This is a genomic window from Brevundimonas subvibrioides ATCC 15264 (genome assembly GCF_000144605.1).
In the GTDB taxonomy this organism is placed as follows: domain Bacteria; phylum Pseudomonadota; class Alphaproteobacteria; order Caulobacterales; family Caulobacteraceae; genus Brevundimonas; species Brevundimonas subvibrioides.
This window is the reverse complement of the sequence record NC_014375.1, coordinates 2,560,006-2,613,952: the sequence shown is the minus strand read 5'-3', so window position 1 is coordinate 2,613,952 and position 53,947 is coordinate 2,560,006. Positions and strand designations below refer to the sequence as shown.

At 68.4% G+C, this 53,947-nt stretch carries 59 protein-coding genes (2 of these 59 running past the window's edge); 30 read left to right on the top strand and 29 right to left on the bottom strand.

The window, feature by feature from the left end; translation table 11 throughout:
• From BRESU_RS12985 to BRESU_RS12970, 4 genes are all read right to left on the bottom strand, one after another.
• Window positions 1-1,458, bottom strand: the 5' portion of a protein-coding gene (locus BRESU_RS12985) for an EAL domain-containing protein (protein WP_013270016.1). 138 nt of this gene lie to the left of the window's left edge; 1,458 of the gene's 1,596 nt are visible here — the first part of the coding sequence; it begins with the start codon at window positions 1,456-1,458; the stop codon falls past the left edge of the window.
• 83 nt (window positions 1,459-1,541) lie between these two features.
• A complete protein-coding gene (locus BRESU_RS12980) occupies window positions 1,542-1,982 on the bottom strand; it encodes a hypothetical protein (RefSeq protein WP_013270015.1) in 441 nt (146 codons plus the stop codon).
• Window positions 1,979-2,293, bottom strand: coding sequence for a rod-binding protein (locus BRESU_RS12975; protein WP_013270014.1), 315 nt, complete (start codon window positions 2,291-2,293; stop codon window positions 1,979-1,981). Before BRESU_RS12975 ends, BRESU_RS12980 begins: the two co-directional genes overlap by 4 nt.
• Window positions 2,293-3,399 carry a flagellar basal body P-ring protein FlgI gene (locus BRESU_RS12970; protein WP_013270013.1) on the bottom strand — a complete coding sequence of 369 codons (1,107 nt, stop codon included), beginning with the start codon at window positions 3,397-3,399 and terminating at the stop codon, window positions 2,293-2,295. Before BRESU_RS12970 ends, BRESU_RS12975 begins: the two co-directional genes overlap by 1 nt.
• Window positions 3,400-3,582: 183 nt before the next feature.
• Between BRESU_RS12970 and BRESU_RS12965 the strand changes: the two genes are divergently transcribed.
• Window positions 3,583-4,008: a flagellar assembly protein FliX gene (locus tag BRESU_RS12965; protein WP_013270012.1), complete on the top strand. Its 426-nt coding sequence runs from the start codon at window positions 3,583-3,585 to the stop codon at window positions 4,006-4,008.
• A gap of 181 nt (window positions 4,009-4,189) precedes the next feature.
• Window positions 4,190-4,624, top strand: coding sequence for an RNA polymerase-binding protein DksA (dksA, locus tag BRESU_RS12960; RefSeq protein ID WP_013270011.1), 435 nt, complete (start codon window positions 4,190-4,192; stop codon window positions 4,622-4,624).
• 182 nt (window positions 4,625-4,806) lie between these two features.
• Here dksA and BRESU_RS12955 read toward each other — a convergent pair whose 3' ends face one another.
• The 6 genes from BRESU_RS12955 to rpsF form a co-directional block, all read right to left on the bottom strand.
• Window positions 4,807-6,294, bottom strand: coding sequence for a replicative DNA helicase (locus tag BRESU_RS12955; protein ID WP_013270010.1), 1,488 nt, complete (start codon window positions 6,292-6,294; stop codon window positions 4,807-4,809).
• A gap of 123 nt (window positions 6,295-6,417) precedes the next feature.
• The gene (locus BRESU_RS12950; protein ID WP_013270009.1) at window positions 6,418-6,792 is read right to left on the bottom strand and encodes a hypothetical protein; all 375 of its coding nucleotides are present in this window, start codon (window positions 6,790-6,792) and stop codon (window positions 6,418-6,420) included.
• A gap of 122 nt (window positions 6,793-6,914) precedes the next feature.
• Window positions 6,915-9,374: a TonB-dependent receptor plug domain-containing protein gene (locus BRESU_RS12945; RefSeq protein WP_013270008.1), complete on the bottom strand. Its 2,460-nt coding sequence runs from the start codon at window positions 9,372-9,374 to the stop codon at window positions 6,915-6,917.
• Between the two features lie 311 nt (window positions 9,375-9,685).
• The gene (rplI, locus tag BRESU_RS12940; protein ID WP_013270007.1) at window positions 9,686-10,270 is read right to left on the bottom strand and encodes a 50S ribosomal protein L9; all 585 of its coding nucleotides are present in this window, start codon (window positions 10,268-10,270) and stop codon (window positions 9,686-9,688) included.
• A gap of 1 nt (window position 10,271) precedes the next feature.
• The gene (gene rpsR / locus BRESU_RS12935; RefSeq protein ID WP_013270006.1) at window positions 10,272-10,544 is read right to left on the bottom strand and encodes a 30S ribosomal protein S18; all 273 of its coding nucleotides are present in this window, start codon (window positions 10,542-10,544) and stop codon (window positions 10,272-10,274) included.
• Window positions 10,545-10,558: 14 nt separating this feature from the next.
• Window positions 10,559-10,942, bottom strand: coding sequence for a 30S ribosomal protein S6 (rpsF, locus tag BRESU_RS12930; RefSeq protein ID WP_013270005.1), 384 nt, complete (start codon window positions 10,940-10,942; stop codon window positions 10,559-10,561).
• A gap of 246 nt (window positions 10,943-11,188) precedes the next feature.
• Between rpsF and fabD the strand changes: the two genes are divergently transcribed.
• The 9 genes from fabD to BRESU_RS12885 all read left to right on the top strand — a co-directional run bounded on the left by fabD (window position 11,189) and on the right by BRESU_RS12885 (window position 19,282).
• Complete coding sequence (fabD, locus tag BRESU_RS12925; protein ID WP_013270004.1) at window positions 11,189-12,139, top strand: ACP S-malonyltransferase; 951 nt, start codon at window positions 11,189-11,191, stop codon at window positions 12,137-12,139.
• Between the two features lie 10 nt (window positions 12,140-12,149).
• On the top strand, window positions 12,150-12,890 hold the full coding sequence (gene fabG / locus BRESU_RS12920) for a 3-oxoacyl-[acyl-carrier-protein] reductase (protein WP_013270003.1): 741 nt from the start codon (window positions 12,150-12,152) through the stop codon (window positions 12,888-12,890).
• Between the two features lie 19 nt (window positions 12,891-12,909).
• Complete coding sequence (locus BRESU_RS12915; protein ID WP_013270002.1) at window positions 12,910-13,104, top strand: hypothetical protein; 195 nt, start codon at window positions 12,910-12,912, stop codon at window positions 13,102-13,104.
• A gap of 160 nt (window positions 13,105-13,264) precedes the next feature.
• On the top strand, window positions 13,265-13,504 hold the full coding sequence (locus tag BRESU_RS12910; RefSeq protein WP_013270001.1) for an acyl carrier protein: 240 nt from the start codon (window positions 13,265-13,267) through the stop codon (window positions 13,502-13,504).
• Window positions 13,505-13,608: 104 nt separating this feature from the next.
• Window positions 13,609-14,889 (top strand): beta-ketoacyl-ACP synthase II, encoded by a 1,281-nt coding sequence (fabF, locus tag BRESU_RS12905; RefSeq protein WP_013270000.1) that lies wholly within the window; start codon window positions 13,609-13,611, stop codon window positions 14,887-14,889.
• Window positions 14,889-16,091: an endolytic transglycosylase MltG gene (gene mltG, locus BRESU_RS12900; RefSeq protein WP_013269999.1), complete on the top strand. Its 1,203-nt coding sequence runs from the start codon at window positions 14,889-14,891 to the stop codon at window positions 16,089-16,091. Before fabF ends, mltG begins: the two co-directional genes overlap by 1 nt.
• A 14-nt stretch (window positions 16,092-16,105) precedes the next feature.
• On the top strand, window positions 16,106-16,972 hold the full coding sequence (locus BRESU_RS12895) for a YicC/YloC family endoribonuclease (protein WP_041762611.1): 867 nt from the start codon (window positions 16,106-16,108) through the stop codon (window positions 16,970-16,972).
• Window positions 16,962-17,603, top strand: coding sequence for a guanylate kinase (gene gmk, locus BRESU_RS12890; RefSeq protein ID WP_013269997.1), 642 nt, complete (start codon window positions 16,962-16,964; stop codon window positions 17,601-17,603). Before BRESU_RS12895 ends, gmk begins: the two co-directional genes overlap by 11 nt.
• A gap of 2 nt (window positions 17,604-17,605) precedes the next feature.
• On the top strand, window positions 17,606-19,282 hold the full coding sequence (locus tag BRESU_RS12885) for a formate--tetrahydrofolate ligase (protein WP_013269996.1): 1,677 nt from the start codon (window positions 17,606-17,608) through the stop codon (window positions 19,280-19,282).
• 3 nt (window positions 19,283-19,285) lie between these two features.
• On the opposite strand, the gene BRESU_RS12880 is transcribed toward BRESU_RS12885, so the two are convergent.
• The 8 genes from BRESU_RS12880 to BRESU_RS12845 all read right to left on the bottom strand — a co-directional run bounded on the left by BRESU_RS12880 (window position 19,286) and on the right by BRESU_RS12845 (window position 29,526).
• A complete protein-coding gene (locus BRESU_RS12880) occupies window positions 19,286-20,422 on the bottom strand; it encodes a pyridoxal phosphate-dependent aminotransferase (protein WP_013269995.1) in 1,137 nt (378 codons plus the stop codon).
• A gap of 61 nt (window positions 20,423-20,483) precedes the next feature.
• The gene (locus tag BRESU_RS12875; protein WP_013269994.1) at window positions 20,484-21,407 is read right to left on the bottom strand and encodes a dienelactone hydrolase family protein; all 924 of its coding nucleotides are present in this window, start codon (window positions 21,405-21,407) and stop codon (window positions 20,484-20,486) included.
• Window positions 21,408-21,482: 75 nt separating this feature from the next.
• Complete coding sequence (gene rsmA, locus BRESU_RS12870) at window positions 21,483-22,295, bottom strand: 16S rRNA (adenine(1518)-N(6)/adenine(1519)-N(6))-dimethyltransferase RsmA (protein ID WP_013269993.1); 813 nt, start codon at window positions 22,293-22,295, stop codon at window positions 21,483-21,485.
• Between the two features lie 9 nt (window positions 22,296-22,304).
• Complete coding sequence (gene pdxA / locus BRESU_RS12865) at window positions 22,305-23,300, bottom strand: 4-hydroxythreonine-4-phosphate dehydrogenase PdxA (protein WP_013269992.1); 996 nt, start codon at window positions 23,298-23,300, stop codon at window positions 22,305-22,307.
• Window positions 23,301-23,304: 4 nt separating this feature from the next.
• The gene (locus BRESU_RS12860) at window positions 23,305-24,648 is read right to left on the bottom strand and encodes a peptidylprolyl isomerase (RefSeq protein WP_245528565.1); all 1,344 of its coding nucleotides are present in this window, start codon (window positions 24,646-24,648) and stop codon (window positions 23,305-23,307) included.
• Between the two features lie 81 nt (window positions 24,649-24,729).
• Window positions 24,730-27,207: an LPS-assembly protein LptD gene (locus tag BRESU_RS12855; RefSeq protein ID WP_041761613.1), complete on the bottom strand. Its 2,478-nt coding sequence runs from the start codon at window positions 27,205-27,207 to the stop codon at window positions 24,730-24,732.
• Window positions 27,208-27,253: 46 nt separating this feature from the next.
• Window positions 27,254-28,399 carry an LPS export ABC transporter permease LptG gene (lptG, locus tag BRESU_RS12850; RefSeq protein ID WP_013269989.1) on the bottom strand — a complete coding sequence of 382 codons (1,146 nt, stop codon included), beginning with the start codon at window positions 28,397-28,399 and terminating at the stop codon, window positions 27,254-27,256.
• Window positions 28,396-29,526 (bottom strand): LptF/LptG family permease, encoded by a 1,131-nt coding sequence (locus BRESU_RS12845; RefSeq protein ID WP_013269988.1) that lies wholly within the window; start codon window positions 29,524-29,526, stop codon window positions 28,396-28,398. The genes lptG and BRESU_RS12845 overlap by 4 nt, the downstream gene beginning before the upstream one ends.
• Window positions 29,527-29,669: 143 nt before the next feature.
• Between BRESU_RS12845 and BRESU_RS12840 the strand changes: the two genes are divergently transcribed.
• Genes BRESU_RS12840 through BRESU_RS12825 form a run of 4 tightly spaced genes read left to right on the top strand, consistent with a single transcriptional unit; the run spans window position 29,670 to window position 32,188 of the window.
• Complete coding sequence (locus BRESU_RS12840) at window positions 29,670-31,142, top strand: leucyl aminopeptidase (RefSeq protein ID WP_013269987.1); 1,473 nt, start codon at window positions 29,670-29,672, stop codon at window positions 31,140-31,142.
• 4 nt (window positions 31,143-31,146) lie between these two features.
• Complete coding sequence (locus tag BRESU_RS12835; protein WP_013269986.1) at window positions 31,147-31,608, top strand: DNA polymerase III subunit chi; 462 nt, start codon at window positions 31,147-31,149, stop codon at window positions 31,606-31,608.
• A 5-nt stretch (window positions 31,609-31,613) separates the two neighbouring features.
• Window positions 31,614-31,922, top strand: coding sequence for an I78 family peptidase inhibitor (locus BRESU_RS17660; protein WP_013269985.1), 309 nt, complete (start codon window positions 31,614-31,616; stop codon window positions 31,920-31,922).
• Window positions 31,913-32,188 carry an I78 family peptidase inhibitor gene (locus tag BRESU_RS12825; protein WP_013269984.1) on the top strand — a complete coding sequence of 92 codons (276 nt, stop codon included), beginning with the start codon at window positions 31,913-31,915 and terminating at the stop codon, window positions 32,186-32,188. Before BRESU_RS17660 ends, BRESU_RS12825 begins: the two co-directional genes overlap by 10 nt.
• Before the next feature lie 42 nt (window positions 32,189-32,230).
• On the opposite strand, the gene BRESU_RS17655 is transcribed toward BRESU_RS12825, so the two are convergent.
• Window positions 32,231-33,259, bottom strand: a complete 1,029-nt coding sequence (locus tag BRESU_RS17655) for an RcnB family protein (RefSeq protein ID WP_013269983.1) — start codon at window positions 33,257-33,259, stop codon at window positions 32,231-32,233.
• A gap of 158 nt (window positions 33,260-33,417) precedes the next feature.
• Here BRESU_RS17655 and BRESU_RS12815 point away from each other — a divergent pair, with 158 nt between their 5' ends.
• Window positions 33,418-34,137 carry a glutathione S-transferase family protein gene (locus BRESU_RS12815; RefSeq protein ID WP_013269982.1) on the top strand — a complete coding sequence of 240 codons (720 nt, stop codon included), beginning with the start codon at window positions 33,418-33,420 and terminating at the stop codon, window positions 34,135-34,137.
• 186 nt (window positions 34,138-34,323) lie between these two features.
• On the top strand, window positions 34,324-34,650 hold the full coding sequence (locus tag BRESU_RS12810; RefSeq protein ID WP_013269981.1) for a hypothetical protein: 327 nt from the start codon (window positions 34,324-34,326) through the stop codon (window positions 34,648-34,650).
• 148 nt (window positions 34,651-34,798) lie between these two features.
• On the opposite strand, the gene BRESU_RS12805 is transcribed toward BRESU_RS12810, so the two are convergent.
• Window positions 34,799-35,524 (bottom strand): polysaccharide biosynthesis/export family protein, encoded by a 726-nt coding sequence (locus tag BRESU_RS12805; protein WP_013269980.1) that lies wholly within the window; start codon window positions 35,522-35,524, stop codon window positions 34,799-34,801.
• A gap of 94 nt (window positions 35,525-35,618) precedes the next feature.
• On the opposite strand from BRESU_RS12805, the gene BRESU_RS12800 reads away from it, so the two are divergent.
• Together BRESU_RS12800 and BRESU_RS12795 are read left to right on the top strand one after the other, a co-directional pair.
• Window positions 35,619-37,082: a GumC family protein gene (locus BRESU_RS12800; protein ID WP_013269979.1), complete on the top strand. Its 1,464-nt coding sequence runs from the start codon at window positions 35,619-35,621 to the stop codon at window positions 37,080-37,082.
• Window positions 37,083-37,130: 48 nt separating this feature from the next.
• On the top strand, window positions 37,131-37,832 hold the full coding sequence (locus BRESU_RS12795) for a P-loop NTPase family protein (protein WP_013269978.1): 702 nt from the start codon (window positions 37,131-37,133) through the stop codon (window positions 37,830-37,832).
• Window positions 37,833-38,020: 188 nt separating this feature from the next.
• Here BRESU_RS12795 and BRESU_RS12790 read toward each other — a convergent pair whose 3' ends face one another.
• On the bottom strand, window positions 38,021-39,805 hold the full coding sequence (locus BRESU_RS12790) for an acyl-CoA dehydrogenase (RefSeq protein WP_013269977.1): 1,785 nt from the start codon (window positions 39,803-39,805) through the stop codon (window positions 38,021-38,023).
• Window positions 39,806-39,952: 147 nt separating this feature from the next.
• On the opposite strand from BRESU_RS12790, the gene BRESU_RS12785 reads away from it, so the two are divergent.
• The 3 genes from BRESU_RS12785 to BRESU_RS12775 are packed head-to-tail and all read left to right on the top strand — an operon-like array spanning window position 39,953 to window position 42,004.
• Window positions 39,953-40,504: a cytochrome b gene (locus BRESU_RS12785; RefSeq protein WP_013269976.1), complete on the top strand. Its 552-nt coding sequence runs from the start codon at window positions 39,953-39,955 to the stop codon at window positions 40,502-40,504.
• A gap of 7 nt (window positions 40,505-40,511) precedes the next feature.
• On the top strand, window positions 40,512-41,090 hold the full coding sequence (locus tag BRESU_RS12780) for a YceI family protein (RefSeq protein ID WP_013269975.1): 579 nt from the start codon (window positions 40,512-40,514) through the stop codon (window positions 41,088-41,090).
• Window positions 41,081-42,004, top strand: a complete 924-nt coding sequence (locus BRESU_RS12775; RefSeq protein ID WP_050762574.1) for an L-threonylcarbamoyladenylate synthase — start codon at window positions 41,081-41,083, stop codon at window positions 42,002-42,004. The genes BRESU_RS12780 and BRESU_RS12775 overlap by 10 nt, the downstream gene beginning before the upstream one ends.
• 73 nt (window positions 42,005-42,077) lie before the next feature.
• On the opposite strand, the gene BRESU_RS12770 is transcribed toward BRESU_RS12775, so the two are convergent.
• From BRESU_RS12770 to BRESU_RS12750, 5 genes are all read right to left on the bottom strand, one after another.
• Entirely contained in the window at window positions 42,078-42,464 is a 387-nt protein-coding gene (locus tag BRESU_RS12770) for a VOC family protein (protein WP_013269973.1), read from the bottom strand.
• Between the two features lie 110 nt (window positions 42,465-42,574).
• Window positions 42,575-43,645: a patatin-like phospholipase family protein gene (locus BRESU_RS12765; RefSeq protein ID WP_050762573.1), complete on the bottom strand. Its 1,071-nt coding sequence runs from the start codon at window positions 43,643-43,645 to the stop codon at window positions 42,575-42,577.
• A gap of 43 nt (window positions 43,646-43,688) precedes the next feature.
• Window positions 43,689-44,537: a 3-hydroxybutyrate dehydrogenase gene (locus tag BRESU_RS12760; RefSeq protein ID WP_013269971.1), complete on the bottom strand. Its 849-nt coding sequence runs from the start codon at window positions 44,535-44,537 to the stop codon at window positions 43,689-43,691.
• A gap of 108 nt (window positions 44,538-44,645) precedes the next feature.
• Complete coding sequence (yaaA, locus tag BRESU_RS12755; protein WP_013269970.1) at window positions 44,646-45,410, bottom strand: peroxide stress protein YaaA; 765 nt, start codon at window positions 45,408-45,410, stop codon at window positions 44,646-44,648.
• A gap of 71 nt (window positions 45,411-45,481) precedes the next feature.
• On the bottom strand, window positions 45,482-46,897 hold the full coding sequence (locus BRESU_RS12750) for an FAD-binding oxidoreductase (protein ID WP_013269969.1): 1,416 nt from the start codon (window positions 46,895-46,897) through the stop codon (window positions 45,482-45,484).
• 68 nt (window positions 46,898-46,965) lie between these two features.
• Here BRESU_RS12750 and BRESU_RS12745 point away from each other — a divergent pair, with 68 nt between their 5' ends.
• The 4 genes from BRESU_RS12745 to BRESU_RS12730 all read left to right on the top strand — a co-directional run bounded on the left by BRESU_RS12745 (window position 46,966) and on the right by BRESU_RS12730 (window position 49,594).
• Window positions 46,966-47,388 (top strand): NUDIX hydrolase, encoded by a 423-nt coding sequence (locus BRESU_RS12745; RefSeq protein ID WP_013269968.1) that lies wholly within the window; start codon window positions 46,966-46,968, stop codon window positions 47,386-47,388.
• A 139-nt stretch (window positions 47,389-47,527) separates the two neighbouring features.
• The gene (locus BRESU_RS16955) at window positions 47,528-48,019 is read left to right on the top strand and encodes a hypothetical protein (protein ID WP_013269967.1); all 492 of its coding nucleotides are present in this window, start codon (window positions 47,528-47,530) and stop codon (window positions 48,017-48,019) included.
• A gap of 124 nt (window positions 48,020-48,143) precedes the next feature.
• Window positions 48,144-49,121, top strand: a complete 978-nt coding sequence (locus tag BRESU_RS12735) for an SPFH domain-containing protein (protein WP_013269966.1) — start codon at window positions 48,144-48,146, stop codon at window positions 49,119-49,121.
• A 14-nt stretch (window positions 49,122-49,135) separates the two neighbouring features.
• Complete coding sequence (locus BRESU_RS12730; RefSeq protein ID WP_013269965.1) at window positions 49,136-49,594, top strand: NfeD family protein; 459 nt, start codon at window positions 49,136-49,138, stop codon at window positions 49,592-49,594.
• On the opposite strand, the gene rnhA is transcribed toward BRESU_RS12730, so the two are convergent.
• A complete protein-coding gene (gene rnhA / locus BRESU_RS12725; protein WP_013269964.1) occupies window positions 49,591-50,043 on the bottom strand; it encodes a ribonuclease HI in 453 nt (150 codons plus the stop codon). The genes BRESU_RS12730 and rnhA overlap by 4 nt on opposite strands.
• A gap of 103 nt (window positions 50,044-50,146) precedes the next feature.
• Here rnhA and BRESU_RS12720 point away from each other — a divergent pair, with 103 nt between their 5' ends.
• From BRESU_RS12720 to BRESU_RS12705, 4 genes are all read left to right on the top strand, one after another.
• Window positions 50,147-50,365 carry a twin-arginine translocase TatA/TatE family subunit gene (locus tag BRESU_RS12720; protein WP_013269963.1) on the top strand — a complete coding sequence of 73 codons (219 nt, stop codon included), beginning with the start codon at window positions 50,147-50,149 and terminating at the stop codon, window positions 50,363-50,365.
• Window positions 50,366-50,391: 26 nt separating this feature from the next.
• On the top strand, window positions 50,392-50,964 hold the full coding sequence (gene tatB, locus BRESU_RS17770; protein WP_013269962.1) for a Sec-independent protein translocase protein TatB: 573 nt from the start codon (window positions 50,392-50,394) through the stop codon (window positions 50,962-50,964).
• A gap of 44 nt (window positions 50,965-51,008) precedes the next feature.
• Window positions 51,009-51,848 carry a twin-arginine translocase subunit TatC gene (gene tatC, locus BRESU_RS12710; protein ID WP_050762572.1) on the top strand — a complete coding sequence of 280 codons (840 nt, stop codon included), beginning with the start codon at window positions 51,009-51,011 and terminating at the stop codon, window positions 51,846-51,848.
• A 195-nt stretch (window positions 51,849-52,043) separates the two neighbouring features.
• A complete protein-coding gene (locus BRESU_RS12705; RefSeq protein WP_013269960.1) occupies window positions 52,044-52,379 on the top strand; it encodes a hypothetical protein in 336 nt (111 codons plus the stop codon).
• A gap of 90 nt (window positions 52,380-52,469) precedes the next feature.
• Here the strand turns inward: BRESU_RS12705 and BRESU_RS12700 are convergent, their stop codons facing one another.
• Window positions 52,470-53,351, bottom strand: coding sequence for an FkbM family methyltransferase (locus BRESU_RS12700; RefSeq protein ID WP_050762508.1), 882 nt, complete (start codon window positions 53,349-53,351; stop codon window positions 52,470-52,472).
• Between the two features lie 105 nt (window positions 53,352-53,456).
• A protein-coding gene (gene glnA, locus BRESU_RS12695; protein WP_013269958.1) for a type I glutamate--ammonia ligase crosses the window boundary here: on the bottom strand, window positions 53,457-53,947 show its end. 919 nt of this gene lie beyond the right edge of the window; only the last 491 of its 1,410 coding nucleotides appear in the window; its start codon lies off the right edge, out of view; its stop codon occupies window positions 53,457-53,459.

Below are 53,947 nucleotides of genomic sequence, written 5' to 3'. Positions count from 1 at the left end.
GCCCTGCGTCTCGATCATCTCGGCGATGGTGGCGACCTTCAGCGAGCCGCAAAGCTCGACCAGATGCCCGATCAGGGTCCGGGCGCGCGGATCGGTTTCCACGCCTTCGACGAACTTGCCGTCGATCTTGACCGTATCGACCGACAGGCCGCGCAGGTAATCGTATGAGGCTGACCCCGCGCCGAAGTCGTCGATGCAGACCTTGATCCCGGCTGCCCGGAGCGCGCCCAGACGACGGTTGGCGGCGTCGACGTCGGCGAGGGCGGCGGACTCGGTGATCTCGACGATCAGCCGCCGGCGCTCTTCGGGTCGCGCCGCGGTCATCCTGAGCAGGGACTGGACGTAACGGTCGTCCGCCAGAGAGGCACCCGAGACGTTCACGGCGAACTTCAGCAGACCCGATCCGGGACGCCGGAGCCGGCCGAGCGCCTTTTCGGCCACGGCGACGTCGAAGCTTTCGATCAGGGCCAGTTCTTCGGCCATGTGGATGGTGTCGGCCGGACCATTGGTGCCGCGGAAGCGCGCCAGCGCCTCGAAATGGTGGACCGCCCCGGTCTTCAGATCGACGATCGGCTGATAGTGAAGCTCGAACCCGCGATCGCGAACCATGGCCCGGAAGGCATCGGCGTTCCTGAGGGTACGCGACAACGAGGCGGTGAAGGTCAGTTCGGGCCGGTCCAGCCCCCCGTCCTTCAGACAGCCCTCCACGGCGAAGCGCAGGGCGCGCAGCGTGTTCAGGGAGTCGCCGCCGACGTCGATGCCGACCTCGGTCGCCCGCACGCCCAGATCGAGACCTTCGCTCAGTCCCAGTTCCCGAACCTCTCCGGCCAGGTCGACGTCCACCGAACGATCGCGCAGCAGGGCGAACCGTTCCGGGCCCAACTGCCCCGTGCTGTTGCCGTCGACGGACGCGGCCTGCAGCGCCGCCTGGACACGGGCGTTCAGGCGCTCTCCGGCCTCGCCCAAGGCTTCCGCCGCCTGAAGCCCCGATACGTCGACGAACGAAACGGCCAGATCCGCCGAGGCTCCGGGCGCGGTGAGGACGTCGCGGGCCCGATCCAGGAAGGCCCCCGGTGTCAGGGCCGGTCGCGACTGCGGATCGTGCAGGCGGTAGGCGGGCCCTTCCCAGGTCACGGCCCCGGAGATGTGCGGCGCCAGGTCTGGCATCATGAACAGACGCACCGTCGCACGCCGCACGCGGCTGTCGCCGGCGGCGAACAGGACTTCCACCGCAGGCGAGCGCGTGCCGGGTTTCAGCGTCGCGAGGACGGCCTCGACCGCCTTGGCGCTGGCCTTTCCGACGCCGTCAAAAATCGATGAGCCGACCAGCGTCTCGGCCAGAACGTCCGTCGACGGTCCGGACCCCATGGCGAAGACGACCTTGCCCTGCGGATGAATCTCGATCAGCAGATCCGAGGCGGCGAAGGCGAAACCCAGAAGGCGCTTGAGATTCTGCATGCGCGCACGGTGCCATACAGCCCTTAAAACTCGCCTCAGACACGTCGTTAACGCGCGGAAACGGGTGCGCCGGAAGGCCTCGATCAGGCCATGCGGTTCAGGGTCACCGCACGGCCATCACCGGCGGCCGCTCGGCCGGACGCGCCGTAGCCCGTGCCCATGGCCCGCGCGCCCGCGACTTCCTGGGCGATCGTGCGCACAAGACCCTCGGAGATGGTTCGGGCGGCTTCCACGGTGCGCGCATGGACGGCCAGGACGGCCTCGAACGCTTCGGTGGCCTTGATGAGACCCATGCGTTCGCTGACAGGTGCCGCGGCCAGCAGGCCGGGGTTCGACTTCAATTGGGCGGACTCGCGACGGTAGAGGTTCGCCAGATCCTGGGTTTCGGCCAGGCTGGCCGTCACATCCTGGGGCCGGCGCGAAGCGAAGGCATCGGTTTCGGCCTCCAGCCGCGCCGTCAGCCGGTCGGTCAGGTCTGTCAGCCGTCGCAGATGAGCGGTGGCCGTGATGGGATCGTAGGTCATGGAGCGACCTCCGTGGACTGTTGAGCCTGCATGCGGACCATCTCGGCCACGACCGTATCGGCCAGGCCGATGCCGCCGGCCTTGACCGTCTGTTTGGCCATGGCGTCGATCATGAAGCTGCGCCATGTGCCCTCGGCCTCTCCGCCACCGAACGGACCGTCGGTCGACAGGCCTTCGAACATGGGCTTCAGCATCTGGGCCAGGAACGACGCCTCGAAATTCTCGGCGGTTTCGCGCATCCGGGCGGAGGCCGCGTTCGGCGCTGCCGGGGCGGGGGCGAGCAGGTCGGCGGAGACGGTCAGGTCGCTCATCACAGCACCTCGATCTCGGCCTGGAGGGCCCCGGCCGCCTTGATGGCCTGGAGGATGGAGATCATGTCGCGGGGCGAGACGCCAAGGGCGTTCAGGCCGTTGACCAGGGTGGACAGGGACGTGGCCCCGTTCACCAGCCGGATCTCGCGGCCCAGTTCCTCCTCAACCGTCACATCGGACTGCGGGACGACGGTGGTCTGGCCCTGGCTGAAGGGGGCGGGCTGGCTGACCTGCGGGGTTTCCTGGACCGAGATGGTCAGGTTGCCCTGGGCGATCGCGACGGTGGAGATGCGGACGTTCTCGCCCATCACGATCACGCCGTTGACCTCGTCGATGATGACGCGGGCGGGAGTGTCGACGGCGACGGGCATGTTCTCGACCCGGCTGATGAAGGCCGCCATGCCCAGCTGGGCCGGCGCGCGCAGGGTGATGACCGATCCGTTTTCGGCCAGCGCCGTCGAGGGATAGGTCGCGTTGATGGCTGCGGCGACGCGCTGGGCCGTCGTGAAGTCAGGGTTGCGGAGAGTGAGGCGGACTTCCTGCAGGCTGTCGAGGTTGAAGCCGGTCTCGCGCTCGACCGTGGCACCCGAGGCGATGCGGCCCGCGGTCGGTACGCCGCGCGTGACCGACGACCCGGACGACCCGGAGCCGGACACCGAGCCGGTCTGAACCGACCCCTGTGCCACCGCATAGACGTTGCCGTCCGCGCCCTGCAGGCTGGTGACCAGAAGCGTGCCGCCCAGCAGGCTCTTGGCGTCGCACAGGCTCGAGACGGAGACGTCGACCCGGGCACCCGGCGTGGCGAAGGGCGGCAGATCGGCGGTGACCATGATCGCGGCCAGGTTCTTGGAGTTGGCGTTCGACCCGCGGATGTTGACGCCGAGGCGCTCGGTCATGCCTTCCAGCGACTGGCGGGTGAAGGGACAGTTGCGCAGGCTGTCGCCGGTGCCGGCCAGGCCGACCACCAGGCCGTACCCGACCAGCTGGTTGGTGCGCACACCCTCGATTGAGGCGATGTCCTTGATCCGCGACTGCGCCGACGCCGTCCCGGCCACGGCGAAGGCCAGGGCGAGCGGAGCGAGGAGGGCGGTCAGCAGTTTCTGCATCGGGCGGTCTTTCGGCGGACGTACTGGGCACGGCCGATGCGAAGATCGTGCCGCTTGAAAAACCCAGCCATTTCAACGGAGGCCCCGACGCCGACGGACGCCTCCCGGCAAATCCTGCCGCCTCGTTAACCAAACGGTGACGGTCGTCTGGCGATGGTGGGGAATGCGACGGAGCGCCCTGCCATGAAGGTCACCGGCCCATCGGGCACCAGCCCCGCTGCCGGGCAACGTCCAGTCCGCGCGAGCGGCGGCTTTTCCGTGCCCCAGGGGGCCGGAGCGGCCTCCGCTGCGACCAGCCAGGCCGTGTCGTCGGCCTCGAGCGTCAGCGACGTCTCCGCCCTGATGGCGCTGCAGGGCGTCGAGACGGCGACCGAACGGCGGCGGCGCGCGGTCCGGCGCGGCGCGGGCCTTCTGGATCGGCTGGACGAGCTGAAACTGGCCCTGCTGTCGGGCGAGGCCGGGGAGGGCGCGCTGGAACGCATGGCCCGCGGTTTGCGCGAGGAACGTCCCGAGGATCCCGACGAAACCCTGAGCGGACTGCTGCAGCAGATCGACCTGCGAGCGGCCGTCGAGCTGGCCAAGGCCGAAGTTCGCCGCACTGCAGCATAAGCCCCGGAAAATCCGGCTCAATCCCCGACGCGGCGATCCGGGTGATGAAGAAATGTCACGCTGCCCGTTACAAGCGAGCTTGGCCGCGATCACGGACGCGCGATGGTAGTTGCCGCGAGTCGCCAACCCTGCCTATAGGCCGTCTTGCGCCATGGGGGGCGCTGCTTCGAGTGTGAGTGCGATGACCGCATTGGCCTCTGTTCCGTCGGACGAACCGGCCGGTTACCGGCCCTCTGACGACGAGCCGTTCATGAACGAACGGCAGCTCGCCTATTTCAAGCACAAGCTGCTGGCCTGGCGAGACGACATCCTGCGTGAATCCAAGGGTACGGTCGTCAATCTGAAGGCCGAGACCGAGAACCATCCCGATCTGCTGGACCGCGCCTCTTCGGCCTCCGACCGGGCGCTGGAACTGCGGACGCGGGACCGGCAGCGCAAGCTGATCTCCAAGATCGAGGACGCCCTGCGCCGGATCGAGGACGGATCCTACGGCTACTGCGAAGACACCGGTGAGCCGATCGGCCTTGGCCGCCTGGAAGCCCGTCCGACCGCGACCCTGTCCGTCGAGGCCCAGGAACGCCACGAACGCCGCGAGCGCGTCCACCGCGACGACTGATACGAGCCTATCCCTCTCCCGGCGGGAGAGGGCTTGAGGCTCGCAGAGCGAAGCGATGCGCCTTCAGCCGAAAGCGTAAGGGGCTGCAGCTCACCCGTTGGCACTGACCCCTCACCCTTTCGCGCCAGAACTCCGGCTGCGCCGTCGTGCGCTCAAGCCCTCTCCCGCCGGGAGAGGGAAACTCACTCCGGAATATCGGCGAAGCTCGAGCCGTAGCGGCCGTCCCGGGCCAGGTTGCCGAAGCGTGTGGTGTCGGCGTCGAAGCTGAGCTTGACGATGCCGATCGGGCCGTGGCGCTGCTTGCCGATCACGACCTCGGCCTGGTGTTGCAGGATGTCCATGTCCTCCTGCCACTTCAGATGCTCTTCCGTGCCCTCGCGGGGCTCGGTGCGGCCCAGGTAGTAGCTTTCGCGATACACGAACATCACGCAGTCGGCGTCCTGCTCGATCGAGCCGGATTCGCGCAGGTCGGACAGCTGGGGCCGCTTGTCCTCGCGGTTCTCGACCTGACGCGACAGCTGCGACAGGGCGATGATGGGGACGTTCAGCTCCTTGGCCAGGGCCTTCAGGCCGCCGGTGATCTCCGACACCTCCTGCACCCGGTTCTTGTTGCCATTGCCCTCGCCGACGGTGATCAGCTGGAGGTAGTCGACGATGATCAGGTCCAGACCCTGTTCCATCCGCTTCAGCCGCCGCGCCCGGGCCGCCAGCTTGGAGATGGCCAGGCCGCCCGTGGCGTCGATGTAGAGCGGGCTCTCGCCGATCTCGATGGCGGCGTCGCGCACCTTGCCGAAGTCCGAAGCGTCGATCTCTCCCTTCCGGAGACGGTCGGACGACACGCCGGACGCGTCGGCCAGGATGCGCATGGCCAGCTGCTCGGCGCTCATTTCCAGCGAGAAGAAGGCGACGACCCCGCCAGACACCGTCTTGCGGCCGTCCGGCGTGGGCTCCCAGCGGTAGTTGCGAGCGACGTTGAAGGCGATGTTGGTCGCCAGCGCCGTCTTGCCCATCGACGGGCGGCCGGCGAGGATCAGCAGGTCGGACGGGTGCATCCCGCCCAGCTTGGAGTCGAGATCGTCGAGGTGGGTGGCCAGGCCGGCCAGTTTGCCGTCCCGCTGATACGCCTCTCCGGCCATCTGCACGGCACCGGCCAGGGCGGTCGAGAAACTGACGAAGCCGGACGACGGCGCGCCGGTCTCGGCCAGGGAATACAGCGTCAGCTCGGCCTGTTCGATCTGGTCGATCGCGGGGGTCTCGGGGTCCGGGGCCTCTTTGATGATCTCGCCGCCGATGCGAATCAGGTCGCGCCGCAGGGCCAGGTCGTAGACGACCCGGGCATAGTCGGGCGCGTTCGCACCCGGCGGGGCCCGGTCCATCAGGTCGGCGAGATAGCGCAGGCCGCCGAATTCGGCGAAGGCCGGATCCTGCTTGAACCGCTCCATCAGGATCGTCGGCTCGGCCAGCATGCCCTGGCGGATATGGTCCTCGATCGCGTCGTAGAGCCGCTGGTGGAAGGGCTCGTAGAAGTGCGACCCGCGCAGCCGTTCGGACAGACGCTCGAAGATGGCGTTGTCGAACATCAGCGCGCCCAGCAGGGCCTGCTCGGCCTCAAGGTTGTGCGGCAGCGACGGGATGGCGACGGAATCGGCGAAGGGGGTGAAGGCGTTCATCGGGTTAACGCATACCCCTCTCACGCCCCTGCGACAGGCCCGGACGTACCCGTGGCGGGGGATCGAATTGGCCCGTCTGTGGACTCCTCGAAAATCCCCAGACGGATCAGTTGGAGGGCCGGATCAGGCGGGGCAGGGATACCGTTCGGCCATCCATTCGCGCATGGCCTGGGTCACGCTGATGTCCCGGCGGCTTTCGGGAATGGCGTTGAAACGGGCCAGAAGGGCGTTGGAGCTGATGCTGATCCGCCCCTCGGGCGAACAGTAGGCCGGGCGTCGACCGGCCGCGACGGCGGCGTCGTGTTCGGATCGGAGTGTCGCCCCCGCCGCCCGAACCTCGCCGATAAGACGGCGCGCATCCGAGCGCAGCAGGGCGGTGGGGTTGCGTGGAATGCCCGCCGCCGTCGACAGGAACTCACGCACGCTCATGGCCTGGGCGGCCGTGGCGGCCAGGGTGACGACGAGCGCCAGCGCAACGCCCCAAGGTCTGATCTTCATTCTGGATTCCCCGACAGACACCAAGCTGAGCTGTTCTTTGTGACCAGATCAAGGGCGGCGGATGCGAAAACGGCGCGGAGATCGCTCTCCGCGCCGTCGTCTGCTGTCGTGTGGGTCTGTGCCTAGAAGGCGTAGCTCAGCCGGCTGTAGAAGAAGCGGCCGTTGAAGCCGTAAGGCGAGTAGCTGGGGAAGCCCACCGAGCCGGTCGCGCCGTTGAGCGTGGTCGGGGTAAAGTCGGGGTATTCGTCCAGCAGATTGTTCGCCCCGATCGCGCCGGTGATGCCGAGCGGGAACTCATAGCGGGCCTCGAGGTCCATCAGCACGGCCGCACCAGTCTCATAGTCCAGGGTGGCGTTGTTGTTGGCGACGAAGACGCTGTCGTAGCTGGTGATCTTGCCGGTCAAACCGAGCCGGTTGTAGGTCCAGTCCGCGCTGGCGACGATCTTCTGTTCCGGCGTGCCCTGCTCGAAGGACAACCGGCTGGACCGGTCGAACAGGAAGTCGTCGGCAGGCGCGATGGCCAGGTTTGCCGGCACGGGCGGGGTCTTGGTGACGTCGGTCTGATTGAAGTTGCCCGCCAGGGTCAGGTCCAGGCGACCGCGTTCGCCCGAGATGCGGTAGCGCGCGACCACGTCGATGCCCTGGGTTTCCGTATCGACCCCGTTGAGGAAGAAGCGCGCGCCTTGCACGTTGAGCGGGGCCAGCAGGGCCGCGATCGCCGCGGTCGAGGCTGCCGGCTGGCTCGGACGGGCCACGCCGAGGGTCTCGGAGTAGATGATCCGGTCGGACACATCGATCCGGTAGGCGTCGACGGTCAGTTCCAGCCCGCCCCAGCGCAGCACGCCGCCCAGCGAATAGTTGACCGAGGTTTCCGGCTCCAGCGGCTTGGCGCCCAGCAGCAGGGCGACGGGATCATCCACCCGGAGCGAAGCATTCTGCTGGAGGACGACACCGGCCTGCGTCGCCACCAGGTTGGTGGCGATGTAGCTGAAGAACTGCTGCTGCAGGGCGGGGGCCTTGAAGCCGGTCGAGACGGCACCGCGCAGGGCGAACTCCGGCGAGAAGTCGTAGCGGCCCGAGACCTTTCCGGTGAACTGATCGCCGAAGTCAGAATAGTCTTCGTAGCGTCCTGCCACGCCGAAGCTGAGCGCCTCGGTCAGCTTGCCTTCCAGATCGACGTAGACGCCGTAGTTGTTGCGGTCCTCGTCCACTTCGTTGGCCGGGGCGAAGCCGGGGAAGCCCTGCGATCCAAGTCCGCCGGTAAGAACCGGCCCGCGGTTGTAGGATGTCGGCTCGCCGGCATTCACGTCGAAGGATTCCCGGCGGAACTCGACGCCGACGGCCAGATTGAGCGGCTCATACAGTCCCACGTCCAGCTGGCGCACGGCGTCGGCGCCGACGGTCAGCTGGTCGTAGCCCAGGCCGCCCGCGTCGAACGAGGTCTGCGAGGCCGCGCCATAGGACGCGTTCAGGCTGTTCTCGACCCGGTAGTCAAGCTCGTTGCGGCCGTAGCCGACGTTGATGTCCCAGTCGAAACCCAGGGCCGGGCCGCGAACCCCGCCGTAGATGTTGTAGTCGTCGATCGCGGTGGCGATGATCGGCAGGAAGCCGGTCGGATAGATGGCGGTGACGTTGTTGGCGTTGTTGAAGGCCCGCGCGGTCGCGGCGGCATTCGAGTCGCGGTGCTGATAGCCGCCGAACGCGTAGGCATCCCAGCCGCCCGCCAGAGGCTTGCCGGCGTTGAAGTACCCCGTCTGCGCTTCGGTTTCCGGGTCGCCGAAGCGGCCGATCACGGTGGTGGACGACCCGTTGGCGACCGAGCCCGGCGCGGCATAGTCGGAGCGGTTCGTCGGGTCGCGCTTCTGGATCTCGCCCGACAGCGTCAGGAAGCCGTCACCCAGCAGGGGCAGGCCGATCCAGCCGGACAGCGACGACTGTTCGCCGTCGGTTTCATTCCGGTTGCCGCGCGCGGTGCGGAAATCGGTGTCGTAGATGCCGTAGTTGGCCGTCACCGCGCCGCCGGAGTTGGCTTCGCGCAGACGCAGGTTGATGACGCCGGCAATGGCGTCGGCGCCGTACTGGGCCGAGGCCCCGTCGCGCAGCACTTCCACCGACCCCAGGGTCACGGTCGGGATCGTATTCAGGTCGAACGCCGTCGAGCCACGACCGATGTTGCCGTTGACGTTGACCAGGGCGCCGATGTGGCCGCGCTGGCCGTTGATCAGTACCAGCGTCTGGTCCGGGGCGAGGCCTCGCAGGGTCGCGGGGCGGACGTGGTCGGATCCGTCGGTGATGGCCGGACGCGGGAAGCTGATGGACGGGGCCAGGGCCGACAGGGCGGCGGCCAGTTCTGTGCCGGCGCCCTGGCGCGTCAGGCTTTCGCCCGAGACGACATCGACGGGCGCAATGGTGTCGAGCCGCGACCGGCCCACGGCACGCGTGCCGGTCACCACGATCTCGTCGACCTCGCTCGCGTCATCCTGGGGGGGCGCGGACTGGGCGGACGCCGCCAGCGGGCAGGCCAGCAGGGTCGCCGCCGAGGCGAAGCCGAGGAGCAGAGAGCGAGTAATCCGGATATGCATGATGGGCCCTGACGACTGGATAAAGGAGCAGCGGATACCGACGTTATGTAGACTTCCTGCTTTCGCAAGAACCGCGTTCGGTCAGGTGAATTGTCGCTCGCAAGAACACTGTAATGCGTAGCGACCTGACTTCTGTGCTCACCAGTTGGGCGTGTAATTGTGGCCGATCAAGATGCAATCATGTCGTAAATCGGGCGTCGTTGTATTTTTGACATGAAACGGACGCAGCCCGAAAACGAAGAAGGGCGCGCCTTTGCGGCGCGCCCTTCAGTATTTCTAATCCGTTCGACGAACGGAAATAGGGTCGGCGATCAGGCCTCGGAGCCGAGACCGTCCTGCTGGCCGGCCCCGCCTTCGACCATGTCGCGTGCCTGTTCGGCGGCGGCATTGCGGTCTTCGTCGTAGGCCGACTTGATGACGTCCTCACCCTTCGCCTGACGCTCGGCTTCATCGGCCGAACGGGCGATGTTGATCTTGACCGTGGCGGTGACCTCGGCGTGCAGGCGAACCAGCACTTCGTGGACACCCAGGGTCTTGATCGCCGTGTTCAGGACGACCTGCGAGCGTTCGATCCGGCCGCCTTCGGCCTGAACGGCCTCGGCGACGTCGCGGCCCGAAACCGAGCCGTACAGCTGGCCGGTTTCACCCGCCTGGCGGATCATGACGTAGGACTGGCCGTCGATCTTGTCGGCGACCTTCTGGGCCTCGCCCTTGTTCTTCTCGTTGCGGGCCTCGATGGCGACGCGGTCGAGTTCGAACTTCTCGAGGTTCTTGGACGTGGCCCGCAGCGCCTTTTCACGGGGCAGCAGGAAGTTGCGGGCGAAGCCATCCTTGACGGTGACGACGTCGCCGATGGCGCCGAGGTTCTCGACGCGTTCGAGCAGAACGACCTTCATCTTATTTCACCACATAGGGCAGGAGGGCCAGATAGCGGGCGCGCTTGATGGCCTTGGCCAGTTCGCGTTGCTTGATCTGGGACACGGCGGTGATGCGCGAGGGCACGATCTTGCCGCGTTCGGAAATGTAGCGCTGCAGCAGCTTGACGTCCTTGTAATCGATCTTCGGCGCGCCTTCGCCCGTGAACGGGCAGACCTTGCGACGACGATTGAACGGACGACGGCCGGAACCGGATCCGACGGGCATGCCGGGGGTGGAGGTGGTATCGGTCATGGGTTCAATCCTCCTTACGCGGCCACTTCGGCGTCTTCACGCGGCGTGCGTTCGCGATCGCGTTCACGCTCGCGCTCACGACGGGCCAGCAGCGGCGACAGTTCCAGGTCGAGTTCCTCGACGCGGACGGTCAGCCAGCGCAGCACGTCCTCGTTGATGCCGAGCTGACGCTCGACTTCGGCCATGGCGGGCGGGGGGCAGTCGATGGCCAGCAGGGAGTAGTGCGCCTTGCGGTTCTTCTTGACCCGGTAGGTCAGGTTGCGCAGGCCCCAGTACTCGATCTTGGCGACGGAACCGCCGCCGGCCACGATCAGGTCCTTGATGGTGTCGTTGAGGGCTTCGGCCTGTTGCGCGCTGATATCCTGGCGCGACATGACCGTGTGCTCGTAAAGAGCCATAGTGCAGTCTCCCTTGTAGGGCGTCGGCGCAGACGGACCGGGTGAAGTCCGAACCACGATGGATCCTGAAGCGGCGGCCGGAATGACTTCCCGAACCCTTTGGTGTTCCGCATCAGGACCGAAGCCCTGGAAAGCGGGCGCGTATAGGGGAAAAGGGGGCAGAGAGCAACCGCAAAGGGCCATGCTTGCCCGCGCTGGCCAACCGGCTTACCCCTCCGCCCTTCTGACAACCATCACGGACCGACCATGACACTCGCGCTTCTCTTCCCCGGACAGGGCAGTCAGGCCGTCGGCATGGGGGCCGTTCTGGCCGAGACGTTCGCGTCCGCACGCGAGGTGTTCGCCGAGATCGACCAAGCCCTGGGCCAGGATCTGTCCGGCCTGATGCGCGACGGTCCCGAGGACCAGTTGACCCTGACCGAGAACGCCCAGCCGGCGCTGATGGCGGTGTCGCTGGCGGTGATGCGGTTGCTGGACAAGGAATTCGGTGTGTCCGTCGACCGCGCCGCCTTCGTCGCCGGCCATTCGCTGGGCGAGTATTCGGCGCTGGCGGCGGCCGGTGCCCTGTCGATCGCCGACACGGCCCGCCTGCTGAAGCTGCGCGGCCAGGCCATGCAGCGCGCCGTGCCGGTGGGGCAGGGGGCGATGGCCTCTCTGATCGGGCCCAAGACCGACCTTGCCCTGGCCGAGGCCGCCGCGGCGGCCGGCGCCGAGGTCGGCACCTGCGTGGTCGCCAACGACAACAACAACGGCAACGTGGTCATCTCGGGCGACAAGGCGGCCGTCGATCGCGCCATCGAGAAGGCCAAGGAACTGGGCGCACGGGCGATCCCGCTGAACGTCTCCGCCCCCTTCCACTGCCCGCTGATGCAGCCCGCCGCCGACGAGATGGCGGCCGCCCTCGCGTCCGCGAACCTGATCGCGCCGTCCGTCCCCGTCGTCGCCAATGTGACGGCCCGGCCGGAGACGGATGCCGACACCCTTCGTCGCCTTCTGGTCGAACAGGTCACCGGCCGCGTGCGCTGGCGCGAGAGCATGATGTGGATGGCGGGGGAGGGCGGCGTGACCCGCTTCGTCGAGATCGGTTCGGGCAAGGTGCTGACGGGCATGGCCAAGCGGATCGCGCCGGACGCCGAGAGCCTGGCGCTGAACACACCCGAAGACATCGAGGCCTTTGCGAAGTCGCTGGCGGAATAAGGAAACCATCATGTTCGATCTCACAGGCAAGACCGCCCTCGTCACCGGGGCGACGGGCGGCATCGGCGGGGCCGTGGCCCGCGCCCTTCACGCCCAGGGCGCGACCGTCGTCCTGTCCGGCACGCGCGAGGCGGTGCTGGCGGATCTGGCGGGACAACTCGGCGAGCGCGCGCATTTCGCCACGGCGAACCTGTCCGACCCGGCCTCGGTCGACGCCCTGGTCGGGGTGGCCGAGGAAGTCGCGGGCGCGGGGCTCGACATCCTGGTCGCCAATGCGGGCATCACGAAGGACGGCCTGCTGCTGCGGATGAAGGACGAGGACTTCCAGTCGGTCCTGACTGTGAACCTTGAAAGCTATTTCCGCCTGAGCCGTGCGGCCATGAAGGGCATGATGAAGCGCCGGTCCGGCCGGATCATCGGCGTGACCTCGGTTGTGGGCGTCACCGGCAACGGCGGCCAGACCAACTATGCGGCCTCCAAGGCCGGCATGATCGGCTTTTCCAAGTCGCTGGCGCAGGAGGTCGGCTCGCGCGGCATCACGGTGAACTGTATCGCGCCAGGCTTCATCACCTCGCCCATGACCGACGTCCTGAACGAGCAGCAGCGCGAGGGCATCCTGCGCCATATTCCCGCCGGCCGCCTCGGTACCGGCGACGAGATCGCCGCCGCCGCCGTCTATCTTTCATCCGACGAGGCGGCTTACGTCACGGGCCAGACGCTGCACGTCAACGGCGGCATGGCGATGATCTGATCGCCGAAGGAACAAGCCGATGATCGTCTTCCGCTATCTGGCCACCATCCTCGCGGGTCCGCTGCTGCTGATCGGCGTCATCTGGGTGCTGCAGGGCCTCAACATCCTGCCGGGCAGCTTCATGACCGGCCAGATCATCTGGGCGATCTACGGAGCGCCGATGGCTCTGGTCGGTGGTGCGCTGGTCTGGTGGATCAACCGCGGACGGCGATAACACCGCGTTACGGTCTATTTCCCCCGGCGAGGGGTGTGCTAAAGCGTCGGCAACCGGTTGGGTCAGCGAGGCGTTGCCTCTTGCGCAAGCGGGGCCGTCGTGAGACGGCACACCAAGATTACAACGCCGCCCCGGGCGGCCCTAGAAGGCAGAGACACCCATGTCCGATACCCTGGAACGCGTCCGCAAGATCGTCATCGACCACCTGGACGCCGATCCGGACAAGGTCACCGAAAAGGCCAGCTTCATCGACGACCTGGGCGCCGATTCGCTCGACAACGTCGAACTGGTCATGGCCTTCGAAGAAGAATTCGACATCGAGATCCCCGATGACGCCGCCGAACACATCCAGACCGTCGGCGACGCGGTGAAGTTCATCGACGAAAAGACCGCCGCCTAAGCGCCACGGTCCCATCGGCAGGCAATGGCCGCCCGGCACTCCTAGCGGAGACGCCCGGCGGCCATTACTGTTTCTGAATCAGGATTCTGCTGGAGCGCGAAAGCATGCGTCGCGTCGTCGTCACCGGTCTCGGCCTCGTCACCCCTCTGGGCACGGGAGTCGAGCATAGCTGGAAGGGCATCGTCGAGGGGCGCTCCGGCATCCGTCCGATCACGGCCTTCGACACCGAAGGCTATGGCTGCACGATCGCCGGAGAGGTTCCCAGCGTGGACGGGCGCGGCGGCGGGGGTCCGGACGTGCCGGGCAGCTTCGATCCCGACGCGATCATGACGCCGAAAGAGCGCAAGCGCGTCGACGACTTCATCCTGTTCGGCATCGCGGCGGCCGACGAGGCGCTGATCGACGCCAACTGGCATCCCGAGACCGACGAGGACAAGGAACGCACCGGCGTCATCATGGGTGCGGGCATCGGGGGCCTCGGCCCCATCGCCGACAGCGCGCAGATCCTCGCCGACTCGGGTCCGCGCCGGATCAGCCCCTTCTTCATCCCGTCCGCCCTGATCAACCTGGCCAGCGGCCAGATCTCGATCCGGCACCAGCTCAAGGGTCCGAATCACGCGGTGGTCACGGCCTGCGCCTCGGGCGTCCATGCGATCGGTGACGCGGCCCGCATGATCGCGTTCGACGACGCCGACGTGATGGTGGCCGGCGGGGCGGAAAGCTCCATCGTGCCGCTGGGTATCGCCGGCTTCCTGGCCTGCAAGGCCCTGTGCACCGCCTACAACGACACGCCCGAGGCGGCCTCGCGCCCCTACGACCGGGGCCATGCCGGCTTCATCATGGGCGAGGGCGCGGGCGTCCTGGTGCTCGAGGAGTACGAACACGCCAAGGCTCGCGGCGCCAAGATCTACGCCGAGGTGATCGGCTACGGCATGAGCGGGGACGCTTTCCATATCACGGCCCCGTCCGAAGACGGCGACGGAGCCTACCGGGCCATGAAGGCCGCGGTGAAGCGGGCCGGGATCGCGGTCGAGGACATCGACTACGTCAATGCCCACGGGACCTCGACCATGGCCGACTGGATCGAGCTGCGCGCCGTGGAGCGGCTGGTGGGCGACCATGCGAAGAATCTGGCCATGTCCTCGACCAAGTCGATGACGGGCCATCTGCTCGGGGCGGCCGGGGCCATCGAGGCGGTGTTCAGCGTCCTGGCCATCCGCGACCAGATCGCGCCGCCGACAATCAACCTCGACGACCCGGAACACGAAACCGCCATCGACCTCGTGCCACACAAGGGCAAACCCATGGAGATCGACGTGGTCATGTCCAACAGCTTCGGCTTCGGCGGCACCAACGCCTCGGTCATTTTCCGCAAGGTCGCCTGATGCAGTTTCGCCGGGGGGCGCGGACGCCGGGGACCAAGCGATCCGGGATGGTGGCAGCCGCTCTGGCGGGCTCGGCGACCGTCAGCCTGTTTCTCATCGCCGGCCTCGCCTGGGCCTGGAGTGTCTATTATGCGCCCGGACCGTCGGCGCGGGCGGGGGATGCGACCATCGTCGCCCTGCCGTCGGGATCGGGCGTTTCGGCGATCGCCGCCCGGCTGAAGAGCGCCGGGGTGATCCGGTCCGTCGACATGTTCAAGGCTGCCGCGACCCTGACCGGGGCGGACCGGCGCCTGCGGGCCGGCGAATACGAGGTGCCGACCCGGGCCTCGCTGAAAAGCGTGCTGGCTCTCCTGACCGACGGCCGCGTGGTCCGCCATTTCGTGACCATTCCCGAGGGATGGTCGTCGGCCCAGGCGGTGGACATCCTGAACAGGGAAGCGGTCCTGACCGGCACGATCGCCGAGGTGCCGGAGGAGGGCTCGCTGTGGCCCGAGACCTACGAGGTCGCGCGGGGCGAGACGCGGGCCGAGGTCATCGCCCGGATGCAGCGCGCCGCCACCGAGAACCTGGCTGAACTGTGGGCCCAGCGCGGACCCAACACGGTCGTCCGTACGCCCCGGGAGGCCCTGATCCTGGCCTCCATCGTCGAGAAGGAGACCGGCATCGCGCGCGAACGGCCGCAGGTCGCGGCCGTGTTCTCCAACCGGCTGCGCATCGGCATGCGGCTGGAAAGCGATCCGACCATCATCTATGGCATCACCAAGGGGCTGCCGCTGGGCCGGGGCATCCGTCGCTCCGAACTGGAGCGCGATACGGGGTACAACACCTATCTGATCGACGGCCTGCCGCCGACGCCGATCGCCAATCCGGGCCGGCAGTCGCTGGCGGCGGTGCTGAACCCGCCGCGCTCCCAGGACCTGTTCTTCGTCGCCGACGGTACCGGGGGGCACGTCTTCGCCTCCACCTACGAACAGCATCTCGCCAATGTCGCGCGCTGGCGCTCGATCGAGTCGGGCCGGGCCGGGCCGCCTCCGGCCGAGGCCCTGCCGCCGGGTACGGCGCCCGTCACACCGCCGCCGACCGGCGATGCCGTCATCACCATGCAGGCTCCCGGAGCCCTGACGCCGTCCCGCGCGACGGCTCCGTTGCGACCGGCTGTGCAGGCCCCGACCACCCCACCGGCCCCGGCGAACGGGCCGTGAGCGTGCTCTCGGGCATGACCGGCTTCGGCCGCGCCGACGGCGCCCTGGACGGCTGGACCTGGACGGTCGAGGCGCGCTCGGTCAACGGCCGCAATCTGGAGGTCCGCTTTCGCGGTCCGAACGGGTTCGACAATCTGGAGCGCCTGGCCAAGGCGGCGGCGCAGGCCCGTCTCAGCCGGGGGCAGGTGACCTTGGGCGTGAATGCGCGTCGGGCCGAGGGCGACGCGCCGACGCTGAAGGTCAACGAAGCCGTACTGGCCCGCTATCTGGCCCTCGCCAATGAACTGGCGGAGGAGGGGGCGACCCCGCCGTCCGCCGACGGTCTGCTCGGCCTGAAGGGCGTGATCGAGAGCGACGAACAGGTCGACGACGCCGAGGCGCGCGCGGCCGTCGAGGTCGCCATGGCCGCCAGCGTCGAGGCGGCACTGGATGCGCTGAAGGTGTCGCGCGAACGCGAGGGCGCCCAGCTGCGGCCTGTGATCGAGGACTTCACCGGCCGGATCGAGACGCTGATCGCGACCGCCGAAACCGAAGCCGCCGCCCAGACCGAGGCCGTGCGCGAGCGATTCGCCCGTCGCATGGCCGAACTGGCCCCGGATGCCCCGGGCCTGCAGGAGCGGATCGTGCTGGAAGCGGCCGCCCTGGCGACCAAGGCCGATGTCCGCGAGGAGCTGGACCGCCTGCACGCGCACGTCGCTTCGGCCCGGACGCTGCTGGATCAACCCCCTGCCGGGCGCAAGCTGGACTTCCTGATGCAGGAGTTCATGCGCGAGGCGAACACACTGTGCTCGAAATCGGCTACGACCGCGCTGACCGCCACGGGCCTCGACCTGAAGGCGGTCATCGAGCAGCTTCGAGAACAGGTACAGAATGTCGAATGACCGCACGCCCCGCCGGGGTGTTCTGCTGATCGTGGCCAGCCCTTCGGGGGCGGGCAAGACATCCCTGTGTCGTCGCCTGATGGCCGACCACGGTGGCCTGGAGCTGTCCGTGTCCATGACCACGCGCGGCATCCGGCCGGGCGAGGTGGCTGACCGTGACTATCACTTCGTGTCGCCCGAGGAGTTCCAGCGCGGCATTGACGAGGACGCCTTCCTGGAATGGGCCGATGTGCACGGCAACCGCTACGGCAGCCCGCGCGCGCCCGTGGACAAGGCCCTGTCGGAAGGCCGGGACGTTCTGTTCGACATCGACTGGCAGGGTGCCCGCCAGATCGCCGACAAATGCCCCGGCGATGCCGTGCGCGTCTTCATCCTGCCGCCGAGCCTCGAAGAGCTTCGCCGCCGGCTGGTGACCCGGTCGCAGGACGCCGACGACGTGATCGAGCGGCGGATCCAGAATGCCAAGGGCGAGATCGAACACTGCGGAGAGTTCGACTACGTCTTCGTCAACGACGACTTCGACCGGTCCTATTCGGAGCTGGCCCACATCTATCACGCCGAGCGCAGCCGCCGGTTCAGGAACACCTGGGTCGATACCTACCGGATGGGCCTGCTGTCAGAGGCGGTCTGATCGTGCCGGGCGACATCGAGATCTCGCAGGCCGCGACGCTGGAGCCGATCCAGCAGATCGCGGCCAGGGTCGGCATCGGCGCCGAGGGTCTGGAACCCTACGGCCGGCATATCGCCAAGCTTTCGCGCGAGGGCCTGGCCCGGCTGGCGGACCGCCCGGCGGGCCGCCTGATCCTGGTCACGGCGATCAATCCGACGGCGGCCGGCGAGGGCAAGACGACCACGACCATCGGTCTGGGCGACGCCCTGAACCGCATCGGGCGCAAGACCGTCGTCGCGCTGCGCGAGCCGTCTCTGGGCCCCGTGTTCGGCCGCAAGGGCGGGGCGACGGGCGGCGGCTATGCCCAGGTCGCGCCGATGGACCGGATCAACCTGCATTTCACGGGCGATTTCCACGCCATCAGCGCCGCGCACAACCTGCTGGCCGCCATGGTCGACAACGCCATCTACTGGGGCAACGACCGGGGTCTTGAGGCGCGACGGGTCACCTGGCGGCGGGCCGTGGACATGAACGACCGGGCGCTGCGGCAGGTCGCGATCGGCCTGGGCGGCACCAACGGCGCGGTGCGCGAGACCGGGTTCGACATCACTGTGGCCAGCGAGGTCATGGCGGTCCTGTGCCTGGCCGAGGGGCCGGACGACCTGGCTGCGCGGCTGGCCCGGATCGTGGTCGGCCGCACGCGTGAGGGCGTGGCGGTGACGGCGGGCGATCTGGAGGCTGCCGGCGCCATGGCGGCCCTGCTGAGCGAGGCGGTCCTGCCCAATCTGGTCCAGACGCTGGGCGGCACGCCGACGCTGGTCCATGGCGGCCCCTTCGCCAACATCGCCCACGGCTGCAACTCGGTGACGGCGACCCGCGCCGCCCTGGCGCTGGGCGAGTTCGCGGTGACGGAGGCCGGGTTCGGGGCGGATCTGGGGGCCGAGAAGTTCCTCAACATCAAATGCCGGTCCAGCGGACTGGCCCCCTCCGCCGCCGTGATCGTGGCGACGGTCCGGGCCCTGAAGCTGCAGGGCGGGGTGGCCAAGGACGCGCTGGGCAGCGAGGACGTGGCGGCGGTCCGGGCCGGCTTCGTCAACCTGGCCCGCCATATCGAGAACCTGCACGGCTTCGGCCTGCCCGTCGTCGTGGCGATCAATGCCTTCTTCAGCGACACGGCCGAGGAACAGGCGGCCATCGTCGAGCTGTGCGCCGCGCATGGGGTCGAGGCCCATATCTGCACCCACTGGGCCGACGGCGGCGCGGGGGCGGAAGGGCTCGCGCATGCGGTGGCGGCCCTGGCCGACGCCAATGCCGATCCGGGCGGGGCGCTGAAGCTGACCTATGCGGACGACCTGCCGCTGGAGCAGAAGATCCGCACCGTGGCACAAACCCTGTACCGAGCCTCCGACATCGCCCTGTCGGCGGCGGCGAAGAAGGACCTGGCCCGGTTCGAGGCCGAGGGCCACGGCCATCTGCCGGTCTGCATGGCCAAGACGCCCTATTCCTTCACCGCCGACGAGAAGGTGTCGGGCGCGCCGCAGGGCTTCATCCTGCCGCTCGATTCGGTGCGCCTGTCAGCCGGAGCCGGGTTCGTCGTGGCCCTGTGCGGGGCGGTCAACACCATGCCGGGCCTGCCGCGCGTCCCCTCGGCCGAGCGCATCGGACTGGGACCGGACGGGCGGATCACCGGCTTGGACTGAACCTCAATCGGCGGCGCGGGCCGCGAACCACGGGATCATCCGGGCCAAGGCGTCCTCGATCTCGGGGGTCGAGACGGCGAAGCTGAACCGCATGAAACGGTGGCCGTCCACGGGATCGAAGTCCACGCCGGGCGCGGTCGCCACGCCTGTGTCGCGTAGCAGCCGCTCGCAGAAGGCCACGCTGTCCTGCGTCAGGTGGCCGATGTCGGCCCAGATGTAGAAGGCCCCGTCCGGGGGCGCGATCGACTTCAGGCCAAGGGCAGGCAGGGCCTCCAGCATGCGGGCGCGGTTCCTGCGATAGACCTCGATATGGCCCTCCAGCACGTCGTGCTGGTCCATGGCAATCAGGCCGGCGTGCTGGCTCAGCGACGGCGGGGTCAGGAACAGGTTGCCGATGAAGGCGCGGGCCCGCTCCGCATGGTCGGCGGGGACCAGCAGCCAGCCCAGCCGCCAGCCGGCCATGCTCCAGTATTTGCTGAAGCTGTTGATCACCATGGCGTCCGGCTCGAACGACAGCATCGACGGCTGGGGCTCGACGTAGGACAGGCCGTGATAGATTTCGTCCGAGAGAATTCGGATACGCTTTTTGCGACACACGGCGGCGATTTCGGAGAGTTCGGATACGGAGATCACCGACCCGGTGGGATTGGCCGGGCTGGCGATTATGACCCCGGCCGGCGCGGGATGCAGCGCGTCCAGCGCGGCCGCCGTCAGCTGGTAATGCTCGGCCGGACCGCAGGCGATCTCGACCGCCTCCATGTTCAGGGCGCGAACCGTGTTGCGATAGGCGACGTAGCCGGGGCGGGCCATGGCGATCCGGTCGCCGGGCCTGAAGGCGGACGACAGCGCCAGCACGAGGGCAGGGGAGGCCCCGCAGGTCAGCAGCAGGCGGTCGGGCGTGACGGTGACGCCGTAGCGGTCGCGGTACAGCTGGACGATCCGCGCCTTCAGCGGCGCGCTCTCCCAATAGCCCATGCCGTCGAGGTCCAGCACGCGGTGCGCCTCGGCGATCGCGGCGGGCGGGGCCCCGGTCGAGGGCTGGCCGAACTCCATATGGATGACGCTGCGTCCCTCGGCCTTCAGGGCGTGGGCGAGGCGGCTGATGACGATGGCGCGGAACTGGTCAATGTCGGCGGTCATGACGAGGTGTCTAGGGCCTTCGTTCGCCTTACGACAGGGCGATGTCAGGTCCCGGAGCGCTTCACCCGGTGACGGGCGTCCGCGTGTGCGAATTGAACCACTGGAGCGTCCGGTCCCAGGCCTCGGCGGCGGTGGTGGCGTTGTAGCGCTCCGGCGTCGCGTCGTTGAAGAAGCCATGAACCGAGTCCGGCCACAGATGGCCCTCGTGCCGGACGCCGTGGCGTTCCAGCTCGGCGATCTGGGCCGGATAGCCCTCGGCCAGACGCGTATCCAGCGCGCCGTGGTGGATCAGGATGGCCGCCTCGATCGCGGGCACGAGCTCCGGAGGCGTGGCGCCGCCGTAGAAGGGCGCGGCGGCCGCCAAGTCGGGGCCCATCAGCCCGGCCAGCAGGTTCGACTGGCCGCCGCCGAAGCAGAAGCCGGTCGCCGCGATCCGCCCGTTGCAATCCGGTCGGGCCTTGAGCCAGCGGGCTGCGGCGACCAGATCTTTGGTCATCTTCTCCCGGTCCAGCGAGGCGAACAGCTGGCCGCCCTTGAAGTCATCGCCCGGGTACCCGCCGACGCTGGTCAGGGTGTCGGGCGCGAAGGCCATAAAGTTCGCCAGGGCGAACCGGCGCGCCACGTCCTCGGTGTGGGGGTTCAGGCCGCGGTTCTCGTGGATCACGATCACCCCGGGCAGAAGGGCCGGCTCGGCGCTGCGCGAGTCGGCGCTGAACGGCCGGACCAGATAGCCGCGGATGGACCCGTAGCCGTCCGGAGAGGGCACGGTCACATAGTCCGCGCGGATGCGCTCATCGTTCCGCGCGACCTGCTGGCCCAGCGCATAGTTGGGCATCAGGGCCTCGACGATCACCGAGGCGGTCAGACCCGCGACGGCATAGCGGCTGACACCGCGCACGAAGGCGCGCCGGTCGATCTCGCCGTGGATGAAGCGGGTGTAGAGATCCACCGCCTCAGCCGGGATCTTCTTCCTGTCGTCGCCCATGTCCGCCTCCCGCTTCGTCTCTCCAGACCGGAGACGATCGCAATCTGGATCAAGGCGGTCGCCGACGCTACCGGCTCAAGAGCCGCAGGCCGCGGCGAGGCGCAGAAAGCCCGCGATGTCGATGGTCTCCGCCCGCGCGTCCGGGTCGATCCCGGCTGCCTCGCACAGGGCTCCGCCGCCGAGCTGTTTCAGGCTGGAGCGCAGCATCTTGCGGCGCTGGCCGAAGGCCGCGGCGGTGACGGTCTCCAGCCGCTTCAGCATCTCGCGATCGGGGCGGTCGGCGTGGGGAACCAGGTGGACGACGGCCGAGGCGACCTTGGGCGGGGGGGTGAAGGCGGCGGCGGGCAGGTGCATGACGATCCGGGCCTCGGCCACGGCCTGGGCGATGACCGCCAGTCGGCCGTAGGCGTCGTCGCCGGGAGCCGCCACGATCCGCTCGGCGACCTCCTTCTGGAACATCAGGGTCATGGCATGCGGGATCCACGGCCCCGTCAGCCATTTGATCAGCAGCGGCGTGCCGACGTTGTAGGGCAGGTTGGACACGACGTGGGCCGGGCCGGCGACCAGATCGGCCTCCACCACCTTGAGCGCATCGGCCTCGATGATCCTCAGCCGACCGTCGCCCGTGTCGAGCTCATTGAGCAGGGGGAGGAAGCGCGGGTCCTTCTCGACCAGCACGACCGGGCCGGCGTCGCTCTCTACGATCGCGCGCGTCAGGCCGCCGGGGCCGGGGCCGACCTCGATCACGGCGCGGCCCTCGAACGGTCCGGCCAGACGCACGATCTTGCGCGTGATGTTGAGGTCCAGCAGGAAATGCTGGCCGAAGCTCTTTTTGGCCAGAAGGCCGTGGGCTTCGAGAGACTCGCGAAGGGGGGGAAGGTCTGACACCGACCCCTGTTAGCGCGTGGCCCGCGCCGCCGCCATGGTGGAGGCCAGACGGATCGCCGCGATCAGGCTGTCCGCCCGCGCCACGCCCTTGCCCGCGATCTCGAAGCCGGTGCCGTGGTCGGGCGACGTCCGTACGATCGGCAGGCCCAGGGTGGCGTTGACCCCGCCCCAGAAGTCCAGCGTCTTGACCGGGATCAGGGCCTGGTCGTGATACAGGCAGATCGCGGCGTCATAGGTCGCGCGCGCCTCGGCGTGGAACAGGGTGTCGGCGGGCAGGGGGTCGGTGATGGCGATGCCCTCGGCCCGCAGCGCCTCGGCCGCCGGTCGCAGCACCTCGATCTCCTGCAAACCGAGCGCCCCGCCTTCGCCCGCATGCGGGTTCAGGGCCGCCAGGGCCAGGCGCGGCGAGGCGATGCCGAAATCCCGCTTCATGGCTTCGTGCACGACGCGCGCCGTGCGGCACACGCGTTCGGCCGTCACCAGTTCCGGGACCTGGTCCAGGGCGACGTGGATGGTGACCAGACAGGCGCGCAGGTCCTGCGCCGTCAGCATCATCACCGGCCCCCGCGTCCCGGCGAACGGGGCGTCGGCGGTCAGTTCGGCGATGAACTCGGTGTGGCCGGGGAAGCGGAAGCCGGCGGCATAGAGCGGGGCCTTGGCGATCGGGGCGGTCACCACGCCGGACGCCTCGCCGGACAGGGCCAGGCCGACCGCGCGCTCGATCCAGTCGGCGACGACGGCGGCGTTGCGGGGATCCGGCCGGCCCGGCTCGACGGGCGCGGGGGCCGGGTGGTGCAGGACCGGAAGGCCCCGTGCGAACACGGAGGCCGCGTCGCCCGGCGCACCGATCTCGACCACCCGAACGCCCTGGGCCTCCAGCAGGGCCCGGTCGCCGATGACCGCGAAGGGGCTTTCGGCGGACAGGGCCGTCCAGGCCTTGGCGACGATCTCCGGACCGATGCCGGCGGGTTCGCCCAGGCTCAGGACCAGAGGGGCCGGCCCCATCGGTTTACTTCAGTTCGATCAGGGCGTCGGCGCGCAGGTCGCGCAGATAGCGGCGCGCCAGCATGGCCAGGTTCTGGTTCTGCAGCCGGCCCTCGATCTCGCGCGCGGTCGGGACATCGGCCCCCCCCGCGCGGCGACCGCAGACGGCGACCAGATGCACGCCCAGCGGGGTGCGCACGACGTCGCTGACGCTGCCGATCTCGGCGGAGCGCGCGACCTGCTGGAACTGCGGGGCCAGGTTGGCGACGTCCGCCTCGCCCAGATCCGAGCCCAGCAGCCCGGCCTCGGACGAGGTGCGCTGCAGGATGTTGTCGCACGTCAGGCTGCCGCGCAGGGTCTGCAGCCGCGTCGTCGCCGCGGCGACGTCGGCCGGCGGCGCGGTTTCCGGCAGCTCGATCATGGCCTGTTTCAGCGACACCAGATTGGTGGCGGCGCCGGAGCGCTTGTCGCGCATGTAGATGATGTAGACGCCGCCCGAGACGGGGATCGGACGCGACAGCTGACCGACCTCAAGCGCTTCCAGCGCGGCCTGGAGCTCGGGCTGAACCGTCCCCTGGACCAGCCAGCCGGCATCGCCGCCACGCGCGGCCGACGGCGCGGCCGAGAACTGGCGGGCCACGGCCTGGAAGGGCGCGCCCTGGACCATCTGCTGGACCAATTGCTCGGCCCCGTTCATGGCCTGCTGCTGGCCGCCGACACGGGCGGCCTCGAGGTAGATTTCGCCGACCAGATACTGGGGCTTGGACGCGGTCTCGGTGACCTGGCGCAGGGCCTGCTGGACCTGGGCCCGGCTGACGCGCGAGCGGCTGTTGAAACGCCCGCCGACCAGTTCGCGCCAGCCGATCTCGGTGCGCAGCTGCTCGCGCAGGTTTTCGGCCCGGATGCCGCCGGACGTCAGAAACTCGACATAGGCCTGCGGCGTGGTGCCGGCCTCTTCGGCCATGCGCGCGATTTCCTCATCGACTTCCGCGTCGGTGATCTTCAGCGTTTCGAACTTGGCGATCTCGGCGGCCTGGAGGCGCTCCTCGATCAGGCCCTGCAGCGCCTGCTGCTGGATCGCGGGGATGTTTTCCTCGGTCGGCTGCACCTGGCTCATCGCGATGGTGGTCAGCATGCGCTGGCGCAGGTCGAAACCCGTGATGACCTGATCGTTGACGGTCGCGACGATCCCGTCGGCCATCTTGAACTCGGGCTGGGGAGGCAGGGGGGCGGTGACCGGCTGTTGTCCGGCCGTCGGGTTCAGGGTGCCGGCAGCGGCCCCCGGGGCCGTCGCCTGGCCGGGGGCCGTCTGGGCCACGGCCGAACCGGCGACCAGCGCCGCCACCGCGAAGGCCGTCGAAATACGCATCAAACCCATGGTCAGTCCTGATTCCCTCGACCCGCGCGCCGCAATCTGAAAGCGGCCGGGCACACGCCGTCAGCGTCATGCCTAACGCAAGCCGTTTGATCCATAGCCTGACCCTCCAAAAGTGGCGAGGTTTAGACGAACATAGACGCCGTCCGACGGGCCGGTGGGCCGAACGCGGGTGTTGTCGCGGCGATAGCCGACCTCGACGCGGAAACAGTCGTCGTCGAACAGCACCCCGACCTCCGACCGGGTGATCAGATCGCGCTCCAGATCCGCGATCCCCGCGACCGTCACGCCCCAGTTGCCATAGAGGAACTGCTGGCCGGCCAGCTGCACGAACTCGTAGTTCCGGTTCGCGGACGCCAGCCGTGGGCCCGCCGGGTTCACGAGGTCGATGCGATTGTCCAGCTGAAGGGGATCGGACCGGTCGACGATGTAGCTGAGCGTCGCCAGGTTTCTCCGACCCCAGCGCCCGTCGAGGGCCGCCTCGGCCCGACGGATGTTGCCCGAACCGTCGATGGTGGCATGGCCCCAGCCGCGGATACGGTCCGAGGGCTTGAAGCTGCCCTGCACGACCCAGTCCGACGTGCGCGCCGCCAGACCGCTCGGATCGTAGAGCTTGGTCGGGTCGTCGGGGATCTGCGTCGCGAAGGCCGGCTGATCCTCATCGCGCATGCTGCGGCCGACGAACAGGCTGGCGCTGCGGGTGGCGTCCCAGCGCACGGTGGTGCGCACGCCGGCGGTCATCCGCAGTCCGCCCTCCAGCAGGTCGTAGCCGGGGAAGCGGTCGATCCGGAACAACGACGATTCGTCCAGTTCCAGCGTCTCGGAGTCCTCGACCGGGATGCGCGCATCGAGGTCCGGCGTGCTGGACAGGGAGATCTGGCCCAGCGGCTCGACGATCAGGTCGGCGCCGTCGCCCAGGCGGCGGATCAGCGGATAGCTGACATCCAGGCCCAGGGTGGCGCGTTCGCGGGTGATGGTCTCGTCGGCCAGGCCCAGGACGGGCGGCAGATCGGCGACCGAATAGACATCGACGCGGCCATCGACGAAGGGCTCGTAGCGGATGCCCGCCGCCGAGGTCAGGGATCGGCGCCACTCGAACTGCGCCGTGACCCGGCGGCTGTCGACGCCCGGCAGGCCAAGGATGGACCCCGTCGGCACGACCTCGGGCCTGAGCACGGGGCTGCCGACATAGTCATCGCGGGTCAGGGACACGGCCGATCCGCGCAGCCGCAGACGCCCGCCCAGAACCGCCGACTGGGGCTCCCACCGGGCTTCGATCAGGGGGGCGACGAGCGGCAGGGAGCCGTCGTTCTCGAACACGTTCAGCGCCGGCGTGACGTCGTTGAAACGGGCCACGCGCAGGCTCTGGAACGAGAAGGCGGCGACCGACAGGTACGACCGGGCCGTCTGGCGCTCGGCATACAGCTGCGAGATCAGGCGGCGCTGGTCGCCGTAGTACAGGCCGTTGTCCTGATAGGGATCGATGACGTCGTAGCGGTCGAACAGGGTCTTGTCGGAGGTCCGCTCGGCCGTGAAGCCCCAGCGCCACGGGCCGTCGGGATCGAACCGGCCCCAGCTCAGGATATAGCTGCGGCTGGTCTCGTCGCCGAAATCGACGTTGCTCTCGGCGCTGCCGTCGCCGTCCAGGTCGAAATCACCGAAGCTGCGGGCATAGGTGTAGCCCGTCCGGGCCACGATCGTACCGTTGGAGAACCGACGGCGCCATTGCAGGTTCAGGAACGGGGCCACGCCGGTGTTGAACTGCGGGCTGATCAGCCAGTCCTCGGACGGCGAGACCACTTGCAGATAGGGCGTCTCGATCGAGACGCCGCGGCCCTGGTCGTAGTTGATGATGGGGATCAGGAAGCCCGAGGCACGATCCACGGTCGGGTCCGGATGGGCGAAGAACGGCGTCCAGAAGACCGGCACGCCCCCGACCTTGAACACCGCGTTCCGGTACAGGATGGCCCGCAACTCCTCGTCCTGGACGACCTTTTCGGCCTGGATCGAGATGCTGGGTTCCTTGGGATTGCCCTCGGCGTCGCAGATCGGGCAGGGCGTGAACAGGGCGTAGTTCAGCTCGTTGACGTTCTCGGACCGCCGGACGGCCGTCGCCGCCATCAGGCTGTACCCATTGGCCAGACGCGTCGCCAGGTCGACCGCGACCCCGGCCTTGAGATCCGAATCGAGCTCGAGATGGCTGGCGTGGATGACGTTGCCGTCCGGATCGGTCAGCTCGACCTCGCCGTCCGCCGTGCCGATCCCCTGGCCGACGTCATAGGTGACGGCGCGGCCGCGCAGGGAATGGCTCTGGAACCGGGCATAGACGCGGTCACGCTCGCCCGTGGCGCTGATGACGTCGCCCTGACGGGTCGCCTGATCGGCCTCGATATAGACGGCGTCCGGCGGCAGGCCGTCGGCGGGCGGCGGCGTGGGGCGCGCTTGTGTTTGGGCCAGCGCGGCGCTGGACATCGCCCACGCCGCGAGAACCGAACCGGCCAGCAGTCGGGTCCGCAGACCGTGCCGGAAAAGAGGGCCGCGATCAGCCTGCATCGGTAGGACCGTATCCCTTGTTCAGGCCCCCGCCTTCCGGAAGCGCTTAGCCGTCTTCGGTATAGAACAGCAAGGTGAAGGCGGCGAGCGCCGTCAGAACGGCGGGCAACCAGGCGGCGATAAACGGGGGCACCACCTCCGCCGAGCCCATCGCGGCCGAAAACTGGTTCAGGAAGAAGAAGGCGAAGCCCAGCACCACGGCCGCCACTGCCATCCGCGCCAGATCGCCCAGCCGCATGAGCCGCAGCGAGAAGGCGGCGGCCAGGATGGTCATGGCGGCGAAGGCCAGGGGCGTGGAGAGCAGCTGCTGCAGGCGCAGACGATAGGCGGTGGAAGAGAATCCCGCCGCCTCGATCCGCTGGATCTGGCCGGGCAGGGACCAGAAGGGCGTCGACTGCGGCCGCGCGAAACGTTCGAACGCCTCGTCGTCGGCCAGGCTGGAGGGCAGGTCCAGTGTCGAATAGCGCGTGGCGCGCTGGCCCGTCTGGGCCCCCACGGCATCGACCAGCCGCCAGCGGCCCGCGCTGAGGCTGGCGGATGCGGCGTCGATCCGCTCGGTGAAGGCCCGGCGCCCTTCCGGGTCGGTTGCGTAGATAAAGAACGTCACATCCAGCAGGCGGGCGTTGGCGCGGTCCTGACGCGCGGCCCGGACCACCATCTGGCGCTGTCCTTCGCCTTCCCGCAGCCAGATCGCCTCCTGCTCGCCGCCGCCGACGGCTCCCGAGATGCGACCGCGTTCACGCTGGAACATGCCGTCGCCCGACGCGGCGAGCGGCCCGATAACGGTCACCGTCAGGACGCCCGCGGCCAGCGCCGCGCCGGCCGCCGGCAGCACGAACCGCCAGGCCGAGACCCCCGCCGCCCGCATGGCGATCAGCTCGCTGCGCCGGTTCAGCCCGACGAAGGCGGCCAGCGTCCCGAACAGGAAGACGAAGGGCAACAGCTGCACGATCACCGCGGGCGACTTGATCAGCATCAGCCCCAGGATCCGAACGCCCGACAGGTCGGTGTCCGACCCCAGGCCGCGCGAGATCTCCACGAAGTCGATCAGCATGACCAGGGCGCTGATGACGCCCAGCGCCACCGCCAGCGACTTGCCCAGCTGAAGCAGCACATACCGCTCGATCCGGCCGAGACGCAGCGCGCTCAGGACATGCGCGGGGGCCGCGCCGATATTGCCCAGGGTGCTCATGCGGGTCGCACCTTCAGGCGGGTCAGCGAAAGACGCGAGGCCTTCCTCGGCTTGAGCGCGCGGAACAGCAGCCTCAACGCCACGGCGGTCGCCACGATGGGCAGCACATACTGGAACACATTCAGCCATCCGTTCCAGGCGCTGGCGGCCACGACCGCATAGCCGACGACGCGGACCAGCAGGAAGGCGCCCGAGGCCTTGGCGATGCGCGCGCTGTAGCCGGTCCGGCTGAATGCGCCGCCGAGGATGGCCGTCAGGGCCATGGCCATCGCCGTCAGGGCGTAGAGCGGCGAGGACAGTCGCGAATGCGCCTCGGCCAGCAGTTCGCCGCGCGAGCCGGTGTCGCGAACCAGAGCGTCGGTGGGATTGAACAGCTGGCCCATCCAGAGGTCGGCGGGCTTGTAGCGGATCTTCTGGTCGTCGGTCACATACTGGCCCAGCGGAAAGACGTAGCCGTCGAACACCAGCTGCTGCAGCACGCCGGCCGAGCTGTACTGCTGCCAGGACCCCTGTTTCATCGTCAGGACCGGCTGGCCGTCGACGCGGCCGAACCGGGCCTCCGACGCGTCCCAGGTCGTCACCTCGTCGCCGTTCTGGATGTAGATGAAGAGGTTCTTCAGCAGGCCGTTCTGCTCGATCTGCTGGACATAGACGGTCAGGCCGTTCGGCCCCTGGACGAAGCGACCCTCCTCGACCAGCAGGGCGGCCAGGTCCGTGCGGATGGAGAAGGCCTGCTCGCGCGCGGTGCGCTGGGACCACGGCTGGATGACCACGTTGGTCAACAGCATGACGACGGCCACGCACACGGCCAGCCAGGCTCCCGGGGCGATCATCTGCCAGCGAGACATGCCGCTGGCGTAGGCGGCCGTCAGTTCCTGTTCGCGCTGCAGCCGGGTCAGGGCGATCAGCGCCCCGACGAACAGGCCGATCGGCAGGATCACGCTGAACAGCTGCGGCACCGCCAGCAGGGTCAGTTTCAGCAGGACCCAGACGCTCTGGCCGCGCTCGACGATGATTTCCAGCTGATCCAGGGTCTGGCTCAGGATGCCGATTCCGGCCAGCGACGCGCAGGCTGCCAGGACGGGCAGGCTGATCTGTCGGAAAAGATATTTCTGAATCAGGGTCATGCGGGCGATGAAATCACCCGGTTGCGGGCGCGGACGTGGCGGTCCATCTAATACACGTCCGGCTGCGTCGCCGACAATGGCCGACGCATCCACCTTCACAGTATCAACGACCGGGAGCGAATCCCGGCTGGAGTCTCGAGTTCATGAATATCGCCTTCGTCGCCGAAGCCGGCGTCTCGCAAGCTCTCGCCATCCTGGTCCATGACGGCCGGTCGTTCGCCGGATCGGGTGCCGATCACGATACCGCCGCCTCGGGCAGTCTGACCAAGGCGATAACCAACAGCCGCTTCACCGGCGGCGCGTCCAGCACCCTGATCGTCGCCGCGCCCCAGGGCGTTCAGGCCGACACGGTGGTTCTGGTCGGGGCCGGCGAGGCCGGCAAGTTCGACGATCTGGCCATCGAGACCGCGGCGGGCACCGCCTATCATGCGGTCAAGCTGTCGGGTGCCGGGACCCTGACCCTCGACCTGACCCACCTGTCGGCCGAACAGGCCGCGCGCGCCGCCTTCGCGGTGAAACTGGCCGCCTACCGGTTCGACAAGTACCGGACCAAGGAAAAGCCGGACAAGATCCCCTCGATCAAGACCGTCAACGTCGTGACCGCCGACGTCGCCGCCGCGCAGGCCGCGTTCGAGCCCCTGAGCGCAGTGGCGGACGCCATCTACTTCTCGCGCGATCTGGTCGCCGAGCCCGCCAACGTCCTGTATCCGGCCGAGTTCGCCCGCCGGGTCAAGGAGCTGGAACGCCTCGGCCTGACCGTCGAGATCCTGGGCGAGAAGGAGATGGAGGCCCTGGGCATGCACGTCCTGCTGGGCGTCGGCCGGGGCTCGGTGCGCGAAAGCCAGCTGGCGGTGATCCAGTGGAACGGCGGCACGCCGGGTGACCAGCCCATCGCCTTCGTCGGCAAGGGCGTCTGCTTCGACACCGGCGGCATCTCGATCAAGCCCGCCGCCAACATGGAAGACATGATCTGGGACATGGGCGGGGCTGCTGCCGTCGCCGGTCTGATGCACGCGCTCGCGGGCCGCAAGGCGAAGGTCAATGCGGTCGGGGTCCTCGGCCTGGTCGAGAACATGCCCGACGGCAACGCTCAGCGTCCGGGCGACATCCTGACCTCCATGTCGGGTCAGACGGTCGAGATCATCAACACAGACGCCGAGGGTCGCCTCGTCCTGGCTGACGCCCTCTGGTACACGCAGGACCGCTTCAAGCCGAAGTTCATGGTCGATCTGGCGACCCTGACGGGGGCGATGATCATCGCGCTCGGCCTCGACTACGCGGGGGTGTTCTCCAACGCCGACGATCTGGCCGACGCCATCCTGGCCGCGGGTCCCAAGGTCAACGAGAACGTCTGGCGCCTGCCGATGCCGCCGCAGTACGACAAGATCATGGACAGCGTGAACGCCGACGTGAAGAACTCGGCCGGTCGCGACGGCGGGTCGATCACCGCCGCCCTGTTCCTGCAGCGCTTCACCAACGGCGTGCCGTGGGCCCACATCGACATCGCGCCGGTCGCCTGGGCGTCCAAGTCCACCCGCGCCACCGTGCCGGACGGCCCGGTGGGCTGGGGCGTGCGGCTGCTGGACCGCATGGTGGCCGACACCTACGAGTCCTGAGGCCTTGGCCGCGGGTTCGGGCGAGATCTGGTTCTACCACCTGGAGCGATCCACGCTGGATCAGGTCCTGCCCGAACTGCTGGACAAGACACTGCAACGCGGCTGGCGCGCGCGTATCCGGGTCGCCGACCCGGATCGCCGCGCCGAGATCGACGACACGCTGTGGTCCTGGCGCGCCGACAGTTTCCTGGCGCATGGACAGGCCGACCAGCCCCATGCGGCGCGACAGCCCATCCTGCTGACAGCCGGAACCGAGAACCCCAACGCGTCTCAGGCGCTGTTCATTGTCGATGGGTCAGACATGACCGTCACCGAGGAGTTCGAGCGATGCTTCATCATTTTCGACGGCCGCGACGAGGCGGCTCTGCAGACGGCGCGGGACCGCTGGAAGGCGCTGAAGGGGCAGGGAGCCAATCTCGCCTACTGGAAGCAGTCGGACGAGGGGCGCTGGGAAAAGGCGGCCTGATCGGCGTGTTCCTGCTGGCCGCGTGCTCTTCCACCCCCGCCGTGGTGGCCGACGCCCCGGCGGTGGTCGAGCAGGCCGAGGCCAACCAACCCGTCGGCAGTCATATGCCGGACGGTGCCGAGGACCTCTGCAAGGCCGCCGACTTCCAGTATCTGGTCGGACGCTCCAGGACCGAGATTCCGGTTCCGGTCGAGGTCGTCAGCCGTCGCGTGGTCTGCACCACCTGCCCGGTCACGATGGACTTCTCGCCCCACCGGCTGAACATTTTCTATAACGAGCAGAGCGGCATCGTGGAGCAGGTCCGATGCGGATGATCGCCGGTCTGATCCTGGCGGGCTCGGTGCTGGCGGGGTGCGCGGCCACGCCGCCGGCATCCGCGCCCGAGGGTCCGAAACAGTGCGATGCCCAGGCGGCGCGCTCGCTGATCGGCAGCCATGTCGGCGCTGTCGATTTCGCGGCCGGGGCCAATGTGCGGATCGTCTGCACGACCTGCGCGACGACCCGCGACTACCGGCCCGACCGCCTCAATGTGCGGTTCGACGAAGCGACCGGCATCATCAAATCGGTCGACTGCGGATAAGATGATCCCCGCGCCGCATCCGCGGCGCGGGGACCCAGGCACCTACCAGCGCCAGGCGTCGTAGATGGCGTCGATGATGTAGCCGTCGTAGCTGTCGATCAGATAGATCGTCGTATCGACCAGAACCCACTGGGTTCCCGGCGGCGGATAGCCCAGCCCGTACGTCCGGTAGTCGTTCAGCTGGTAGCGCCAGAAGATCGACGGCAGGTATGCTCCGACGTAGTAGCGCTGGTTGTAGTAGCTCCGCGGGACCGAATAGTAGCCGTAGTTCGGGGCGTAGTAGAACCCGAACCTGACCCCGCTGAAATCACGGAACGAGCGGTCGTTCCGCCACCAGTCGCTGGACCGGCCGCGGTTCCAGTTGCGACGCCAGTCGTTCTGGTTCCAGCGGTTGTTGAAGCCGCCATAGTCCCGCCGGCCGTTCCGGTCGTTGTTCCAGTAGCGACCCCCGCCATTGCGGTCCCGGTTCCAGTCCTGGCCGCCGTTATTGCCGCTCCAGCCGCCGTTGCGATCGCGGTCGCGGTTCCGGTCGCGATCCCTGTTCCAGTCCTGACCGGGGTTGCCGCCGCCGGTCCAGCGTCCGTCGTTGCCGCGATCCCGGCCCGGTCCGCCCCGATCGCGATCACCGCGATCCTGACCGCCCCAGGTCTGGCCGCCGCCATTCCATCCGCCTTGGCCACGGTCACCGCCCCGGCCACGGTCGTCGCGATCCCGGCCGCCGCGCCCGCCGTTGTCCTGCGGCGGCGTCGGTGTGGTCACGACAGGCGGAGTCCCCGGGTTCCATCCGCCGCCGCCGCTGTTGCCGCCGCGTCCACCGCGATCGCCGCCTCCGCGATCACCGCCGCCCCGGTCCCCACCACCCCGGTCGCCGCCGCCGCGATCACCACCACCGCGGTCACCGCCACCGCGCCGCTCCTGAGGGGGTTCCGGGGGCGAAGGCGGGGCCATTTCCATCTCGGGGCGTTCGGCGCGCGCGTTGGCCGAAAGGGTATCCTGCTCGTCCTGGGCATGGGCCATCGCGGGCAGGGCCAGCGCGGCGAGGGCGGCAAAGGCAGTCAGGGTCGATTTCATCTCATGGTTTCCCGCACGCCGATCCCGGCGGCTCGTCCTCACGGTCGCGCTTTCTCGATGAACGCTGTCTGAACGGTCCGGGCGCTTGCGGCCGGACGCGCCGAGACCCAGATCAGCACGACGCGCGGCGCATCGCCTGCGACCCACGGAGAGCCTGAATGACCGATCCGATCCAGCTGTGGTACTGGCCGACGCCCAACGGCTGGAAGGTCTCCATCGCGCTGGAGGAGATGGGCCTGCCCTATGAGGTCAAGGCCGTTAACATCGGCACGGGCGAGCAGTTCACGCCCGAATTCCAGGCCATCAGCCCCAATGGCCGGATGCCCGCCATCGTCGACCCGGACGGTCCGGACGGCAGGCCGCTGTCGATCTTCGAGAGCGGGGCGATCCTGCAGTATCTGGGCAACAAGTCGGGGCAGTTCTATCCGACCGACATCCGGGCGCGCGCCGAGGTGGACCAGTGGCTGTTCTGGCAGGTCGGCGGCCTGGGGCCGATGGCGGGCCAGACCCATCACTTCCGGCAGTACGCGCCGGCGATCATCAAGGACCAGCGCCAGATCGCCTATGGCGTGCGCCGCTACACCGACGAGACGCATCGTCTGTACGGCGTGATGGACCGTCGTCTGGCCGACCGGGATTACCTGGCGGGCGACTATTCGATCGCCGACATGGCCGCCTGGCCCTGGATCCTGCCCGAGCATCAGGGCCAGAACATCGACGAGTTTCCCAACCTGAAGGCCTGGCTGGCCCGCGTCGGGGCGCGACCGGCGGTGGTCAAGGGGCGCGCGGTGGGCGACGCACTCCGCAGCAATCTGGCCGCGTCCGGCAAGGCGGCCGAGGCGGCGAGAAAGGTGCTGTTCGGGCAGCGGGGAAGGTAGAGTCTGAATCAGGGATTTACAGTGTATTTCGCAGGTCTGAACGACCTTCGCAGTATTCATTTCCCCTTTACAGAAAAGACTTTGCGGTCCCCGGCGCTGTTAACTTTAACTTCAAACCGGGGGTATTTGATCGGGTATCGAAGGGCGGGTCCAGAACGGACGTCCGCCATCGCAAAGGATACGCTGATGAACGCGCAAGAAAACGCGCCGGACCTGCACAGCACGGATCTCGGCGTCGAAGTCGAGGCCCCGATGCTGCCCCTGCCCACCGCCGACATGGACGGCGACGCCCTGTTCCGTCTGGGCATGATGTACTCGGCCGGATCGGGCGGCTGCCCGATGGACCGGGTCTCGGCCCACATGATCTTCAACCTGGCGGCCATGAAGGGCTCGATCGAAGCCCGGGTCTATCGCCGCGAGATGTCCGAAGAGATGGAACGCGACGAGATCGCCGAGGCCCAGCGCGCCGCCCGCCGCTACATCGACGCCGGCGTGGTCAGCCTGGCGGCATAAGCCGCAAGGGCGCTACCGCTCGGCTCGCGGAGCCTCGCTGCTTGAGCGCGGGCGGAGGTGACTCAATGGCATTGGGGCTCAAATAGCGAGCGAAGGCCCGTCGAACCGCGCTCAAGCAGCGAGCGACCGCGTCGCTCGCGTTAGCGCCCTAAAACTGCTGATACTGACCGTTGATCGAGTAGTTGAACCCGATCGGCAGGGCGGCCCGGACCTGGGTGAAGAAGTTGGCCAGTTCGCCCAGCGTCGAGCGGGGCACGAACAGGATGTCGCCGCGCCGCAGCGCCACGACCTCGCCGCGACGGGGTCTCAGATCCACGACCCGCATCATCCGGATGCCGCCGGGGCCGCGCCGGATCAGCGCCACCTGCTGGGGCTTGGCGCCCGGCAGGAAGTCGCCCGCCTGGACGATCGCCTGATAGGCGTCCATGTCGCCGTTCATGTCATAGACGCCGGGGGTGCGGACCTCTCCGGCCACCCAGACCTTCATCGGCCCCGCGGTCTTCAGCGTCACCTCGACGACCGGGCGCACCAGCTGCGAGGCGTAGGCGCTGGAGAGGTCGTATTCCAGTTCCGACAGCGTCCGGTCCGCCGCCATGGCCTGACCGATCAGGGGCAGGGCGATCCGGCCGTCGGGCCCGACCCGGATCGTGCGGGTCAGCTCGGTGGCCGTCGGCGTGGCCACCTCGATCTCGTCGCCGGGATAGAGCAGGTATTCCGGCTCCTCGTCGGTCCAGTCGGCGAAGGCGATGTCGGAAAAGCCGGACGTCTGCACGCGGTTCGGCCCCGGTCCGTCCGGACCGCTGGCGCATGCCCCGGTCGACGAGGCCATCAGCGCCGCGCCCAGGGTCCACAGAATCTGTCGCCGATGAAGCATGAAACGGAGCCTCGCCGATCATGGGTAACCAGTGGTTAACGCCGACGGTTGAAGGATCAATCTCGTTTACGATTCCACGGATTCGCCTGCTCACATGCGTTCGACGGCCAGCACGACGACCTATGTCTCGGCTCGCCCCCGCTACGGGGTGTTCGACGTCATCGGTCTGCTGTTTCGCGAACTGGTTCTGATGATCGTGATCTTCCTGGTGGTGTTCGCCCTGGGGGCCGCCGCCGTCCTCACGCTGAAGAAGACCTACACGGCCGGGGCCAGCCTGTTCGTCGGGGCGGGCCAGGAATACGTCTATCAGCCGCGCGTCGGGCTGGGCGACCGGCAGTCCACGCCGCCAGCGCCCGGTGAGGTGGCCCAGGCCGAGGCCAACATCATCGGCAGCCGCGAGGTCAAGCTGCGCGCCGTCCGCGCCCTGGGGCTGGAGTTTTTCCAGAAGCCCGGCAAGGTCGGGACCGACCCGGTCGCGAAGCAGGAAGGCGATGCGATCAAGGCCATCAACGACGGCCTGACCATCTCGACCACGCCGCAGAGCTCGATCATCGGCCTGGGATTCGAGAGCGACGACGCCGACAAGTCGGCCCGCATCCTGAACGCCATCCTCGACCAGTATCTGATCTATCGCCGTGAGGTCTTCCAGGACCGCTCCACTCCCGCCATTCAGTCGCAGCGCCGCGTGTTCGAGGACGAACTGGCCGACGTCGACACGACCTACGAGAATTTCCTGACCTCCAACGACATCGGCGACTTCGCCGCGTCCAAGATCGCCCTGGCGGCCGTCTATCAGTCGACCCTGACGGAGAAGCTGTCGGTCGAGAACCAGCTGAACCAGGCCGCGCGTCGGCTGCAGACCTTGCAGGCGCAGCAGGCCAGCACGCCTGCGGAGGTCACCCTGCAACAGGACCTGAACGTCTCGGCCCAGGACCAGATCCTGCAGCTGCGCACCGAACGCGAGCAGCTGCTGGCCCGCTACCAGCCCGACAGCCAGCCGGTGATGGACATCGAAGCGCGGATCGCGGGGCTTCAGGCCTATGTCGCCTCGGGAACCACCGTCGGGGCCAAGGAGGTCCGTCTGGGGCCGAACCCGGTCTGGACCGAGCTGGAGACGACGCGCATCACCACCCAGGCCGAGCGCGACTCGCTGTCGGCGCGTCTGGCCTCGGTGAACCGCCAGCTGGCGGAGATCCTGGACCGCCAGGCGCGGATGACCCGGCTTGAATCCGAGAACGCCACGCTCGCCTCCAACCGCGACGTCCTGACCGCCAACATCCGCGACTTCCAGCAGCGCGAGGCCCAGAGCCGCGCCGACGCCGGTCTGGTCCGCGCCGGGGCCGACAACGTCCGCATCATCGAGCGTGCCGCCGCCCCCACGCGGGGAACCAGCCTGAAGCTGCCGCTGCTGGCGCTGGTCGTCCTGTTCGCCGGGTTCACGGCCCTGTGCGTCGGTCTGCTGCGCGTGTTCACGCGCCGGGGCCTGTCGACGCCGGCCATCGTGGGCCGGACGCTGGATATGCCGGTCCTGGCCGTGGCACCGATGAAGGCGGTCTGACGGGGGCATGATAGCCTTCCCCCCGACAGTCAGCGCGTAACCGATTCGATGGTCGATCTCACAAGCGAAATGGCGGGCCTCTGGGCCGCGCTGGGATCGGCCCCCGCCCATCGCGGACGGGTCATCCAGTTCGTCTGCGCCAACACCGGGGAGGGGGCCTCCACCGTGGCCCGCGAGTTCGCCCGGCTGGCGGCCGTGCGGGCGCGCAAACCCGTCTGGCTGATCGACGCCGACCTGCACCAGCCTGGCCAGCAGGAGGCGGTCGGCGGCGACTGGGAGCGGTTCGGGCGTCTGGGCGCGGCGACGGCGTCGTCACCCGACGGCTCGGCCTTCTTTGCCGTCAGCCCCCCGGTGATCGGCAGCGACCGCAAGCCCGTCGCTCCGGCGCGCCTGATGACCGCGCGCCCCTGTCTGGGCGGCCGTCTGTGGGTCACCCGGTTCCGGGCCGAGGTGCTGCGCTCGGGCCAGCGCGCCGAGCCGGTCCATGATCCCCGCTACTGGGACGCGATGCGGAAGCACGCCGACACGGTCATCATCGACGCGCCGGCCGCGGACCGCAGCGACCTGTCGATCACCCTGGCCCCGTTCGTCGATGCGACCGTTCTGGTCGTGGCCAGCGACGTGTCGGGCGCGGCCGAGCCCGTGATCCTGCGGGACGAGATCGAATCCGTCGGCGGCCGCATCGCTGGCGTGGTCGTCAACCGGTCCACCTATCGCCCGCCCGCCTTTCTGAAGCGGCTCACGGGCTGATCCCGCGCTGCGTCCGTTTCTGACGCAGGCCTGTGCTATCTTGACCGACACTGCCCATCCGGCTTTCGCGGGGGGTGGGCAGCGTGCAAACGGGTTGCACGGGTGCAATCGGCCCGGTCAGCCCACCACAGGGTTTGAGCGGCATTTGCACCTTTTGCACCCGGTTTTTTAGAGTGCAATTCGGGGCCTCAGACCCCCAGCGCCTCGCGACCCATGCGCTTCAGCAGGTCGCCGCCCTGACCGATGGCCGCCAGTCGGCTCGACGCGTGGCCCAGGACGTTGGCGGCGTAGATTTCGTACAGGGCGATCTTGCCTTCCAGCCACGCCGGGTCGCCGTCGCCTGCGGTCAGCCTGGCCTTGGCCGCCAGCGCTCCCCTGGCCAGCATCCAGCCGCCGATGACGTCGCCCATCAGCTTCAGATAGGCGTCGGCGGCGGCCAGGACGTCGGCGGCTCCGGCCGGATCGGCCTTCCGGTCGAGGATCCACAGGGTGGCGTCTTCCACCGCCGCGATCGCCGTCTTGAAGCGTTCGATCGGCTTGCCGGAATACAGGCCGCCCAGGTCCGTCAGCGTGGCCTTCATCTCGGCGATGACGGCCTTGGCCGAGGCCCCGCCATCCTGCGACAGCTTGCGGCCCACGAGGTCCATGGCCTGGATCCCGTTGGTGCCTTCGTAGATCGGGGCGATCCGGGCGTCGCGGTAGAACTGGGCCGCGCCGGTCTCCTCGACGAACCCCATGCCGCCGTGGATCTGGACCCCCTGCGAGGCGATCTCGACGCCGGCGTCCGTCGACCAGGCCTTGGCGATGGGCGTCAGCAGGTCCTCGCGACCCTTCCAGTGGGCGCGCATTTCGGGCGTCGCCGCATGACGGGCCATGTCGGCGGCCACTCCGGTCGACAGGCAGATGGCCCGCGCGGCCTCGATCTTGGCCTTCATGACCGACAGGGTCCGGCGGACATCGGGATGGTCGAAGATCGGCGCGCCGGCCTCGCCGGTCCAGACCGAGCGCCCCTGACGCCGGTCCAGCGCATAGGCGAGGGCGTGCTGGTACGCCCGGTCGGCGATGCCGACCCCCTCCATGCCGACGCCGACCCGGGCGGCGTTCATCATCGTGAACATGTGGGCCAGGCCCTCGTTCGGCCGGCCGACCAGCTCGGCGGTCGCGCCCTCGTACTGCATCACGCAGGTCGGGGAGGCGTGGATGCCCAGCTTGTGCTCGATGCCGACGGGCCGGAAGGCGTTGCGGTCGCCCAGGGTGCCGTCGGCCTTCACCAGAAACTTGTTGGCCAGGAACAGGCTGATGCCCTTGGGCCCGGCGGGGGCATCGGGCAGGCGGGCCAGAACCATGTGGACGATGTTGTCCGTCGCGTCGTGGTCGCCCCAGGTGATGTAGATCTTCTGGCCCGTCAGGCTGTAGGTACCGTCGCCGTTGGGCGTGGCGGTGGACGTCAGGGCCCCGAGGTCCGACCCGGCCTGGGGCTCGGTCAGGCACATGGCGCCCGTCCATTCGCCCGAGACCATGCGCGGCAGATAGGCGGTCTTCTGGTGCTCGGTCCCGTGGGCCTCCAGCGCCTCGATCGCCGCCAGCGACAGCATGGGGCACAGGCCGAAGGCCATGTTGGCGGCATGGACCGTCTCGAAGGCCGCCAGTTCCAGCGCCTTGGGCAGGGCCTGCCCGCCGGCCGAGGCCGGGGCCGCCAGACCGGTCCAGCCGCCGGCTGCGAACTGGCTATAGGCGTCGGCGAACCCGGGCGCGGCCGTGACCGCCCCGTTGGCATAGGTCGCCCCGGCCAGATCGCCCGGCCGGTTGAGGGGGGCCAGGACCTCTTCGGAGAACTGTCCCGCGGCTTCCAGCACGGCGTTCAGCACGTCGCCGTCATAGTCGGGGAAGGCCCCGGTGGCGGCCAGGTCGTCGATGCCGGCGACGGCGGTCAGGCTGAAGGCCAGGTCGCGGACGGGGGCGCGATAGGTCATGGGACGTTCCTCGAAGACAGTCGAAGCCGTGGGCCGCTCCGTTCCCCTTCTTCATGCGACCATGCCGTGACGTCAGGCAAGGGACCGCTTGGAGTCTGGCTTCAGGTGCGCCAAGCTATGCTTCACGACTCCACCGGGGGACACCGCATGGCCGAGCCACGCAATCGCTATTCGATCGTTTCGCTGATCTTCCACTGGGGCCTGGCCCTGCTGATCCTGACCCAGGTCCTGCTGATCACCGCGCACGAGGCCACCGAGGGCCCGCAGTCGCGCGAATTCGTCGTCCTGCACAAGGAGATCGGGCTGACGATCCTGGTCCTGACCGTGGCACGGATCATCTGGCGTCTGATGAACCCGGCCATCCCGATGCCGCCCGGAACGCCGCAATGGCAGAAGATCGCGGCGCGCACGACGCACGTCCTGTTCTATGTCCTGCTGATCGGCCTGCCCCTCGGCGGCTGGGCGGCGTCCAGCGCAGCCGGGCGCGACATCTCCTATTTCGGCCTGTTCAACTGGCCCCTGCTGCCCCTGCCGCAGAGCCGCGAGCTGGCGGGCACCTTCATGGACATGCATGAGCTGGGGGTGAAGTTCCTCTATGTGCTGCTGGCCCTGCACGTCCTGGCGGCGCTGAAGCACCACTTCGTCGACCGCGACAATGTGCTGCACCGGATGGTGCCGTTCATCCCGCGCCGCCCCTGAGGCCATCATGGTTCGCCGCCGCTTCCTGTCCGGTCTGATCCTGATCGCGGCGGCGGTCTCGGCCCTCGATGCCCCGCCGGTCCTGGCCCAGGTCAGCCGGTGGGTCGCGGTTCCGGCCCAGTCCAGCATAACGATGCGGGTGGCCAGTCCTCTGGGCCACCGCACCGGGCGTTTCGAGCGCTGGAACGCCGACGTCCGATTCGATCCCGAAGCGCCGGAGGCGGCGCGGGTCGCCGTCACGGTCGAGGCCGCCTCGCTGCGCATGGACAATGCCGCCCTGACCCGCCCGGCCATCGGGCCCGCCCTGCTGGACACCGAACGCTTCCCCGACATCCGCTTTCGGCTGACGTCCCTGCGACGGCTGGACGGCGAGCGGTTCACGGCCCAGGCCGATGTGACCATGAAGGGCGTGACCCGCCCGGTCAGCTTCCCCGTGACCTTGCGCAGCGATGGCCGGACGGCGCAGATGACCGGCGGCTTCTCGCTGGACCGGGCCGCTTACGGAATTGGAACGCAGGGATCGTGGAACAGGCTGATCGGCCGACAGGTGCGGGTGGACGTCTCGCTGGCGACCCGATCCGCCTGAGCGAAGGGCTGGACGCCGCTGTCGCCGCGCTGCGGGCCGGCGATCTGGTCATCCTGCCGACCGAGACCGTCTATGGGCTGGCGGCAGACGCCGGCAGGGCGGAGGCCGTGGCCCGCATCTTCGAGGCCAAGGGCCGGCCCCGGTTCAATCCCCTGATCGCCCATGTCGCCGATACCGGCGCCGCCGAGGCCATCGCCGTTTTCGACGATGCCGCCCGCGCCCTGGCCGCCGCCTTCTGGCCCGGTCCTCTGACGATCGTCGCCCCGGTCCGGCCGGGCGACCGGGTCTGCGACCTCGCCCGGGCGGGGCTGGACAGCGTGGCGGTGCGGGTGCCGGGCCACCCGGTCGCGCGGGCGCTGCTTCAGGCCTTCGGCGGCCCCGTCGTCGCCCCCTCGGCCAACCGCTCCGGCCGCCCCAGTCCGACGACCTTCGCCGACGCGATGGAGGAGACCGGCTCGTCCGCCGCCGCCGCCCTGGACGGCGGGCCGTGCGATGTCGGGGTCGAAAGCACGGTGGTCTCGGTGCTGGACGGCCGCGTTACCTTGCTGCGGCCCGGGGCCGTGACCCGCGATCAGATCGAGGCCCTGGTCGGCCCCCTGGCCGAAAGCGACCATGGCCACCGCTCCCCCGGCCGCCTGACCCTCCACTACGCCCCCGACGCCCCCGTGCGCATCGACGCGGAGACGGCGGGGGAGGGGGAGATCCTGCTGGGCTTCGGCCCCGGCTCCGGCGACCCCCGCTGGAACCTCAGCCCGTCGGGCGACCCGCGGGAAGCCGCGGCGAAGCTGTTCCGTCTGCTGCGCGAGGCGGACCGGGAGCACCCCGTAGGAATCGCCGTCGCCCCCGTGCCGATGGCGGGGCTGGGCGAGGCGATCAACGACCGGCTCAGGCGGGCGGCGGGGTTTGTGGGGTAGGCGTGGATTGGGTTTCGCCGGTGGGGCCACCCGAAGACCGCATCAAGCGATTCCGGTCCTGTCAGGCTGCCGTTCATTCGAAGCCCGGCACGAGGTGGGACGGCCATCCGATGCGGACGAGCAGACCATCCGGCCCGCACACGCCGACTTCATAAAGTCCCCACTCGCGGTGTCGGAGGACGCCGCCCGGGCGAATGATCAGGTCGTCGACGCGCGCGGCGATCGCATCGACGTCCGGCGTTCGAATGAAGACACCGAAGGGGTTGTGGGCTTCCGGAACGGCCCAGGGCCCGGTGCCGGCCTGGGTCAGATGAACCTCACATCCCCAGCCGGTCATGATGAGGTAGTTCTCGTCGCCACCGGTGCGGGTGAAGCCCAGCCGCTCCCAAAACGGAACCGCCGCCGCCAGGTCGTTGCTCGGAACGATGGCGAATACGCCGGTGGTTTCAGGGATGGGCATGCATCGTCTCCGGCTGCATAGACCGGGATGGCCGGCCGAGGCTCCAGCGTGCCCGCGCGCTCTGACGCTTGCAACGGAGCGAAGCCGGACAGTTCGACCTGAAAGTCCGCCTACCCGAACCGCGCCTGCAGATCGACGCTGGACCGCACCCCGACGTCCCCGAAACAGCTCTCCAGCCATTCCTCGGCCGCCGCGCGACCGCGCGTCTTCAGGTCGTTGAGGAAGGTCCATTCGGTGTTGAACTTGGACCCCAGCGACAGGTCGCCCAGCCAGCTGTCGGCCTCGATGGCGTGCATCAGGATGTTGCGATAGCGGTCCTGGGCCGAGGGCGTCAGGCGGCCCTGTTCGATCAGGTCCTGGACGAAGGCGACGGCGCGCAGTTCGGCGACCAGGGGGGCGTTGAACACGACCTCGTTCAGCCGGTCCATGATGTCGCCGGGGGCCTTGGGCGTATCGGCGCGCTCGAAGGCGTTCAGGGTGATCAGCAGGACGTCGTCGGGCGTGTCCTCGTAGAACAGGGGCCACAGCGGCGGATTGGCCAGATAGCCGCCGTCCCAATAGGGCTCGCCGTCGATCTCGACCGCCTGGAACAGCTGGGGCAAGCAGGCGGAGGCCAGCAGCACCTGGTCGGTGATCTCGCTGTTGGTGAAGACCCGCGACCGGGCGTGGCGCACAGCAGTGGCGGCGACGTGCAGCTTGACGTCGGAGCCCTGGATCGCCTCGAAATCGATGGCGGCCCCCAGGACCCGCTTCAGCGGATGGTGGTTCAGCGGATTGAACTCATAGGGCGACATCGACATCGCCAGGGTCTCGGAGGCCCGCCACAAGGTGGTGTCCTTCAGCCAGGCCGGGGTCAGGGCGTTGGACCAGATCGAGGTGTCGCCGAAGACGTTCTTGCCGCCCGACTGGTTGGTCTCGCGCCACAGCTTGTCCAGCGTCGCCCGCGCCCCGTCCGCCCCGCCGGTCGCCAGTCCCGACACCAGGGCTGCGCCGTTCATGGCCCCAGCCGAGGAGGCGGTCACCGCCCGGATGTCGAGCCGCCCGTCCTCCAGCAGCCGGTCCAGCACGCCCCACTGGAACGCGCCGTGGGCTCCGCCGCCCTGCAGGGCCAGGCAGATGGGGCGCGGTGCCGCGGGATCGACGTCGGCGGCGGCCGCCTCGGGGGCGGGCGTCGGCGGCATCTTGCGTTTGAACAGCGCCATTCGCCCCCCGGTCGTGCTTGCCTTATTGCGCGGTCCAGCCGCCGTCGATCGAGAAGGCCGCCCCGTTGGCCGAGGCCCCCAGGTCGGAGATCAGGTACAGGAACAGGCCGGACAGCTGGTCGGTGGTGACGAACTGCTTGGTCGGCTGGGCCTCCAGGATCACGTCGGTGATGACCTTTTCCTTTGAGATGCCGCGCGCGCGCGCCTGATCGGCGATCTGGGACTGGACCAGCGGGGTCTCGACATAGCCCGGGCAGATGGCGTTGCAGGTGATGTTGTCGCGCGCGACTTCCAGAGCCACCGTCTTGGTGAAGCCGACGACGCCGTGCTTGGCGGCGACATAGGCGGACTTGAACGGGCTGGCGACCAGACCGTGCGCCGAGGCGATGTTGACGATCCGCCCGCGGCCTTGCGCCTTCATGATCGGGATGGCGGCGCGGGTGGCATAGAAGGTCGAGGACAGGTTGATGGCGATGATCTGTTCCCACTTGTCGGACGGGAATTTCTCGACCGCCTCCACATGCTGGATGCCGGCGTTGTTCACCAGGATGTCGACCCGGCCCAGCTGGTGCTTGGCGAAGGCGACCATGTCGGCCACCTCGTCGCCCTTCAGCATGTCGGCGGCGTGATAGCGGACCCGCACGCCGCAGCTGGCTTCCAGCTCAGCCCGCGTACGCTCGATCTCGGACGGATCCCCCAGGCCGTTCAGCACCACATCGCCGCCGCGCGACGCCACGGCCCGCGCCAGGGCCAGTCCGATGCCCGAGGTCGAGCCCGAAATGACCGCGACCTGACCCTTCAGGTCGTTGGGATCGCGATAGACGGGACGTTCGGTCGCTTCGTCATCCTTCTTGCCGGGCCACTGGAACATGCGTGTCGTCCACTCTGGTTTCTTGGTGTCGCCGAAAGCCTGGCGTCGGTTTCTGGTTCCGTCAGCCTAGCCGCTCGCGGCCGCGAAGGCGACAGGCCGGAGAAGATTTCATGAGCGGGTGAATATCCAGTCGCTGTCGGTCGAAGCCGTCTTGTCGAAGACGTAGCCGTCGCGGTCGAAGGCTTTCAGGTCGCCGGCCTTTTCGATCCGCTCGTCGATGGCGAACCGCGCCATGGTCCCGCGCGCCTTCTTGGCGAAGAACGAGATGATTCGACTTTCGCCGTCCCTGTTCTCGCGGAACTGGGGCGTGACGACTGGCAGTTTCAGCGCCTTGGCGTCGACCGCGCCGAAATATTCCTGGCTGGCGAGGTTCACCAGCGTTGGATCAGACTGCGCGTCCGCGTCGGCATTCAGCTGCTTCGAGATCCGGTCGCCCCAGAAGTCGTAGAGGCTGGACCCGCGCCGCGTCTTGAGCCGGGTGCCCATCTCCAGCCGATAGGGCTGAATGCGGTCCAGCGGACGCAGCAGGCCGTACAGGCCCGACAGGATGCGCAGATGATCCTGGGCGAAGGCCAGTGCCTTGTCGTCCAGCGTCCGCGCCTCAAGACCCTGATAGACGTCGCCGGCGAAGGCGAAGGCGGCCTGGATGCCGACATCGGTCGCGGCCGGATCGAAGGCCTGGAACCGCTCGCGGTTCAGCTGGGCCAGGTCATCGGAGATGCTCATCAGCCGACGCAGGTCCGCCCTGGTCTGGCGTTTGGCGGTGCGGGCCAGGCTGGCCAGGTCGTCGGTGAACCGCGGCTGGGTCGCCGGGACCGTCGTTTGGGGTTCGGAAAAGTCCAGCCGCTTGGCCGGAGACAGCACGATCAGCAAGGGCAGGGGCTCCGTTCGTCAGGCGCGGTGTCTAGGCGCGTTTGGTGACGGAATGAAGGGTACCGATCGCCTCAGAACAAGACGGCCGGGTTCATGATCCTCTGCGGATCGATGGCCGTCCGGATCGCCTGCATGGTGGCGATCTCCAGCGGCGACTTGTAGCGCCGCGCTTCCTCGGTCTTCAGCCGTCCGAGCCCGTGCTCGGCGCTGATCGAACCCTCGTAGCGGGCGACGATGTCGTGCACGACCTCCGAGCCGGCCTCCCAACGGCCCAGGAAGGCCTTCAGGTCGGCGCCCGGCGGGCACAGCACGTCGTAGTGCATATTGCCGTCGCCGACGTGGCCGAAGGCGCTGACCCGCGCGCCCGGCTCGAACCGTTCGACGGCGGCGGTGGCCTCGTCAAGGAAGTCGGCGATGCGGCTGACGGGGACCGACACGTCATGCTTCCAGCCGCCCCCCTCGGGCTTCTGGGCCGCCGACTGTTCCTCTCGCAGCTTCCAGAAGTCGCGGGCCTGGGTCTCGTTCTGGGCGATTGCCGCGTCGGTGATCAGGTCAGCCTCGAAGGCGGCGGACAGGATGCGCTCCATACCGGCCTCGGCCGCGCCCGGTTCGCCCGAGGTCAGCTCGATCAGGGCGTACCAGGGCTGGACGCTGTCCAGCGGCTCGCGGACGCCGGGGATGTGTTTCAGCGCGAAGTCGACACCGACCCGCTTCATCAGCTCGAACGCCTCGACCCCGCCGCCGGTCTCGGACTTGGCGCGGGCCAGCAGCTGGATGGCGGCATGGGGATCGGCCAGGCCCACCACGGCCGTGGCGCGGCTGCGCATGATGGGGAACAGCTTCAGCGTCGCCGCCGTGATCACGCCCAGCGTGCCTTCAGCCCCGATCAGCAGCTGTTTCAGGTCGTAGCCGGTGTTGTCCTTTCTCAGCCGCTTCAGCCCGTTGAACACCTGACCGTCCGGCATGACAGCCTCGAGGCCCAGCACCAGGTCGCGCATGACCCCGTAGCGGATCACGGCCGTGCCGCCCGCGTTGGTCGAGATGACCCCGCCGATCGTCGCCGTGCCCTCGGCCGCCAGGCTGAGCGGAAAGAACCGGTCCGCCCGGGCTGCCAGCTGTTGCGCCTCCAGAAGGGTCACGCCCGCCTCGACCGTCATGGCGTCGTCCAGAGGGGTGACGTCGCGCACCGTGCGCAGCCGGCGGGTCGACAGCAGGACCTCGCCGTAGGGAATCTGACCGCCGACCAGACCCGTGTCCCCGCCCTGGGGCACGATGGCGACGCTGTAGCGCGCGCAGATCTCGACGGCCCGGGCCACCTCGGCGGTCGTGGCCGGCTTCAGCATCAGCGGCGTGTGGCCGTTCCACCGGTTGCGCCACTCCGTCAGCCAGGGCGCGATTTCGGCCGCATCCTCGGTCCAGCCGGACGGGCCGAGGGCGGACTTCAGGGCGATGACGGCATCAGCGGGGGGAGGGGGGCTCGCGCTCATAAGGGACTTGTCTCAAAGCGGAGCCGCATACGCCACCCCAAACCGGGCCGGATCGCTATGATGGGGGAATGACCAACCCCCGTCCCACCGCTCCCGTTCCCGCTGTCGGCGTCGTCTGCGTGCAGGGAGACCGCGTCCTCATGATCCGGCGGGGGACCCCACCGCGCATCGGCCAGTGGAGCCTGCCTGGCGGGCGGATCGAGCCGGGCGAAAAGGCCGTCGAGGCCGCCCTGCGTGAACTGCGTGAGGAGACAGGCGTGTCGGCGCAGATCCTGGGCCTGATCGATGTCGTCGACGGCATCTTCGCCGACGAGGGCCGGCACTATGTGCTGATCGACTACGTGGCCCGCTGGATCGCCGGGGAACCGGTGGCCGGCGACGACGCGGTCGAGGCCGTCTTCATGCCCGTCGAGGAGGCGCTGGCGTTTGTGTCCTGGGACGAGACCCGCCGGATCATCACGGCGGGTGTCGGGATGGCCACCACGCCCTGAGGTCGCCGTCAGGTGTCGTCACTTACGTTTGCCCGCTCGGAAAGCGACACACGCTGCAGCGGACCCGGAGTGACTTCTCCGGATTCGTCTGCCACACAGCTAAGAGATCGGCGTTTTGCCGACTCGGGGGAGATATCGAATGAAGAAGACCTTGCTCGCCGCAGCATCGACCGCGGCTCTCGTGATCGGCATGAGCGCTTTCGGCACTGCCGCCATGGCGCAAGCTACGATGACCGTGACCAACACCGGCGAAGTTCCGATCGTTGAACTCGCGATTTCTGGCACGTCGGTCGAAGATTTCGGCGACAACCTGCTCGACGAAGAAATCGCGCCGGGCGATGCCGTCGAAGTCACCTTCGATGTGGGCGACGACTGCGTGCAGGACGTGATGGCCACCTACGAGGATGGCGACACCGAAGAAGTCTATGACGTCGACCTGTGCGAAGGCGGCGGCTTCGAGGTCGAGGACGACGACGTCGACGAGGAAGATCCCTCGGAAGACGAAGAAGAAGATGAAGACGACGCCGAGGACGAGGAAGAGGACGAAGAAGAAGAAGACGAGGAAGAAGACGAGGAAGAGGAAGACGACGCCGAGGACGAGGAAGAGGAGGAAGAAGAAGAAGAAGAATAGTCTCCTTCTCAATCGAGCGCTTGCGGCGGTCCCTTCGGGGGCCGCCGTTTTCGTTTGGGGGTGACCGGTTTCGATGGAACCGGGGCCGGTGCAGGGCTAACGTGGTGCGATACGGAGGAAACGGATGAGCTATTTCGCACTCGCCCTGGTGGCCCTGGCCATCGTGCTGCTGTTCAGCGTCGTCAAGATCGTGCCCCAGGGGCGCGAGATGACGGTCGAGCGGTTCGGCAAATACACCAAGACCCTGAAGCCCGGCATCAGCATCCTGACGCCGTTCGTCGAGCGGATCGGGCGGCGGATGAACATGATGGAGCAGGTCCTGGACGTGCCCCAGCAGGAGGTCATCACCAAGGACAACGCCATGGTGAAGGTCGACGCCATCGTCTTCATCCAGGTGATGGACGCCGCCAGCGCGGCCTATCGGGTCGAGAACCTGCCCTACGCGATCACCCAGCTCTGCATGACCAACCTGCGGACCGTGGTCGGCTCGATGGAGCTGGACGAGGTCCTGTTCCAGCGCGATTCGATCAACACCCGCCTGCTGACCGTCATCGATGCGGCGACCGAGCCTTGGGGCGTCAAGGTCAACCGGATCGAGATCAAGGACCTGACGCCGCCGGTCGACATCACCAACGCCATGGCCCGTCAGATGAAGGCCGAACGCGAGAAGCGCGCCATCATCACCGAGGCCGAGGGCGAGAAACAGGCCGCCATCGCCCGCGCCGAGGGGGCCAAGCAGTCGGCCATACTGCAATCGGAAGGCCGCAAGGAAGCGGCGTTCCGCGACGCCGAGGCCCGCGAACGCGCGGCCGAGGCCGAGGCCAAGGCGACCGCCATGGTCAGCCAGGCCATCGCGGCCGGCGACGTCAACGCGATCAACTATTTCGTCGCCCAGAAATACGTCGAGGCCTTCGCCGAACTGGCCCGCAACCCGACCGCCAAGACGGTGATCGTGCCCGCCGAGATGGGCAGCCTGGTCGGGACCATCGCCGGGATCGGCGAACTGGTCGGCCTGGCGCGCGACCAGCAGCAGGTGTCCCGCGCCGCCCCGCCGCCCCCTCCGGCCCGCCCCCGCGCCGGAACCGTGCCGCCCACCGCCTGAACAGGAGCGCCAGCATGACCGCCATCGCCGACATCTACGCCGCCCAGCCGTTCTGGATCTGGCTGGCCCTGGGCGTCCTGCTTCTGGCCGTCGAGGCGGCGTTTTCGACCGAATGGCTGTTGTGGCCGGCGGTGTCGGCCGGGATTGTCGCGGTCCTGACCGCGCTGGGGCTTCGGCTGGGCCTGCCGATCGAGGTGGGGATCTTCGCCGCCCTGACGCTGCTGTCGACCCTGCTGTCGCGCGCCCTGATCCAGCGGGTGAACCCGTCCGAGAGCCCGGACATCAACGACCGCGACGGGCGGCTGGTCGGCCAGCGCGCCAGGGTGGTCGAGGCGTTCGTGGGCGGGCGGGGGCGGGTGTTCGTGTCCGGGGCCGAATGGCCGGCCGAGATCGAGGGCACGGCACCCGACGTCGGGGCCGACGTCATCGTCCAGTCCAGCCTGGGGTCCGGCCTGAAGGTGCGCGCCGCCTAGGCTTTCGCTTTCGCCGCGCGCATCTCCTCGATGCCGCGGTTGGCCAGCTGATCGGCGCGCTCGTTCAGGGCGTGGCCGGCGTGGCCCTTGACCCAGTGCCATTTCACCTCGTGGCGCGTGCGGGCGACGTCGAGGCGTTTCCACAGGTCGTCGTTCTTGACCGGCTTCTTGTCCGCGGTCTTCCAGCCCCGCGCCTTCCAGCCGTGGATCCAGCCGGTGATGCCGTCCATCACGTATTTGCTGTCGGTGTGCAGGTCGATCTTGCACGGCCGGGTCAGGGCCTCCAGCGCCATGATGGCGGCGGTGAGCTCCATGCGGTTGTTGGTCGTCAGCGGCTCGCCGCCCGACATTTCCTTGGCCTTTTCGCCGAACTGGATGATGGCGCCCCAGCCGCCGGGGCCGGGGTTGCCCTTGCAGGCGCCGTCTGTGTGGATGATCACGTGACTCATTTGCGCGCACTTACAGGTTCGCTTGGCGCGTCGCCATCCGTTGGACTATATGCACCGTATGTTTGACGCGGGCCGCTTCGGGTCCGTTCGAGGAGAGTTCGTCTTGGGCAGCTTCAGCATCTGGCACTGGGCCATCGTTATCGTCGTCGTCGCCCTGCTGTTCGGCGGCAAGGGCAAGATTTCGGGCCTGATGGGTGACGCCGCCAAGGGCATCAAGGCTTTCAAGGAAGGCCTGAAGGACGAAGACAAGAAGGACGGACCGCACGAGGGCGTGTCCAGCCTGCCGCGCACCGACGCGGAAAAGGAAGAGCTGAAGCGCTAGTCGCGGACCGGATGAGAGCCTGAAGGATGGGCGGCCTCGGCCCCGGGATCGGGGGCCTCGAATATCTGGTGATCGGCATCGTCGCCCTCGTGGTCGTGGGCCCCGAGCGGCTGCCCGGAATGCTGCGCGCGCTCGGCAAGATGGTCGCCAAGGCCCGCGGCATGGCCAACGAGTTCCGCGCCAGCTTCGAGGACATGGCTCGCCAGTCCGAACTGGACGAGCTGCGGAAAGAGGTCGACGCCCTGCGCACCAGCCAGATGGTGCCCCTGGGGGCCGCCGCCGACGCGGCGTTCAAGGATATCAAGGCCGAGCTGGACAAGCCCGCCTATGTCGAGACACCGCCGAATGCCGTGGTGCTGGACCAGCCCGAGTTCCCCGAATCCATGACGATGCCCGCGCCCGAGGCCGCAGCCCCGGCCGCAGCCGCTGCGCCGAAGCCGCGCAAGCCCCGCACGGCGGCCGCCAGGACGACCTCGGCCGATGGAGCCGCGAGGACACCGATCAAGCCCCGGGCCAAGGCGGTTGCCGGGAAGGCCGAAACGCAGACGCCTAAGGCCTCCAAATCCCGCGCGCCGCGTAACAGCAAGATCGACCTGTGACCGTTCGCGACGAGGACGAGATCGAGGCGTCGCGCGCGCCGCTGATGGATCACCTGATCGAGCTGCGCGGGCGTCTGGTCTGGTGCGTGGTGGCCTTCATCCTGGCGTTCATCCTGTGCTTCTTCTTCGCGGCCCAGCTGCAGGTCGAGCTGATCAAGCCGTTCCAGGCCGCCGCCGCCGTTCACGCCGACGCCGTGGCCCGGGGCACGCACGGCAATCCGCTGGACCTGCTGGCCATCGCCGTCGGCATGAAGCCGCTGCCGGCCGGTGGCCTGGCGGCCGTCGAACTGATCGCCACCGCGCCGCTGGAACAGCTGTTCACCAAGATGAAGATCGCCGGGTTCGGCGCCATCGTCCTGGCCTTCCCGATCATCGCCTATCAGCTGTACGCCTTCGTCGCGCCCGGCCTGTACCGCAACGAGAAGGGCGCCTTCCTGCCGTTCCTGATCGCGACGCCGGTCATGTTCTGCCTCGGCGGGGCCCTGGTCTATTTCGTCATGCTGCCGTTCGTGATGCTGTTCTCGCTGAGCCAGCAGATCTCGAGCGAGGGCATCACCGTCCTGCTGACGACCAAGATCTCGGACTATCTGAACCTGGTGACCTCGCTGATCCTCGCGTTCGGCCTGTGCTTCCAGCTGCCGGTCGTGACGACCCTGCTGGGCATGGCCGGGCTGATCTCGTCCAAGCTGATGGCGGAGGGGCGTCGCTATGCGATCGTCGCCGTGGTGGTCCTGGCCGCCGTGGTGACCCCGCCGGACCCCATCAGCCAGCTGATGCTCGCCGTGCCCCTCGTGCTGCTCTACGAGGTCTCGATCTGGTGCGTCCGCCTGATCGAGCTGCGGCGCAAGAAGGACGAGGACGCCGAGGGGCTGGAGGCCGCCTGACCGAGCCGGGATGCCGGCGAACGGTCGGAAGCGACGTCGCCAGCGGTGCCATCTCACCTGTTCGAACAGGCGGGATATAATCGTCAGGAGCGGGCGGGTCCGAGTACCTTGCGCGCTTCCGCCAATCGGCGTTACCTGAAGCGGTGGCGCTGCGACGGCGGATCCGTCTGAGGCCATCCGGACAGGAGCACTCCCATGGCCTCGCGTTTGCAGACATCCTGGCGGCTGGCATCGAGCCTCGTCGTCGCGGCAATGGCCGTCGCCGGCTTGACCTACGCACAAACGGTCAACGAGGGTCAGGGCGGCAAGGTCAACGTCAGGTGCGAAGGATCCACGGGAAGCTGCCTCAACCCGGCGGGCGGCTCGCTTCGCAGTGCGCCGGCAGACGAGCCCGCAACGCCTTCAGGCCCCGCACCCTCGGCGCCCCACGCGACCGCGACGCCTGCCGACGAGGCACCGGACGACGCGGACGCGGCCGCGGAGGAGTCGTCGGAAGGCGAGCCGGAGCCTGGTTCGAACGATGAGGCGTAATCGGTTCATCGCCCGCCACGATGGCGCGACCCTCGCGGAGGCCCCGGCTTGTTATCAGAGGCCGTCGCGTCCCGGGGGTAGCAGGCAAGGTCACGGTGCCGGGGCTTCGAAGAACAGGAGCCAATCCTCGCAACGGGACGGGTCTGCGAGAATCGTTCTGGGTCGCCGGCCGATCTTGCCGTCGCGTTCGATGACGCCGATGTCGCCATAGAGGCCTGCCAGTCGGTCCAGAAGGCCTGAGGGATTTCCGCATCGGCCGGCGTTGAACTCAAGGACGAGGGCAGGGCGGTCCCGTTCCAGAACCGGCCAGGCCCCTTCGATGAAGGCCTCTTCTGCACCCTCCACGTCGGCCTTGATGAAGTCGATCTTCGGCCAGTCTGCGATCATGGTCGCCAGTCTGGCCCCTGCGACGGGCGTGGCGTTGACCTCGGATCCCGGCGGGGCGCTGGAGAGGTGGGCGTTCTTGGGCTCATGATCCGGGGTGTGAAGGCTGAGCGTCACGCCGTCCTCGGCCCCTGCGGCCTGTTCGATGACCGTCGTCCAGAACTGGAAACCGTTCGCATAGACCGACTTGCGAAGCAGGGCCGCTGTCCGCGGGTGGGGCTCCACCGCGGCGACGCGTCCCGTCGGCCCCGTCAGATGCGCGAACATCAGGGTATAGTAGCCGTGGTTGGCCCCGGCATCGACGATCGCCATGCCCGGCCTGATCCGACGCGCCATGAAGCTGGTCAGCCAGGTTTCCCACGCGCCGTCCAGCATGACGGGCGCGCCGAACCCCACGTCGTCGGCCGTGACGAACAACCTGTACCGGCCCAGGACACGGCACAGGACCGTGTTGTCGCCGACGTACACCGGGCTCGCCAGTCCGCGGCTGCGTTTCAGAAGCGCATCCGGCGAGAGGTGCGTGATCTCCTTGCGGCTGATCAGGCGATCCCGGGTCGAAAGGCTTCGGATCCAGTTCAGCAGTTTCACGCGTTGATCTCGCATCGCCCGGAAACGAAACGGCCGGGAGCGACGGATGTCGTCCCGGCCGCGGCTGTCGGCAGTTCGCCCGGCCGTGTCCGGCCGGGCTGAAACCTAGCAGCTGTAGTACATGTCGAACTCGACGGGGTGGGGGTGGAGGGCGAGGCGCATGACCTCTTCCATCTTCAGCTCGATGTAGCTGTCGATGAAGTCGTCATCCATGACGCCGCCCTTCTTGAGGAAGGCGCGGTCCTTGTCGAGGTTCTCGAGCGCTTCCTTCAGCGAGCCGCAGACCTCGGGGATGTTGCCGCGCTCTTCGGGCGGCAGGTCGTAGAGGTTCTTGTCGGCGGGGCCGCCCGGATCGATCTGGTTCTCGATCCCGTCGAGGCCCGCCATCAGCAGGGCCACGAAGGTCAGATAGGGGTTGCCCATCGGATCGGGGAAGCGGGCTTCCAGACGCTTGGCCTTGGGCGACGAGGTGTGCGGGATGCGGATCGAAGCCGAGCGGTTGCGGGCCGAATAGGCCAGTTTCACCGGGGCTTCGTAGCCGGGCACCAGACGCTTGTAGGAGTTGGTGGTCGAGTTGGCGAAGGCGTTGATGGCCT

What these genes read in the sequence shown, in the direction of transcription:
- BRESU_RS12980 (WP_013270015.1), bottom strand. Translation starts at nt 1,982, where the DNA reads ATGACCTACGATCCCATCACGGCCACCGCTCATCTGCGACGGCTGACA.
- BRESU_RS12975 (WP_013270014.1), bottom strand. Translation starts at nt 2,293, where the DNA reads ATGAGCGACCTGACCGTCTCCGCCGACCTGCTCGCCCCCGCCCCGGCA.
- BRESU_RS12970 (WP_013270013.1), bottom strand. Translation starts at nt 3,399, where the DNA reads ATGCAGAAACTGCTGACCGCCCTCCTCGCTCCGCTCGCCCTGGCCTTC.
- BRESU_RS12965 (WP_013270012.1), top strand. Translation starts at nt 3,583, where the DNA reads ATGAAGGTCACCGGCCCATCGGGCACCAGCCCCGCTGCCGGGCAACGT.
- dksA (WP_013270011.1), top strand. Translation starts at nt 4,190, where the DNA reads ATGACCGCATTGGCCTCTGTTCCGTCGGACGAACCGGCCGGTTACCGG.
- BRESU_RS12955 (WP_013270010.1), bottom strand. Translation starts at nt 6,294, where the DNA reads ATGAACGCCTTCACCCCCTTCGCCGATTCCGTCGCCATCCCGTCGCTG.
- BRESU_RS12950 (WP_013270009.1), bottom strand. Translation starts at nt 6,792, where the DNA reads ATGAAGATCAGACCTTGGGGCGTTGCGCTGGCGCTCGTCGTCACCCTG.
- BRESU_RS12945 (WP_013270008.1), bottom strand. Translation starts at nt 9,374, where the DNA reads ATGCATATCCGGATTACTCGCTCTCTGCTCCTCGGCTTCGCCTCGGCG.
- rplI (WP_013270007.1), bottom strand. Translation starts at nt 10,270, where the DNA reads ATGAAGGTCGTTCTGCTCGAACGCGTCGAGAACCTCGGCGCCATCGGC.
- rpsR (WP_013270006.1), bottom strand. Translation starts at nt 10,544, where the DNA reads ATGACCGATACCACCTCCACCCCCGGCATGCCCGTCGGATCCGGTTCC.
- rpsF (WP_013270005.1), bottom strand. Translation starts at nt 10,942, where the DNA reads ATGGCTCTTTACGAGCACACGGTCATGTCGCGCCAGGATATCAGCGCG.
- fabD (WP_013270004.1), top strand. Translation starts at nt 11,189, where the DNA reads ATGACACTCGCGCTTCTCTTCCCCGGACAGGGCAGTCAGGCCGTCGGC.
- fabG (WP_013270003.1), top strand. Translation starts at nt 12,150, where the DNA reads ATGTTCGATCTCACAGGCAAGACCGCCCTCGTCACCGGGGCGACGGGC.
- BRESU_RS12915 (WP_013270002.1), top strand. Translation starts at nt 12,910, where the DNA reads ATGATCGTCTTCCGCTATCTGGCCACCATCCTCGCGGGTCCGCTGCTG.
- BRESU_RS12910 (WP_013270001.1), top strand. Translation starts at nt 13,265, where the DNA reads ATGTCCGATACCCTGGAACGCGTCCGCAAGATCGTCATCGACCACCTG.
- fabF (WP_013270000.1), top strand. Translation starts at nt 13,609, where the DNA reads ATGCGTCGCGTCGTCGTCACCGGTCTCGGCCTCGTCACCCCTCTGGGC.
- mltG (WP_013269999.1), top strand. Translation starts at nt 14,889, where the DNA reads ATGCAGTTTCGCCGGGGGGCGCGGACGCCGGGGACCAAGCGATCCGGG.
- BRESU_RS12895 (WP_041762611.1), top strand. Translation starts at nt 16,106, where the DNA reads ATGACCGGCTTCGGCCGCGCCGACGGCGCCCTGGACGGCTGGACCTGG.
- gmk (WP_013269997.1), top strand. Translation starts at nt 16,962, where the DNA reads ATGTCGAATGACCGCACGCCCCGCCGGGGTGTTCTGCTGATCGTGGCC.
- BRESU_RS12880 (WP_013269995.1), bottom strand. Translation starts at nt 20,422, where the DNA reads ATGACCGCCGACATTGACCAGTTCCGCGCCATCGTCATCAGCCGCCTC.
- BRESU_RS12875 (WP_013269994.1), bottom strand. Translation starts at nt 21,407, where the DNA reads ATGGGCGACGACAGGAAGAAGATCCCGGCTGAGGCGGTGGATCTCTAC.
- pdxA (WP_013269992.1), bottom strand. Translation starts at nt 23,300, where the DNA reads ATGGGGCCGGCCCCTCTGGTCCTGAGCCTGGGCGAACCCGCCGGCATC.
- BRESU_RS12860 (WP_245528565.1), bottom strand. Translation starts at nt 24,648, where the DNA reads ATGCGTATTTCGACGGCCTTCGCGGTGGCGGCGCTGGTCGCCGGTTCG.
- BRESU_RS12855 (WP_041761613.1), bottom strand. Translation starts at nt 27,207, where the DNA reads ATGCAGGCTGATCGCGGCCCTCTTTTCCGGCACGGTCTGCGGACCCGA.
- lptG (WP_013269989.1), bottom strand. Translation starts at nt 28,399, where the DNA reads ATGAGCACCCTGGGCAATATCGGCGCGGCCCCCGCGCATGTCCTGAGC.
- BRESU_RS12845 (WP_013269988.1), bottom strand. Translation starts at nt 29,526, where the DNA reads ATGACCCTGATTCAGAAATATCTTTTCCGACAGATCAGCCTGCCCGTC.
- BRESU_RS12840 (WP_013269987.1), top strand. Translation starts at nt 29,670, where the DNA reads ATGAATATCGCCTTCGTCGCCGAAGCCGGCGTCTCGCAAGCTCTCGCC.
- BRESU_RS12825 (WP_013269984.1), top strand. Translation starts at nt 31,913, where the DNA reads ATGCGGATGATCGCCGGTCTGATCCTGGCGGGCTCGGTGCTGGCGGGG.
- BRESU_RS17655 (WP_013269983.1), bottom strand. Translation starts at nt 33,259, where the DNA reads ATGAAATCGACCCTGACTGCCTTTGCCGCCCTCGCCGCGCTGGCCCTG.
- BRESU_RS12815 (WP_013269982.1), top strand. Translation starts at nt 33,418, where the DNA reads ATGACCGATCCGATCCAGCTGTGGTACTGGCCGACGCCCAACGGCTGG.
- BRESU_RS12810 (WP_013269981.1), top strand. Translation starts at nt 34,324, where the DNA reads ATGAACGCGCAAGAAAACGCGCCGGACCTGCACAGCACGGATCTCGGC.
- BRESU_RS12805 (WP_013269980.1), bottom strand. Translation starts at nt 35,524, where the DNA reads ATGCTTCATCGGCGACAGATTCTGTGGACCCTGGGCGCGGCGCTGATG.
- BRESU_RS12800 (WP_013269979.1), top strand. Translation starts at nt 35,619, where the DNA reads ATGCGTTCGACGGCCAGCACGACGACCTATGTCTCGGCTCGCCCCCGC.
- BRESU_RS12795 (WP_013269978.1), top strand. Translation starts at nt 37,131, where the DNA reads ATGGTCGATCTCACAAGCGAAATGGCGGGCCTCTGGGCCGCGCTGGGA.
- BRESU_RS12790 (WP_013269977.1), bottom strand. Translation starts at nt 39,805, where the DNA reads ATGACCTATCGCGCCCCCGTCCGCGACCTGGCCTTCAGCCTGACCGCC.
- BRESU_RS12785 (WP_013269976.1), top strand. Translation starts at nt 39,953, where the DNA reads ATGGCCGAGCCACGCAATCGCTATTCGATCGTTTCGCTGATCTTCCAC.
- BRESU_RS12780 (WP_013269975.1), top strand. Translation starts at nt 40,512, where the DNA reads ATGGTTCGCCGCCGCTTCCTGTCCGGTCTGATCCTGATCGCGGCGGCG.
- BRESU_RS12770 (WP_013269973.1), bottom strand. Translation starts at nt 42,464, where the DNA reads ATGCCCATCCCTGAAACCACCGGCGTATTCGCCATCGTTCCGAGCAAC.
- BRESU_RS12765 (WP_050762573.1), bottom strand. Translation starts at nt 43,645, where the DNA reads ATGCCGCCGACGCCCGCCCCCGAGGCGGCCGCCGCCGACGTCGATCCC.
- BRESU_RS12760 (WP_013269971.1), bottom strand. Translation starts at nt 44,537, where the DNA reads ATGTTCCAGTGGCCCGGCAAGAAGGATGACGAAGCGACCGAACGTCCC.
- BRESU_RS12750 (WP_013269969.1), bottom strand. Translation starts at nt 46,897, where the DNA reads ATGAGCGCGAGCCCCCCTCCCCCCGCTGATGCCGTCATCGCCCTGAAG.
- BRESU_RS12745 (WP_013269968.1), top strand. Translation starts at nt 46,966, where the DNA reads ATGACCAACCCCCGTCCCACCGCTCCCGTTCCCGCTGTCGGCGTCGTC.
- BRESU_RS16955 (WP_013269967.1), top strand. Translation starts at nt 47,528, where the DNA reads ATGAAGAAGACCTTGCTCGCCGCAGCATCGACCGCGGCTCTCGTGATC.
- BRESU_RS12735 (WP_013269966.1), top strand. Translation starts at nt 48,144, where the DNA reads ATGAGCTATTTCGCACTCGCCCTGGTGGCCCTGGCCATCGTGCTGCTG.
- BRESU_RS12730 (WP_013269965.1), top strand. Translation starts at nt 49,136, where the DNA reads ATGACCGCCATCGCCGACATCTACGCCGCCCAGCCGTTCTGGATCTGG.
- rnhA (WP_013269964.1), bottom strand. Translation starts at nt 50,043, where the DNA reads ATGAGTCACGTGATCATCCACACAGACGGCGCCTGCAAGGGCAACCCC.
- tatB (WP_013269962.1), top strand. Translation starts at nt 50,392, where the DNA reads ATGGGCGGCCTCGGCCCCGGGATCGGGGGCCTCGAATATCTGGTGATC.
- tatC (WP_050762572.1), top strand. Translation starts at nt 51,009, where the DNA reads ATGGATCACCTGATCGAGCTGCGCGGGCGTCTGGTCTGGTGCGTGGTG.
- BRESU_RS12705 (WP_013269960.1), top strand. Translation starts at nt 52,044, where the DNA reads ATGGCCTCGCGTTTGCAGACATCCTGGCGGCTGGCATCGAGCCTCGTC.